Annotated in this window: 57 protein-coding genes (2 of these 57 cut by a window edge); 36 read left to right on the forward strand and 21 right to left on the reverse strand. The window is 70.6% G+C overall.

Annotated elements, in window-relative coordinates; translation table 11 throughout:
• From V6S02_RS16535 to V6S02_RS16545, 3 genes are all read right to left on the reverse strand, one after another.
• Positions 1–618 carry the 5' portion of a LysR family transcriptional regulator gene (locus V6S02_RS16535; protein WP_336401738.1) on the reverse strand. The gene continues 345 nt to the left of window position 1, outside the view, so the window shows 618 of its 963 coding nt (coding positions 1–618); it begins with the start codon at positions 616–618; its stop codon lies beyond the left edge, outside the window.
• A 171-nt stretch (positions 619–789) separates the two neighbouring features.
• Positions 790–2100: an ABC transporter substrate-binding protein gene (locus tag V6S02_RS16540; RefSeq protein ID WP_336401739.1), complete on the reverse strand. Its 1311-nt coding sequence runs from the start codon at positions 2098–2100 to the stop codon at positions 790–792.
• Between the two features lie 99 nt (positions 2101–2199).
• Positions 2200–5433, reverse strand: a complete 3234-nt coding sequence (locus tag V6S02_RS16545; protein WP_336401740.1) for a glycosyl hydrolase — start codon at positions 5431–5433, stop codon at positions 2200–2202.
• A gap of 169 nt (positions 5434–5602) precedes the next feature.
• Between V6S02_RS16545 and V6S02_RS16550 the strand changes: the two genes are divergently transcribed.
• From V6S02_RS16550 to V6S02_RS16625, 16 genes are all read left to right on the forward strand, one after another.
• Complete coding sequence (locus V6S02_RS16550) at positions 5603–6565, forward strand: carbohydrate ABC transporter permease (protein WP_336401741.1); 963 nt, start codon at positions 5603–5605, stop codon at positions 6563–6565.
• A 3-nt stretch (positions 6566–6568) separates the two neighbouring features.
• Positions 6569–7405: a carbohydrate ABC transporter permease gene (locus tag V6S02_RS16555; protein ID WP_336401742.1), complete on the forward strand. Its 837-nt coding sequence runs from the start codon at positions 6569–6571 to the stop codon at positions 7403–7405.
• Between the two features lie 63 nt (positions 7406–7468).
• A complete protein-coding gene (locus V6S02_RS16560; protein ID WP_141936576.1) occupies positions 7469–8263 on the forward strand; it encodes a TIM barrel protein in 795 nt (264 codons plus the stop codon).
• On the forward strand, positions 8260–9768 hold the full coding sequence (locus V6S02_RS16565) for a GMC oxidoreductase (RefSeq protein WP_336401743.1): 1509 nt from the start codon (positions 8260–8262) through the stop codon (positions 9766–9768). Before V6S02_RS16560 ends, V6S02_RS16565 begins: the two co-directional genes overlap by 4 nt.
• Before the next feature lie 77 nt (positions 9769–9845).
• On the forward strand, positions 9846–10250 hold the full coding sequence (locus V6S02_RS16570; protein WP_336401744.1) for a C-glycoside deglycosidase beta subunit domain-containing protein: 405 nt from the start codon (positions 9846–9848) through the stop codon (positions 10248–10250).
• Positions 10247–11353, forward strand: coding sequence for a sugar phosphate isomerase/epimerase family protein (locus tag V6S02_RS16575; protein ID WP_336401745.1), 1107 nt, complete (start codon positions 10247–10249; stop codon positions 11351–11353). Before V6S02_RS16570 ends, V6S02_RS16575 begins: the two co-directional genes overlap by 4 nt.
• Before the next feature lie 10 nt (positions 11354–11363).
• Positions 11364–12434, forward strand: coding sequence for a sugar phosphate isomerase/epimerase family protein (locus V6S02_RS16580; RefSeq protein WP_336401746.1), 1071 nt, complete (start codon positions 11364–11366; stop codon positions 12432–12434).
• A complete protein-coding gene (locus tag V6S02_RS16585; protein WP_141936583.1) occupies positions 12427–13206 on the forward strand; it encodes a nuclear transport factor 2 family protein in 780 nt (259 codons plus the stop codon). Before V6S02_RS16580 ends, V6S02_RS16585 begins: the two co-directional genes overlap by 8 nt.
• 9 nt (positions 13207–13215) lie before the next feature.
• A complete protein-coding gene (locus V6S02_RS16590; protein ID WP_336401747.1) occupies positions 13216–13632 on the forward strand; it encodes a C-glycoside deglycosidase beta subunit domain-containing protein in 417 nt (138 codons plus the stop codon).
• A complete protein-coding gene (locus V6S02_RS16595; RefSeq protein ID WP_336401748.1) occupies positions 13629–14822 on the forward strand; it encodes a Gfo/Idh/MocA family protein in 1194 nt (397 codons plus the stop codon). The genes V6S02_RS16590 and V6S02_RS16595 overlap by 4 nt, the downstream gene beginning before the upstream one ends.
• A gap of 23 nt (positions 14823–14845) precedes the next feature.
• Positions 14846–15853 carry a sugar phosphate isomerase/epimerase family protein gene (locus V6S02_RS16600; protein ID WP_336401749.1) on the forward strand — a complete coding sequence of 336 codons (1008 nt, stop codon included), beginning with the start codon at positions 14846–14848 and terminating at the stop codon, positions 15851–15853.
• Positions 15854–15856: 3 nt separating this feature from the next.
• On the forward strand, positions 15857–16729 hold the full coding sequence (locus V6S02_RS16605) for a ThuA domain-containing protein (protein ID WP_336401750.1): 873 nt from the start codon (positions 15857–15859) through the stop codon (positions 16727–16729).
• A 63-nt stretch (positions 16730–16792) separates the two neighbouring features.
• Positions 16793–17335 (forward strand): hypothetical protein, encoded by a 543-nt coding sequence (locus V6S02_RS16610; protein WP_336401751.1) that lies wholly within the window; start codon positions 16793–16795, stop codon positions 17333–17335.
• A gap of 23 nt (positions 17336–17358) precedes the next feature.
• Positions 17359–17976: a histidine phosphatase family protein gene (locus V6S02_RS16615; protein WP_336401752.1), complete on the forward strand. Its 618-nt coding sequence runs from the start codon at positions 17359–17361 to the stop codon at positions 17974–17976.
• 246 nt (positions 17977–18222) lie between these two features.
• Entirely contained in the window at positions 18223–19431 is a 1209-nt protein-coding gene (gene dinB / locus V6S02_RS16620) for a DNA polymerase IV (RefSeq protein ID WP_336401753.1), read from the forward strand.
• 86 nt (positions 19432–19517) lie between these two features.
• Positions 19518–19904, forward strand: coding sequence for a hypothetical protein (locus tag V6S02_RS16625; RefSeq protein WP_336401754.1), 387 nt, complete (start codon positions 19518–19520; stop codon positions 19902–19904).
• A gap of 15 nt (positions 19905–19919) precedes the next feature.
• Here the strand turns inward: V6S02_RS16625 and V6S02_RS16630 are convergent, their stop codons facing one another.
• Genes V6S02_RS16630 through V6S02_RS16640 form a run of 3 tightly spaced genes read right to left on the reverse strand, consistent with a single transcriptional unit; the run spans position 19920 to position 22625 of the window.
• Entirely contained in the window at positions 19920–20924 is a 1005-nt protein-coding gene (locus tag V6S02_RS16630; RefSeq protein WP_336401755.1) for a restriction endonuclease subunit R, read from the reverse strand.
• The gene (locus V6S02_RS16635; RefSeq protein ID WP_336401756.1) at positions 20914–21324 is read right to left on the reverse strand and encodes a hypothetical protein; all 411 of its coding nucleotides are present in this window, start codon (positions 21322–21324) and stop codon (positions 20914–20916) included. The genes V6S02_RS16630 and V6S02_RS16635 overlap by 11 nt, the downstream gene beginning before the upstream one ends.
• Positions 21325–21377: 53 nt before the next feature.
• Positions 21378–22625, reverse strand: a complete 1248-nt coding sequence (locus V6S02_RS16640) for an ROK family protein (RefSeq protein ID WP_141936599.1) — start codon at positions 22623–22625, stop codon at positions 21378–21380.
• 124 nt (positions 22626–22749) lie between these two features.
• Here V6S02_RS16640 and V6S02_RS16645 point away from each other — a divergent pair, with 124 nt between their 5' ends.
• The 14 genes from V6S02_RS16645 (at position 22750) to V6S02_RS16710 (ending at position 37133) form a co-directional block, all read left to right on the forward strand.
• Positions 22750–23781, forward strand: a complete 1032-nt coding sequence (locus V6S02_RS16645) for a Gfo/Idh/MocA family protein (protein ID WP_141936601.1) — start codon at positions 22750–22752, stop codon at positions 23779–23781.
• Entirely contained in the window at positions 23778–24608 is an 831-nt protein-coding gene (locus V6S02_RS16650; protein WP_336401757.1) for a hypothetical protein, read from the forward strand. The genes V6S02_RS16645 and V6S02_RS16650 overlap by 4 nt, the downstream gene beginning before the upstream one ends.
• 104 nt (positions 24609–24712) lie before the next feature.
• On the forward strand, positions 24713–25723 hold the full coding sequence (locus V6S02_RS16655; RefSeq protein ID WP_336401758.1) for a VOC family protein: 1011 nt from the start codon (positions 24713–24715) through the stop codon (positions 25721–25723).
• A 71-nt stretch (positions 25724–25794) separates the two neighbouring features.
• Entirely contained in the window at positions 25795–26763 is a 969-nt protein-coding gene (locus V6S02_RS16660; protein ID WP_336401759.1) for a fumarylacetoacetate hydrolase family protein, read from the forward strand.
• Positions 26760–27776 (forward strand): cyclase family protein, encoded by a 1017-nt coding sequence (locus tag V6S02_RS16665; RefSeq protein WP_336401760.1) that lies wholly within the window; start codon positions 26760–26762, stop codon positions 27774–27776. Before V6S02_RS16660 ends, V6S02_RS16665 begins: the two co-directional genes overlap by 4 nt.
• Positions 27777–27812: 36 nt before the next feature.
• Entirely contained in the window at positions 27813–28964 is a 1152-nt protein-coding gene (locus tag V6S02_RS16670; protein WP_336401761.1) for an FAD-dependent monooxygenase, read from the forward strand.
• Positions 28961–29980, forward strand: coding sequence for an amidohydrolase family protein (locus tag V6S02_RS16675; RefSeq protein WP_336401762.1), 1020 nt, complete (start codon positions 28961–28963; stop codon positions 29978–29980). The genes V6S02_RS16670 and V6S02_RS16675 overlap by 4 nt, the downstream gene beginning before the upstream one ends.
• Positions 29977–30960 (forward strand): fumarylacetoacetate hydrolase family protein, encoded by a 984-nt coding sequence (locus V6S02_RS16680; protein ID WP_336401763.1) that lies wholly within the window; start codon positions 29977–29979, stop codon positions 30958–30960. The genes V6S02_RS16675 and V6S02_RS16680 overlap by 4 nt, the downstream gene beginning before the upstream one ends.
• A 129-nt stretch (positions 30961–31089) precedes the next feature.
• Complete coding sequence (locus tag V6S02_RS16685) at positions 31090–32586, forward strand: MDR family MFS transporter (protein WP_336401764.1); 1497 nt, start codon at positions 31090–31092, stop codon at positions 32584–32586.
• Positions 32587–32613: 27 nt separating this feature from the next.
• Complete coding sequence (locus V6S02_RS16690) at positions 32614–34206, forward strand: GMC oxidoreductase (RefSeq protein WP_336401765.1); 1593 nt, start codon at positions 32614–32616, stop codon at positions 34204–34206.
• Positions 34207–34220: 14 nt separating this feature from the next.
• The gene (locus V6S02_RS16695) at positions 34221–35420 is read left to right on the forward strand and encodes a cysteine desulfurase-like protein (protein WP_336401766.1); all 1200 of its coding nucleotides are present in this window, start codon (positions 34221–34223) and stop codon (positions 35418–35420) included.
• Positions 35417–36124, forward strand: coding sequence for a hypothetical protein (locus V6S02_RS16700; protein WP_336401767.1), 708 nt, complete (start codon positions 35417–35419; stop codon positions 36122–36124). Before V6S02_RS16695 ends, V6S02_RS16700 begins: the two co-directional genes overlap by 4 nt.
• Positions 36125–36164: 40 nt before the next feature.
• Positions 36165–36692 carry a hypothetical protein gene (locus tag V6S02_RS16705; RefSeq protein ID WP_141936624.1) on the forward strand — a complete coding sequence of 176 codons (528 nt, stop codon included), beginning with the start codon at positions 36165–36167 and terminating at the stop codon, positions 36690–36692.
• A gap of 36 nt (positions 36693–36728) precedes the next feature.
• A complete protein-coding gene (locus tag V6S02_RS16710; protein WP_336401768.1) occupies positions 36729–37133 on the forward strand; it encodes a hypothetical protein in 405 nt (134 codons plus the stop codon).
• A gap of 16 nt (positions 37134–37149) precedes the next feature.
• On the opposite strand, the gene V6S02_RS16715 is transcribed toward V6S02_RS16710, so the two are convergent.
• The 4 genes from V6S02_RS16715 to V6S02_RS16730 all read right to left on the reverse strand — a co-directional run bounded on the left by V6S02_RS16715 (position 37150) and on the right by V6S02_RS16730 (position 42258).
• Complete coding sequence (locus tag V6S02_RS16715) at positions 37150–38280, reverse strand: AAA family ATPase (RefSeq protein WP_336401769.1); 1131 nt, start codon at positions 38278–38280, stop codon at positions 37150–37152.
• A gap of 12 nt (positions 38281–38292) precedes the next feature.
• A complete protein-coding gene (locus V6S02_RS16720) occupies positions 38293–39075 on the reverse strand; it encodes an SDR family NAD(P)-dependent oxidoreductase (RefSeq protein WP_336401770.1) in 783 nt (260 codons plus the stop codon).
• A 3-nt stretch (positions 39076–39078) separates the two neighbouring features.
• Positions 39079–40677, reverse strand: coding sequence for a peptide MFS transporter (locus V6S02_RS16725; RefSeq protein ID WP_336401771.1), 1599 nt, complete (start codon positions 40675–40677; stop codon positions 39079–39081).
• Between the two features lie 120 nt (positions 40678–40797).
• Positions 40798–42258, reverse strand: a complete 1461-nt coding sequence (locus V6S02_RS16730; RefSeq protein ID WP_276310440.1) for an MFS transporter — start codon at positions 42256–42258, stop codon at positions 40798–40800.
• Between the two features lie 106 nt (positions 42259–42364).
• Between V6S02_RS16730 and V6S02_RS16735 the strand changes: the two genes are divergently transcribed.
• From V6S02_RS16735 to V6S02_RS16755, 5 genes are all read left to right on the forward strand, one after another.
• On the forward strand, positions 42365–42838 hold the full coding sequence (locus tag V6S02_RS16735; RefSeq protein WP_336401772.1) for a DUF3237 domain-containing protein: 474 nt from the start codon (positions 42365–42367) through the stop codon (positions 42836–42838).
• Between the two features lie 9 nt (positions 42839–42847).
• On the forward strand, positions 42848–43567 hold the full coding sequence (locus V6S02_RS16740; RefSeq protein WP_336401773.1) for a GNAT family N-acetyltransferase: 720 nt from the start codon (positions 42848–42850) through the stop codon (positions 43565–43567).
• Between the two features lie 76 nt (positions 43568–43643).
• Positions 43644–43799: a hypothetical protein gene (locus V6S02_RS16745; RefSeq protein WP_336401774.1), complete on the forward strand. Its 156-nt coding sequence runs from the start codon at positions 43644–43646 to the stop codon at positions 43797–43799.
• 21 nt (positions 43800–43820) lie between these two features.
• Entirely contained in the window at positions 43821–44954 is a 1134-nt protein-coding gene (gene menC, locus V6S02_RS16750) for an o-succinylbenzoate synthase (protein WP_336401775.1), read from the forward strand.
• Between the two features lie 209 nt (positions 44955–45163).
• Entirely contained in the window at positions 45164–45925 is a 762-nt protein-coding gene (locus V6S02_RS16755) for a hypothetical protein (protein ID WP_336401776.1), read from the forward strand.
• Here the strand turns inward: V6S02_RS16755 and V6S02_RS16760 are convergent.
• From V6S02_RS16760 to V6S02_RS16795, 9 genes are all read right to left on the reverse strand, one after another.
• Positions 45922–46290: a hypothetical protein gene (locus V6S02_RS16760; RefSeq protein WP_336401777.1), complete on the reverse strand. Its 369-nt coding sequence runs from the start codon at positions 46288–46290 to the stop codon at positions 45922–45924. The genes V6S02_RS16755 and V6S02_RS16760 overlap by 4 nt on opposite strands.
• The gene (gene eccCa / locus V6S02_RS16765; protein ID WP_336401778.1) at positions 46280–50320 is read right to left on the reverse strand and encodes a type VII secretion protein EccCa; all 4041 of its coding nucleotides are present in this window, start codon (positions 50318–50320) and stop codon (positions 46280–46282) included. The genes V6S02_RS16760 and eccCa overlap by 11 nt, the downstream gene beginning before the upstream one ends.
• Positions 50317–51078 (reverse strand): hypothetical protein, encoded by a 762-nt coding sequence (locus tag V6S02_RS16770; RefSeq protein ID WP_336401779.1) that lies wholly within the window; start codon positions 51076–51078, stop codon positions 50317–50319. The genes eccCa and V6S02_RS16770 overlap by 4 nt, the downstream gene beginning before the upstream one ends.
• Complete coding sequence (locus V6S02_RS16775) at positions 51075–52394, reverse strand: EsaB/YukD family protein (protein WP_336401780.1); 1320 nt, start codon at positions 52392–52394, stop codon at positions 51075–51077. The genes V6S02_RS16770 and V6S02_RS16775 overlap by 4 nt, the downstream gene beginning before the upstream one ends.
• Positions 52391–52669, reverse strand: coding sequence for a hypothetical protein (locus tag V6S02_RS16780; RefSeq protein WP_248239718.1), 279 nt, complete (start codon positions 52667–52669; stop codon positions 52391–52393). Before V6S02_RS16780 ends, V6S02_RS16775 begins: the two co-directional genes overlap by 4 nt.
• Positions 52662–53747, reverse strand: coding sequence for a DUF6177 family protein (locus tag V6S02_RS16785; protein WP_336401781.1), 1086 nt, complete (start codon positions 53745–53747; stop codon positions 52662–52664). Before V6S02_RS16785 ends, V6S02_RS16780 begins: the two co-directional genes overlap by 8 nt.
• Positions 53744–54517 carry an FHA domain-containing protein gene (locus tag V6S02_RS16790; RefSeq protein ID WP_124291793.1) on the reverse strand — a complete coding sequence of 258 codons (774 nt, stop codon included), beginning with the start codon at positions 54515–54517 and terminating at the stop codon, positions 53744–53746. The genes V6S02_RS16785 and V6S02_RS16790 overlap by 4 nt, the downstream gene beginning before the upstream one ends.
• Before the next feature lie 92 nt (positions 54518–54609).
• Positions 54610–55023 (reverse strand): YrhB domain-containing protein, encoded by a 414-nt coding sequence (locus tag V6S02_RS16980; protein ID WP_442927945.1) that lies wholly within the window; start codon positions 55021–55023, stop codon positions 54610–54612.
• Entirely contained in the window at positions 54915–55544 is a 630-nt protein-coding gene (locus V6S02_RS16795; protein WP_336401782.1) for a TNT domain-containing protein, read from the reverse strand. The genes V6S02_RS16980 and V6S02_RS16795 overlap by 109 nt, the downstream gene beginning before the upstream one ends.
• Positions 55545–55624: 80 nt before the next feature.
• Here V6S02_RS16795 and V6S02_RS16800 point away from each other — a divergent pair, with 80 nt between their 5' ends.
• Entirely contained in the window at positions 55625–56056 is a 432-nt protein-coding gene (locus tag V6S02_RS16800) for a hypothetical protein (protein ID WP_336401783.1), read from the forward strand.
• Here the strand turns inward: V6S02_RS16800 and V6S02_RS16805 are convergent.
• The gene (locus tag V6S02_RS16805) at positions 56046–56357 is read right to left on the reverse strand and encodes a YrhB domain-containing protein (protein ID WP_336401784.1); all 312 of its coding nucleotides are present in this window, start codon (positions 56355–56357) and stop codon (positions 56046–56048) included. The two genes, V6S02_RS16800 and V6S02_RS16805, sit on opposite strands and share 11 nt — an antisense overlap.
• A protein-coding gene (locus V6S02_RS16810; RefSeq protein WP_336401785.1) for a hypothetical protein crosses the window boundary here: on the reverse strand, positions 56354–56475 show its 3' portion. It continues 97 nt past the right edge of the window; the window shows 122 of its 219 coding nt (coding positions 98–219); the start codon falls outside the window, past its right edge — the gene reads right to left on this strand; its stop codon occupies positions 56354–56356. The genes V6S02_RS16805 and V6S02_RS16810 overlap by 4 nt, the downstream gene beginning before the upstream one ends.

Genomic DNA, 56475 nt, shown 5'->3' on the forward strand with positions numbered 1-56475 from the left:
CGTCTGATAGGTCATGACCCACGGGAGCTCGGCGAGCTGGTCGCGGGTGAGGGCATCATCGACCTCGTCGTTATCGGTGCAGACGAGCGCCGTCCAATCGTCATGCCAGAGGTCGACGAACGGATGATCCGAGATCGGCCCGTGCGGGATGATCATGCCGTCCACCGACCGCAGCCGCGTGGCGGCGTCATCCACGATCGTGGGATTGTGCAGCATGAAGCGGAAGCGCACGCCCGGCGCCCGCTCCGCGGCCAAGCGCGACACCACGCTGCCGACCGTGACGAACCCGTAGTCGGAGCCGTAGATCGAGAATTCCCGGGTGGATTCCTCGGGTGACCAGGTGGCCTGGGACTCGAAGACCCGTCGCGCGGCCTCCAGCGCCGATGTCGTATGCTCGCTCAGCCGCACCGCGAACGGGGTCAGCTCGTAGGTGTTGCCGCGGCGGGCGAGGATCGGATCGCCGAAGTGGGTGCGCAGGCGCGCGAGGGAGGCGCTGAGGGCGGGCTGGCTGAGGTGCAGCCGCTCGGCGGCCCGGGTGACGCTCCGTTCGGTGAGGAGCGCGTCGAGCGAGACCAGCAGATTCAGGTCGAGGCGGGACAGCGGCATCTGATCGATCACGGCGGTGTGACCCTTCGGTCGGGGGCACGCCCACCGTATCAACCGTCTCTATGTTCCTGCTATCCCCTATCGGTGCGAACGATGCGCTCGGTCGCACCGGCCAGAACGTCGCCGCCCGGGAGAACCCGGGCGGCGACGGTTCGACGCGGAGGTGTCAGCGGAGGCGCGGGATCACTCGCCCCACGCGGCATCCATCTCGTCGAGCACCTGGTCGACGGTCTTCTGGCCGGTGAGCAGGCCCTGGACACCCACGCCGAGGGCGTTGTAGATGTCGGGGTTCGGCCACGTGGCGTTGGGAAGGCCGGCGTAGTCGCCGTTCTCGAGCAGGTCGCCGATCGGCGAGTAGATGGGCAGCAGGTTGTCAGCCGTGGCGCCGGTGATCGGCACGAAGCCCGACAGGTCGGCGAAGGCCTGCGACTCCTCGGGGGTCGCCAGCCAGTCGAGGAACTCCTGTGCGGAGGCCTTCACGGCGTCGTCGGCCGAGGCGTTCACGGCCCAGGCGTAGTTGGCCGAGGCCAGCGCGTAGGGCTCGCCGCCGTCTGCGGGCGGGAAGGCCTGCACCGTCAGGTCGAGGCCGGTGCCGGCGCTGATCGACGTGGCCGCCGACCCGGGGACGGCCGCGGTGAGCGAGGCCTGCGAGCCGATGCCCTGCGTGATCGAGTCGAACGTGCCGCCGGCGACGCCGTCCTGGAAGCAGCCGCCCTCGTTCATCTCCAGGATGTCCTCGAGCACGTCGCGCCAGCCGCTGTCGGCGAAGGTCACATCGCCTGCGGCGCGCTGCTCGTTCCAGTCGGGGGTCTCGGCGTAGACGCGGGTCGCCGAGATCAGCATCGAGAAGAGCCCGGTGTTGAAGGGCACGCTGCCGGCGAGCACGGTGAAGCTTTTGCCACCGTCGCGCGCGGTGGTGCACGCCTCGAGCAGGTCTTCGTAGGTCTCGGGGTAGCTGTCGATGCCGACCTCTTCGCCGCCGGCGCCGTTGTAGATGAAGCCGACCGGCACGAGCGCGGCGGGCTGGGCGTAGACGTCGCCGTCGAAGGAGTACTCGGCCTCGGTGCCGGCGGGGATCGTGCCGGCCGAGGTCTCGTTCAGCGGCTCGAGGAAGCCGGCCTCGGCGAGGTTGACCACCGAGATCGGCTGGCCGGTGCCGGGCGCCAGCACCATCATGTCGGCGGCGTTCCCGGCCTGGAGCTGCGTGGTGACCTGGGTGTTGTACGCGTCGGAGGGGTAGGGGATGACCTCGATCTCGACACCGGTCTGCTCGGTGTACTTCGCGGCGGTCTCGGCCCAGTAGTCGTCCTGGTCGTTGGCCTGAGCGACCATGAGGCTGAAGTTCGCGGAGGTCTCGTCGCCGGAGTCGCCTCCGCTGTCGGACCCGCCGGTGTCGGAACCGCCGCCCGAGCAGCCCGCGAGGACGAGGGCGCCGGCGGCGCCCACAGCCAGGAGGGACCAACGGAGGCGCCGGATGTCGGAATGCTGTGACATGTCGACCTTTCGTGACGTCGTTGTCGCCAGTGCAGGACTGGCACGGCTTCGGATCCGCCGCACTATCAGCCTGACACGATATGCCGCTTTTCGACATAACTACTGCTTATGTGTGGCCATAGTCCTGTTGATCCGCTGGTCAGACGTCAGAACGAGCGACACCTGCCCCGCCAGCCCTGCGTGTCGAGGGCTCGCATCCGCGGTGAAGACCGCCGTCATCGGTGCGTAGACCTCCCCGGTCGGCGCCTTCGCCTCGGCGATCAGTCGGTTGCGCCACCCCGTCGCCACGCGGACCGTCAGGACGTTCTCGCCCTCGTGCACCAGGTCTGTGAGGTCGAGCCGCCAGGGCGCCGTCCACACCACCCCGGCACTCGCCCCGCCGACCAGCACCTCGGCGATGTCATGGACGGTCTCGAAGTCGATGCTCACGCTCCCCTCCAGATCCGCGTCCGACAGGGTGAAGCGCGTCTCGTAGGTGCCGACCCCCGAGAACCCGACGCCGTCCGCGTCATCCGTCCACAGTTCGGGCCCGGCGGCGAACTCGCGCGGCGCGAATCCCGGCAGTGTCATCCGCCAGGGCCCGCCGAGAGGCACCGATCGCTCGCCGGCCTCGGGGACGGCGGGCGCGTCTGCTCCCGCCAGAAGGAATGCAGACCCGTAGGGCCCGAGCCCCAGCTCGAAGGTCGTCGGGTCGTCGTCGGGCGCGCTCCCGAGCGCCGTCGCCCTTGTGGTGACCGCGTCCCAGCGGGCGATCCGCTCCGCGTCCTCCATCGACACCGTGGTCGTGATCGGGGCGGGGCCGGGATTCGCCACGAACGTCACCAGCTGTCCGTCGATCCGCCGCGACAGGGTGCGGACGGAGGGATCGGCGACGGTGACCGCTGGCGCGATGCCGAGGAGGTGAAGCGCGTCGCGGAGATCGGATGTCGCCACGAGGCGCCCGCCGTGGTCCGACCCCCAGATCCGGTCGCGCACCCGGGTGAAGGTCTCGACGTCGTCCCCGAGCGACGGTGATGCCTCGGGCGGACGACCGACGACGGTCGCGCCGGCCGCGAGGAGGCGCTCGAGGTGAAAGAGGGCGGTGAGTGTCATCCGGTGGGAGGTGCCGCCGAGGAAGAGGACGGCGTAGGAGGCGCCGTGCGCCGTGACCCGCCCGTCCTGCACCCGGAGGACGTCGGCGAGGGCGTCGACGCCGACGTAGTCGAATCCGTACCCCGCGGGCACCGCGTCATCCAGCGCGTCGCCGAAGAGCCCTGTGACCGGTGCCTCCTCGCCCACGAACACCGCGACCTCGACGGCGGGCTCGCCCTCGGCGAGCAGGGCCGAGCAGCGGGTGAGGTAGTCGATCCAGGGCCGCGCCATCGATGCCCACGTCTCGTTGCGCGAGAAGGTCTGCCCGAGGAAAGGCGCGAGAGCCATGCCGGGCGGCGGGACCGTCGTGGGTTGGTGCGGCGACGAGTGGATGCAGAACCGCGTCACGCCGAGGGCGAGCTGCAGATCCGCGACGTGCTTCAGGCTCCCCGGTGTCGCCGTCCACGGATCTTCGAAGGCGGTGAACGCCTCCGATCCGACTCGAGCAGCGCCGTACACGTGCGCCACCGACGCGGCACCGCGGAGGTCGGCGACGTAGGTCGGGCGGGGCCCGTTCTCGGGTGCGAACGTCCACATCGCGCCCATCGGCACGTCAGCGGGCGCCCGCATCGCCAGGTCGTCGCCGAGCTGCGGACGGCGGTCCTCGAGCGCCTCGGCGGAGAGGGTCCACCCCCGCTCATGCGCCACCTCGGCGAGGGTGCCGTAGTACTGCTCGGCCAGCAGGTCGCTGAGAGTCCGGCGATAGTCGTAGAGGAAGCGGTCGGCGCTGGCCGCGTCGCCGACCACCCATCCGAGCAGACACGGCAGCCACGGTGTCGGGTCGTAGCCGCGCCGCTCGGCGAACTCCTCGGCGATCGCGTCGGTCCAGTTCTGCAGCCCCGCCTCGATGCTGTCGCTGAGAAGCGCCGAGACGGCTTCCTCGGCCGGTCCGGTGAACCGCGCCAGGTGGGTTTCGAGGTAGGTGCGCACCCGGCGGCCGTCGAGCTTGTCCACCTCGAGACCCGTCGCGTCGGGAAGCGCCGGGCCGTTGACCGCGCCCGTCGTGGAGGCGCCCAGTCGCAGGACGCGCCACGTTCCGGGTGGGGGAGTCCACTCCAGGATGCCGCGGTGCACGCGGTCGGTGAGGTCGACCACGCGTGCAGGGTCGATCACCCCGGCTGTGGCTTCGGGGGAATCGAGCGCGTAGTAGTCGGATGCGACGCCGAAGCCGGCCTTCGCTTCGCCCCCGTGGACGCGCGATGCGGTGAAGAGGGCGAACTCGCTGACCTCGAATGTGTGCGCCGGGCGGAGAACCGGGGGCGTAGCGAGGCCGGCGGCCATCGGCGGCAGCGCCGCCGCGGCCGGTTCGCCGTGGAGCCGGAGCCGGAACGCGCGGGAGGTGGCCGGTGCGAAGGACGCCGAGCGCACCGGCGCCCGGGTGTCGATGAGCTCGGCGATCGGGGCCCACACACCGTCTCGCCCCTCCGCCTCGAGCACGGCATGCGTCGGCGGCGCGGCACCGAAGCCCCGCGGGCCGGGAAGCCCCACGACCACCGAGCGCACCGTCACCGGCTCGGGGAACAGCTGGACGATCCAGGCCTCCGATGGCCGATCGGGGTCGCGGGCGAGTGACACGCCGGCGGCGAAAGAGCCGTCGATGAGCGTCTCGGTCGGTCCCGCGCCGCCCGGAGAAGTCTCGATCGTCTCCGGGCGGCGAGGAAGACGATCGAGGTCCTCGGGCACGGCGAGCACTCGCCACGGCGCCGTGAAACGACGGTCCGCGTCATCCGCTCCGTGATCCTGGTAGGAGCCCACCGCATCGGGCAGCGGGGGAAGGGCGAGGCGCACCGGAGCGGCCGGCGCGCCGCCCTCGACGGTCGCCTCCGACCACACGATCTTCTTCATCGCGTCGGCCGGTTCGACCCACGGTCCCCCCGACGCACTCCACCCCGATGAGGTGGCCACCGCCACCTCGAGTCCGAGCTCCCGCGCGCGGGTCGTCGCCGCGATCATCGCTTCGTCCCACGCGGGCGTGCCCGGTCGCACCGGCGCCGCCACCACGGCCGGGAGTCCCATGCCGCCGTCGAAGATCTGCACGCCGCCGACGCCGACCTCGTACATCCACTCGAGGTCGGCGAGAAGACCGGGGATGTCGATGTTGCCGTCCATCCAGTGCCACCACACGTGGGGTCGCGCGTCGGCGGGCGGGTGGAGGAACACCCGGCGGAGGCGGGCGACGGTATCGGGGGTGGGGTCGATCACGCGGCGATCCTGCCACCGCGCCGCATCGGGGCGGCACCCTCGGGCGCCTCGCGCCCACTTATATCCGATATCGCAAAAACTAATGTGCGGTTTCGACGCAAGCGTGTGATCCTGAATTCACGGCGCCCCGAACTGCTGTGGGCGCGCAGACGACGACGAGGTCAGGCGAATGACAGCGACGATGCAGGACGATCAGAGCACCCGGGCGGTGACCGTGCCGCCGAAGAACCGCCGCGCCAGCACCCGGATCAAGGGGCGCCGGCCGCTCATCAGCTACGGCCACTGGTGGTGGGCGCTGCCCGCCGTCGTCTTCGTCATCGGAGTGCACTACGTCGCGACCCTCACCGGCGGGTTCTTCGCCTTCACCAACTGGACGGGACTGGGCGACTGGGAGTTCATCGGCGTCGACAACTTCGTCCGCATCTTCAGCGACCCGCTCCTGCTCGGCTCGGTCTGGAACACCCTCTTCCTCGCGATCGGCTCGGTCGTGCTGACGAACGTCCTGGGCCTGCTGTACGCCCTCGCCATCAACCGGATGCTGAAGACCCGGTACATCCTGCGGACGCTCCTGTTCATGCCGGTGGTGCTCAGCCCCCTGGCGGTGTCGTACGTGTGGAAGTTCATCTTCCAGTTCGACGGGCCGCTCAACGACTTCCTCGGCCTCATCGGCCTGCAGTCGTGGCAGAAGGTGTGGCTGGCCGACCCGACCTACTCGATCTGGGCGATCCTCATCGTCATCGTCTGGCAGCAGACCGGTTTCACCATGGTCATCTACCTCGCAGGGCTCGCGTCGGTCCCGGTCGAAGTCGAGGAGGCCGCGGCACTGGACGGCGCGAACCTCTGGCAGCGCTTCTGGCATGTCGTGGCCCCCGCCATCCGCCCCTCGATCGCCATCGCGACGACCCTCGGCATCATCCAGGGACTGCGGGTGTTCGACCAGATCCTGGCCCTCACCGGGGGTGGGCCCGCCGGAGTCACCGAGACCCTGGCCACCCAGGTGTACAAGCAGGCGTTCTCGCTCGGTCAGTTCGGCTTCGGCTCGGCGCTCGCGCTCGTGCTGACGGTCATCATCCTCGTCTTCGCCATCTTCCAGCAGTGGCTCACCCGCGACCGCTCGGTCGGAAAGGCCTGAGACATGTTCCGCTACACCAAGCTCACCGCGGCGCGTGAGGTCTTCGTCTGGGTGGTGACCCTCCTCGGGCTCCTCCCCTTCTGGATCCTCATCATGACCTCGCTGAAGTCCGATCAGGAGGCCTTGACCTCGAGCGCCGTCGCCCCGCCGACGGCGCCGACCTTCAACGCCTTCGTCGAGGTGCTCACCACCACCGGGCGCAACAGCATCCCCCTCAGCATCCTCAACAGCGCCCTCATAACGGCGGGGTCGATCTTCCTGCTCGTGCTGCTCGGGTCGGTCTCGGCCTATGTCATCGCCCGCCGCACGCGCACCTGGACGACGCTGACCTACTACCTGGTGCTGATCGCGATCATCCTCCCTGCGCAGCTGGGCACCGTGCCCCTCTACATCGGTGCCCGCAGCGTCGGTCTCACGGGCTCCGTGCTCGGCATGGTGCTGCTGTGGGCGGGCATTCTGCTCCCCCTGTCGGTCTTCCTCTACGCGAGCTTCTTCCGGGGCCTGTCGACCGAGTACGAAGAGGCCGCCGTCATCGACGGCGCCTCGCCCACACAGGCGTTCTTCCGCGTCGTCCTGCCTCTCATGGCCCCCGCGACCGGAACGGTGGCGATCCTCACCGGTCTCATCATCTGGAACGACTTCTTCAACTCGTTGATCTTCCTCGGCGGCACCACGACCCAGACCCTCCCGGTGGCCATGTACACCTACGTGGGCGGTCTGGTGTCGGCGTGGAACAAGATCTTCGCCGTCGTGATCATCTCGATGATCCCGATCCTGGCGTTCTACATGTTCGCCCAGAAGCGCTTCATCCAGGGCTTCGCCGGCGGCCTCAAGGGCTGAGCCCCGCCCGCCGTCGACCCACCCTTATCCCGTCATCCCGTCATCCCGTCAGGAGACCCTCCCGTGTATCAGCTCGCCCCCAACATCGAACTCCTCTTCACCGAGGCCGGTGACTACCACGACCGCGTCCGCGCGGCCGCGGCCGCCGGGTTCACCGCCGTCGAGATGTGGGGACCCACCGGTGTCGACGCCCCGGCACAGCCGAAGGACCTCCCGGCGCTGAAGGCCGCGCTCGAAGAGACCGGAACGCAGCTGACCGCGCAGCTGTCGGAGCCGCGCACACAGTTCATGATCCCGCCGTGGGACCACAGCGAGTTCTTCCGCAAGCTCGACGAGGGCGTACAGATCGCCCAGGATCTGGGCTGCCCGCGCATCGTCGTGGGCAGCGGCACGGGATTCGGCGGGTGGAAGCGCCAGGTGCAGCTGGACAAGCTCGTCGAGATCTACCAGAAGGCCATCGCGCAGATCGACGGCTCCGGTATCGCGCTCGTGCTCGAGCCGGTGAACGTCCGGGTCGATCACCCGGGATCGCTCCTGGACCGCACCGCCGAGGCGGTGTACGTCGCCCGGGGCGTCGACTCGCCTTTCTTCGGGGTGCTTTACGACATCTATCACTCCGCCGTCGAGGGCGAGGACATGGCAGCAGAGCTGGCGAACGCCGGCGACCTGGTGCAGTACGTGCAGCTGGCGGATGCCCCGGGCCGGGGTGAGCCCGGATCCGGCGACCTCGACTGGGCCGAGCGCCTGGGCATCCTGCGCGCGTCGGGCTACGACGGACCCATCGGCCTGGAGTACTACCCGACCACCGAGTCCGCCGCCTCGGTGGCGCGGATCGTCGAGTGGGCAGCATCGGCATGACGCGGTACCCCGCTCAGGTCGATGTCGCCATCGTCGGCAGCGGTCCGACGGGCGCAGCGTATGCGCGCATCCTCAGCGAACAGGCGCCGGGCGCAACGGTCGCGATGTTCGAGGTGGGTCCCACCGTGTCCGATCCGCCCGGCGCCCATGTGAAGAACATCGCCGACCCTGCAGCCCGCGCCCGTGCGCAGGCTGCTTCCGAGGGCCCCGGGGAACGCGGCGAGAAGGTGGCGAACCCCGGACAGGCGAAGACCGGCATGAGGGCCGCACGCCCGGGCACCTTCCTCCTCGAGGACGGCTTCCGTTTCCCGGATGAGGATGGGATGCCGGTGGCGGCGATGTCCAGCAACGTCGGCGGCATGGCGGCGCACTGGACCGGTGCCTGCCCGCGCCCGGGCGGCAGCGAGCGGATCGACTTCCTCCCTGATCTCGACGACCTGCTGACCGAGGCGGAGCGCCTGCTCGGCGTCACCACCGACGCCTTCGACGCCGCGCCCTTCGGCAAGATCGTCAGGGATCGCCTCGCCGTCGCGGTCGACGACGGCCGGACGGCCGAGGCGAAGGTGCAGCGCATGCCGCTGGCCGCGCACCGCCGCGACGACGGCCGGCTGGTGTGGTCGGGATCGGATGTGGTGCTCGGCGATGTCACCCGCGACAACCCCGCCTTCCGACTGTTCGATGAGTCGCTCGTGACGCGTGTGCTCACAGAGGACGGTCGTGCGACGGGCGTCGAGGTTCGAGATCTCCGGTCGGGAGAGACGCATCGGGTCGCGGCCCGTTTCGTGGTGGTCGCCGCCGATGCGCTGCGCACCCCTCAGGTGCTCTGGGCCTCCGGCATCCGTCCCGCCGCCCTCGGACGCTATCTCAACGATCAGGCGCAGATCGTCTTCGCGTCGCGACTGCGGGGTGTGGAGACCCTTGGCGCCGATGCGCCGACCACGGGGCTGGCGGAGTACAGCGGCGTCAGCTGGGTGCCGTTCACCGACGAGATGCCCTTCCACGGGCAGATCATGCAGCTCGACGCCTCGCCGATCCCGCTCGCCGAAGACGACCCGGTCGTTCCGGGCTCGATCGTCGGACTCGGACTCTTCTGCGCGAAGGACCTGCAGGCCGATGACCGCGTCGAGTTCGACGATGAGGCCCGTGACGGCTACGGCATGCCGGCGCCGCGAATCCACTACCGGCTCACCCCCCGCGACCACGAAGTGATCGAACGGGCCCGTGCCGAGATCGTGCGCCTCGGGGAGGCGATCGGCGATCCGCTGGACAGCCGGCCGTTCACCCTGCCGCTCGGCTCGTCGCTGCACTATCAGGGCACGACGCGGATGGGGAAGACGGATGACGGCACGAGCGTCTGCGGGCCCGACAGTCAGGTCTGGGGCGTGGCCGGCCTGTACGTCGCCGGCAACGGTGTGATCCCCACGCCGACCGCGTGCAACCCGACCCTCACGTCGGTCGCCCTCGCGGTCGCCGGCGCCCGCTCCCTCGCGACCAGGCTTGCTTAGGTTTAAAACAGACATTAAAGTGTAGGAAACATGACAAAGAAGTCGTCGGCGCTCGCCGCCGTGACAAGGAGGTCGCTGTGATTCCCGACCGGATCATCGAACAGGGCACGCTCACCGCCGATGGTGGCCGCGCTGCCGTCGAGGTGCGGCTGCCCTGGTACCGCGCGCTGCCGGGATCGTGCATCGCCGGTGCGAAGCTGACCATCGACGGCGTCGAGGCTCCGGCGGAGTCGGTTCGCTGGCGCATGAACGGCACCGAGTTCACTTTCGACGAGCTGAGGACGAACACCGACGAGTGGTGGTTCCCGACCGACTCGGCCGTGCTCTCCGGCGATCTCGAGGTCGCCGGCAGCGGCGAGCACGAGGTCGGCGTCGAGCTCGTCCTCTACATCCCGTACATCGTCATCTCCGACGACGAGGTGCTCCACATCGAGGAGCGCGACACGAAGAAGATGACCGTCCGACAGGAGGTCTCGGCATGACCGCCTCGACAAAGGGCACGCCGATCCAAGGCGTCACGCTCTACAGCTTCACCCGCGCATTCCACGGCCGCGAGTACGACCTCGAGCAGCTGATCCGCAAGGTCGCCGCCGAGGGGTACGGCCCGGGGCTGGAGATCATCGGATTCTCAAGCTTCCGCGGATTCCCTGAGATCGACGACGCCTACGCGGCATCCTTCTCAGACCTGGTCGACGAGGTCGGCCTCGTCCGCACCTCGCTCGCGGTCAACGCCGACATCGGCATCCACCGCGACCGCCTTCTGAACCAGGACGAGCTGCTGGAGTACATGCGCCGCCAGATCCAGGCCGCTGCCAAGCTCGGCTTCCCCGTCGCCCGCGTGCAGATCTCGATCACGCCCGATTCCATGGAGGCGCTCGCACCGATCGCCGAGGAGTACGGGGTGACCCTCGCGCTCGAGGTGCACGCCGACCAGTACGCCTCACATCCCCGCATCCTCGCGCTCCGCGACCGCTACGAGAAGGTCGGCTCCCCGTTCCTCGGCTTCACGATGGACTGGGGCGCCACGGTCAGCGGGTTCGCGCCGTCGCTCATCGAGGCCTATCGCCGTCGCGGCGCATCGGAGGAACTGCTCGCCGCCGTCGTCCAGCTCTGGGACGACTTCTACGAGCAGGGCCCGCCGGCCGATCAGGCCGAGCACGGCCAGCGATTCGGCCGGTTCATCGGTCTCGCCCACCAGCACGGCCGCCCCGATCTCGGCATCGACTTCGGCATCAACGGCACGGGCCTCTTCGGTCCCGCACGGGTGGACGACTGGCTGGAGATCTTCCCGTGGATCCGCCACGTGCACGGCAAGTTCTTCGGGATCGACGAGAACCATCAGGAGCCGTCCGTGCCGGTCGCCGAGCTCACCACGCTGCTGGTCGAGAACGGCTACAGCGGTGCCATCTCGAGCGAGTACGAGGGCTGGCACTGGAACCACTGGCAGAGCCCGTTCGAGATCATCCGCGATGAGCAGGCCCTTCAGCGCGCGGCCGCCGAGGCAGCGGGCTCCCGAATGATCACGGATGCCGCGGAGGCCCGCCGCATCCTCGATTCCCACCTCGCGCACGCCGTGCGCTCCTGAGAGGACGACGATGACCCTTCGACAGGCTCAGAACAGCACCGACGGTATCGCCGGAACCGGCGTCAAGCTCGGCACCACCCTGTATTCGATGACGAGCGAGTTCGCCGCGGGCCTGTACACGCCCGAGACGCTCATCAAGGCCGTCCACGATGAGGGCATCGGCCCGGGTGTGGAGTTCAACATCGCGCAGCTGCTGCGCACGTACCCCGACGTCGATCAGGAGTTCGTGAAGCTCTGGTTCGATTCGCTGGAGAAGTACGGACTGGAGGCCAGTGCCGTCGGCACGAACCTCGACATGGGGCGCCGCAAGGACCGCGACATGACCCCCGACGAGGAGCACGACTTCCTCGCCCGGCAGCTCAAGACGGCGCACACGCTGGGCTTCAAGAGGGTGGTCATCCGCTCGCACGGCAAGGAGCTGCTGCGCGGTCTCCTGCCGCTCGCCGAGAAGTACGACCAGTACCTCGGCTACGAGATCCACGCGCCGTCGGGGCCGAACAACCCGCAGGTGCTGCAGATGCGCGAGATGTACGACGAGCTGCAGTCCGAGCGCCTCGGCTTCACCGCCGACTTCTCATCGACGATGCACTCGCTTTCGCCGACGCTGCTGACCACGCTCGCGCGCATGGGGATGGACGAGAAGCACTTCCCCGTCATGGACGAGATCTGGCACGAGCCCACCCCGATGCACGTGCGAAACCAGAAGTTCGAGGACTACCTGGTCGGCGAGGGCGTCGACCCGCTCACCTTCGGCCCGTTCACGAGGCTCGCCTTCAACATGCACGGTCTCGTGCCGCCGGAGGAGTGGCTGGACATCATGCCCCAGATGTTCCACGTGCACGCCAAGTTCTACGACATCGGCGCCGACGGTGAGGAGCCGGCGATGGACATCCCACGCATCGTGAAGCAGTTCGTCGTGGGGGGCTACCAGGGGTATCTCTCCAGCGAGTGGGAGGGACACGCCTTCCAGGACCTCGGCGAGGCCGACCCCATCGATCTCGTGAAGAAGCAGCATGCGCTCATGCGCAAAGCCATTGAAGACACCGTCGCCGAGCAGTCGAGGGAGACCGCGAATGTCTGACACCACCACTGTCTCGGTCGGCGAGCTCGCCGCCGAGCTCGCCGCTCTCCGCGAGGAGGTCGTCGCCGCCCGCGCTCTTGCGCAGCGCGCCGAGGATCGCGGACAGGTCGAGAACCTGTTCAACCGCTACATGTACCTCCACAACGCCTTCGAGGACGAGCAGATCATCCCGCTGTGGGTGAAGGAGGGCACCGAGGGCATCCGGGCCCGCTACACCAACGCCGGTCAGTACACCACGTGGCAGAGCGTCACCGACTACCACCGCGGTCGGCCCCACCCCGAGGGCAAGCTCATCCTGCACGCGACGACGACCCCCGTCATCGAAGTGGCCGCCGACGGCAAGACCGCCAAGGGCGTGTGGTTGATGGCCGGCACCGAGTCGGGTCTGACCGACCCGAAGGTCGCCGAGGCCTTCCCCGACATGTACTCCCCCGAAGAGGTGCTCGGCAAGAAGGTCTGGGCGCACTGGGTGTGGTGCAAGTACGCCATCGACTTCCTCAAGCAGGACGGCGAGTGGAAGTTCTGGAAGTTCCGCTGCTACGAGCTCGCCCGCGCGCCCTTCGAGGAGAACTGGGTGAGCTTCGGTCTGAAGAACCAGGGCGCGTTCGACCTCGACCTGATGTACTTCGGCGACGACGGCAAGCCCGTCTTCATGCCGCCCGCCGACGAGCCCGTGCCGTCGACCAACCACCCCTACAGCCCCGAGACGGTGCAGAAGCTCGAGCCGGCCCCGCCGGTTCCGCATGACACCTTCACCGACACCTACGCCTGAGGAACGACCATGGCAACGCACGACTCGCTCTTCCGCGACGACGACGTCCGTCGCACCGACGACGGCCTGGCCGTCTCGCTGCAGATCCCCTGGTACCGGAGCCTCTGGCTCTCCGCGGTCGACGACGTCGCCGCGACGGTCAACGGTGTGGAAATTCCCACAGAAGACCTGCGCTTCGTCCTCGAGGGACGCGAATACCGCATCGAGGAGCTCCCCGAGCAGTGGGACACCCTCTGGTTCGTCGCCGAGCGCCCCGACGTCCGCATCCGCCTCGACGACCCGCCGGTCGCCGGCGAGAAGATCACCGTCGGGGTGGTGCTCACCATGCGCCTGCTCTACATGCAGATCATGCCGGGCGTGGACGGCGGACCTGGCCGGTACGTGACCAACCGTGTGCCTGTGGAACGGGAGCTGGTGCTCGCATGACCAGGAGCGGCCCGCTCCGCGTCGCGATGATCGGCTACGGCTTCATGGGCGCGGCGCACTCGGTCGGCTGGCGCCAGGCGCCGCGCGTTTTCACCCTGCCCGAGGCCGTCGAGATGGCCGTCGTCGTCGGTCGCAACGCCGAGGCGGTGGCCGATGCCGCGGCCCAGTGGGGCTGGCAGGAATGGGCGACCAATTGGCGCGAGGTCATCGCGCGGGACGACATCGACATCGTCGACATCGTCACGCCCGGTGACTCGCACGCCGAGATCGCGATCGCCGCTTTGGAGGCCGGCAAGCACGTCCTCTGCGAGAAGCCGTTGGCCAATACGGTGGCCGAGGCCGAAGCGATGGCGGATGCCGCCGAGCGCGCGTCTGCGCGCGGAGTGCGCGCGATGGTGGGGTTCACCTATCGGCGCGTGCCCGCGGTCACCCTCATGCGCGACATGATCGTCGAGGGCGCGGTGGGCACCGTGCAGCAGGTGCGCGCGGCCTACCGGCAGGACTGGCTCGTCGACCCTGCGATGCCGCTGGCCTGGCGGCTGCAGAAGGAGCACGCGGGCTCGGGCGCGCTCGGTGACATCGGCGCGCACATCATCGACATGACCCAGTTCGTCACAGGACAGACGGTGGAGCGGGTGAGCGGCACCCTCGAGACGATCGTGAAGGAGCGACCGCTGCAGGCAGCTGGCTCGGGGCTCAGCGGCGAGGCCGGTGCCGGGACGGGCACGGTGACGGTCGACGACCTTGCGATCTTCACCGGCTGGCTCTCGGGCGGATCGCTGGCCTCGTTCGAGGCATCGCGTTTCGCGACGGGCCGGAAGAACGCCCTGACCGTGGAAGTCTCGGGCGATCGGGGAGCGCTCGCGTTCGACCTCGAAGACCTCAACAGCCTGCGGTTCTATGACCGCACCGCGCCGGAGGGGCGACAGGGCTTCACCCAGATCCTCGTCACCGAGTCCGTGCACCCGTATGTGGCCGCATGGTGGCCGGCAGGCCACATGCTCGGCTACGAGCACGGCTTCAGCCACCAGGTGGTCGACCTCGTCACCGCGATCGCCGAGGGCACCGACCCGCACCCGACCTTCGCTGAGGGACTCAGCGTGCAGCGCGTGCTCGACGCGGTCGAGCGGTCGAGCGCGAACGACGCCGCGTGGACACCGGTCGCCGCCGACGTGCCGGTGGTCGTCTGATCTCTCAATCGAAGGAGCCTGATATGGCACGACCGATCACGTTGTTCACGGGTCAGTGGGCGGATCTTCCGTTCGAGGAGGTGGCGCGCCTGGCGGGCGAGTGGGGCTATGACGGTCTCGAGATCGCGTGCTGGGGCGATCATCTGGATGTGTCGCGGTGGGATGACGCGGAGTACGTGCAGTCGCGGAAGGACATCCTCGAGCGCAACGGGCTGACGGTGTGGGCGATCTCGAATCACCTGACCGGTCAGGCGGTGTGCGATGACCCGATCGATCAGCGGCACCGCGACATCCTGTCCGACCGTGTCTGGGGCGACGGTGACCCGGAGGGCGTGCGGCAGCGGGCGGCGGAGGACCTCAAGGACACCGCGCGGATCGCGGCGAAGCTCGGCGTCACCCAGGTGAACGGGTTCACCGGGTCATCCATCTGGAAAGCGGTCGCGATGTTCCCGCCCGCCTCGGAGGAGTGGATCGACGCTGGCTACCGGGACTTCGCCGACCGCTGGAACCCGATCCTCGACGTCTTCGAGGAGGAGGGCGTGCGGTTCGGGCTCGAGGTGCACCCGTCCGAGATCGCCTACGACTACTGGACGGCCAAGCGGACACTCGAGGCGATCGGCCACCGCAAGAGCTTCGGGCTGAACTTCGACCCGTCGCACTTCATGTGGCAGCAGCTGGACCCGGTGGCGTTCGTCCTCGACTTCGCCGACCACATCTTCCACGTGCACGTGAAGGAGTCGGTCACCCACCTGGACGGGCGCAACGGCGTGCTCGGCTCGCACCTGGGGTGGGCGAACCCGCGCCGCGGCTGGACCTTCGTCTCGACCGGCCACGGCGCCGTGCCATGGGAGCCGCTGTTCCGCGCGCTCAACGCGATCGGCTACGACGGTCCGACCTCCGTCGAGTGGGAGGACGCCGGCATGGACCGCCTCATCGGCGCGCCCGAAGCCCTCGCCTTCGTCCGCACGCTCAATGCGATCGTCCCGCCCGCCGCGGCGTTCGACGCGGCCTTCTCCACCAAGGCCGACTGAGACGTGACCGACATCCTCGACGTCCTCATCCTCTCGGGTCACATGACCCGCGAGCACGACAACGAGCACCGCAGCTTCCGGCTGCACAACCAGTGGATCACGACACTGCTCGAAGACACCGGCCGCTTCAAGGTGCGCGTCGTCGAAGATCCCCGAGGGCTCGGCGCCGAGGTCATCGACAAGTACGACGTGCTGATCGTCGTCTTCGAGGGTCGCGACGGCTTCTTCGAGAAAGCCGTCGGGTTCGGCGCGGAGACGGACGCCGCGATCCTGAGGTTCGTCCACGATGCCGGGAAGGGCATCGTCTGGTTCCACGGGTCGGCCGCGCAGGAGGACCGCTGGGGCTATCCCGAGGAGTACAACGTCATGCGCGGGGCGAAGCTCAGCGCGTACGAAACGGGTCTTCGTCCCCGCCCGTGGGGCGAGGCGCAGCTCGATACGGTCGAGCCGCGGCATCCGATCACCGAGGGGATCAGCGCCCGCTGGACCGTGACCGGCGACGACATCCTCACCGGCGTCGACCTGTACGAGGGTGCCCAGGTGCTGTTGACGACCTTCGACGATCTCGAGGCGTACGAGAAGGCACCGATGTGGCCGATGTCGCACTACCCGGTCGAGATCCCCGAGGGGGGCATCGCCGCACTCAACGGCATGAACACCGACCAGCCGATCGCCTGGATCAACGAGTACGGTGCAGGCCGGTCGTTCACGATCACGATCGGACACGACATCGACACGTTCCGGCGCATCGAGTTCATCCGCATGTTCCCGCGCGGCGTCGAGTGGGCGGCCACGGGAGAGGTCACCCTCACGGGCCCCGACCGCCGTGGCGAGCGCCGCTTCCTCCCCTGGCCGTACTACAACCGCGAGGGCTGAGTCCAGCAGCCACGCGCCCACGCGTCTCGGCCCGGCGCACTCGCGCCGGGTTACGGTGGGCCCATGCGGTCTCGATCGATGGCGCTTCCCGGCGTCCTACTCTGTGGAGCGGTGCTGGCGGCCTGCACCGGTGGCCCGCCCGAACCGCCGGAGACTCCGCCCGCGGTGACCGGCGACCCCGCCGCCCGCGCACAGGCCGAGGCATGGCTGGATGCCGCCGCTCTCCCGCCCGGAGCCGTGCGGTCGGACGCGGGTGTGGCCGAGTTCCTCTCCTTCACGGGGTGGCCGTGCACCCCGGTCGAGGAGCTCGAGGGCTACTGGGCCGTTCCCGACGCGACGGTTGCGGAGACAGCGAACTGGCTGCTGGCCAATCCGACCGCCGATCTGGTCACGACCGGGATCGGTCCCTACCCCGACGACTCCGAGCTCGACAACGTGACCGTCGGCTACATCCCGGCTGAGGGTTCGCAGGAGGGCGTCGTCTACACGGTCGTGCAGACGGCCGACGGCGTCGCGGTGCGCGCCGAGGTCGCCGCCCTCACCGAATCGGCGGTGTGTCCGGAGCTGCCGGACGGCGGAACGCTCGGACCTCCCGGCCAGGGCTGAGGGCAGGGCAGGATAAAGGGGTGATGAGCACCGCGAGCACCGAACCCCGGGGAACGATGGTCCTCGTCCGACACGGCGAGACCGAGTGGAGCAAGACCGGGCGCCACACCGGGCTCACCGACATCCCGCTCACCGAGACCGGCGTCTACAAGTCCGAGCTCGCCGGCACGCTCCTCGCCACCCGTCGCTTCGACCTCGTGCTCACCAGCCCGCTCCGCCGAGCCGTCGACACCGCCCGATACGCGGGTTTCCCGGACGCCCAGCCCGATGAGCGCCTCCACGAGTGGGACTACGGTGCGTACGAAGGGCTCACCACCCCCGAGATCATCGCGCAGCTTGGCCACACCTGGTCGATCTGGGACGACGGTGCCCCCGCGGGCGAGACTCCCGGCGAGGGCATCGCTGCCGTCACCACCCGCGCACAGTCGCTGCTGGATGACATCCGTCCGCGCCTCGAGCGAGGAGAGCACGTGCTGATGTTCTCCCACGCCCACTTCATCCGCGCCCTGACCGGTACGTGGCTCGGGCTCACCGCCGCCGGCGGGCGCTACTTCTGGCTCGGCACGTCGGCGGTCAATGAACTCGGCTTCGAGCACGGGCGGCCGGTCGTGCTGCAGTGGAACCACGTGCGCGGGCGCTGAGCCTCGCGAGGCGATTTCACCCCGCCGACGCGAGTGATCGAGGTGGCGAATCTGGTCGCCGGCGAGCCTGAAATGCGACCATCTGTGTCTCCTTGATCGCACCATCGCCATCGAGGTGGCACAGATCGCCGCCCACGCCGACCAGAGGCGACCAATTCCGCCACCTCGGTCACGCAGCCTGCGAGTCCGCGCTGTACGCCGATGTCGCACCCCCGTGCGACGATGCGCGCGGGGAGGGAGGTGTCGATGCACGACACGGCGACGGTGCTGCACGCCGACCTCGACGCGTTCTACGCCTCGGTCGAGCAGCGCGACGCTCCCGCCCTGCGCGGGCGACCGGTGATCGTCGGGGGCGGAGTCGTGCTCGCCGCCAGCTACGAGGCGAAGGCACGCGGGGTGCGCACCGCGATGGGCGGACGCCAGGCGCGGGAGCTCTGCCCCGATGCCATCGTCGTGCCCCCGCGCATGGAGGCGTACTCGGCCGCGAGCAGAGCGGTGTTCGACATCTTCCGCGACACCACGCCGCTCGTCGAGGGGCTCTCGATCGACGAGGCCTTCCTCGAGGTCGGCGGGCTGAGACGCATCGCCGGTCCTCCCGCCGACATCGCCGCCCGCCTGCGCGAACGCGTTCGCGCCGAGGTTGGCCTCCCGATCTCGGTCGGCGTCGCCCGCACGAAGTTCCTCGCCAAGGTCGCCAGCGCCGTGAGCAAGCCCGACGGCCTCCTCGTCGTCGAACCGGGCGAGGAGGAGGCCTTCCTCCTACCGCTGCCGGTCGAGCGGCTGTGGGGCGTGGGCGCGAAGACCGCGGAGAAGCTGCACGGCCTCGGCATCCGCACCGTCGGTCAGCTCGCCGAGCTCGAGGCCGCGACGGCCGAGCGCCTCCTCGGGAGGGCAGCGGGCGCGCACCTGCACGCGCTCGCGCGCCTGCGCGACCCGCGACCGGTCGACACGACCCGCCGGCGCCGTTCGATCGGGTCGCAGCGGGCCCTCGGCACCCGCCCCCGCACCCCCGACGAGCTCGACACCATCCTCAGCCAGATCGTCGACCGGCTGGCTCGGCGGCTCCGCGACGGCGACCGGGTCTGCCGGAGCGTCGTCCTCCGCCTCCGCTTCGGCGACTACACAAAGGCGACGAGATCACGCACACTGCGGTTCCCCACCGATCGCACGTCGGTGCTCACCGACACGGCGCGGATGCTGCTGGCCGCCGCCCTTCCGACGATCACCGAGCGGGGCATCACCCTGATCGGCCTCTCGCTGTCGCATCTCGAGCACGCCGACAGCGTGCAACCCGAGCTCCCCCTCGACTTCACCGGCGGCGATCAGATCGACGGCGCTCTGGACGATGTGCTCGACCGCCTTCGCGATCGCTTCGGCTCCGCCGCGGTCGCCCGCGCCACGCAGCTCGGGCGTGATCCGGGGTGGTCGACGCCGATCCTGCCCGAGCACGAGTAGGTGGGAGCCATCGGCCCCCACGGGCCGACCGTCTGCACGTACCGTGCGGTCATGAAGACCCATCGCGCGTTCCGGGATGCCGGGCGATGATCGTCTTCGTGGTGCTGGGCGTCGCGCTGGGCGCCGCCGTCGGCATCCCGCTGGGTCGGCGCATCGACCCGACGCGACCGCCGCAGCGGGCGAGCGCTCTGGCGTGGACAGCCCTCGCTCTCGGCATTGTCGCGGTCGGAATGCTTGCCAGTGCCCTCTTCCTCCCGCTGGCGCTTCCGGGCCCGACCGGCTCAGCCGTCAATTCCACGCCGGTGTCCATCGTGCTGTCCATGGCCGGGGTGACCGCTGCGGCCTGGGCGATCGCCCGAGGCGACCGCCGCTGGGTCTCGTGGACCGCGGGTGGGATCGCCGCGGTCCCCACCGTCTTCTGGACCGTCTTCGCGCTGGGCGATCTCATCGACCCGAATCCGGCGTCCGGGTGATGGCACCACGGGCGTTCACGCCGCGCCGAGCGCCTCGCGCGCCCCGGCGATGTGGTCTCTCGTCATGCGGGCGGGGTCGGTGTCGAGCCACTCGTGCCCGCCCCATTCGCTGGTGAGGACCCCGTCGAACCCTGTCGTCGCGAGCACGGCTCCGAGGTCGCGCACCGGCTGCCACACCCGGCCGTCGGCATCCTCGAGATCCCAGAACTTCAGATGGAACCCACCCACCAGGGGCAGGACCGGACGGATGGCATCGACCGACGACCGCCCGAACCGCACGATCATGTCCATGTACAACGTGTGGACCGGCCCCGGAACGCCGCCCGAACGAAGGACGTCCACGATCGCGGGCAGCGTCGCCGGATCGCGCCAGTCGTCACGCACCCGCTCGATCAGCGAGCCCGGCACACCTCCGCGCTCGAGCTCGTCGAGGTAGCTCACCGGCACCGCGGGCATGAGCATGCTGATGTCGATGAGCAGCCGCACATGGGGATCGTCCAGCTCGGCGATCACCTCGTACGCGCCCGCCGACGAAGGAGAGTCCGGCGTCTGCGACCCCTGCGCCTCTTCGAACAGCACGAGGTCGAGCTCATGGAGGAGGGGCTGGAGCCGCCGGAGAAGGCCCGGTCCCGCCTGCCCGATCGGCAGGCGCAGACCGACGGCGCCGAGCGCATGTGCGGCATGCAGCTGCGGTGCGAGGAACTCCAGGCGCTCCTCCTCCGTGCGACGCCGCGTCGGCGACATCCACTCATCCAGGCTGGCGCCGACGATGCTGACCCGCCCCCCGGCCGCTGCGAGGCGGTCACGCAGGAGGGCGGCCTCATCGGTGAGGGTGACGGGGAACGACCGCCACAGCTGGCCGGGTTCGATCTCGATGACCGGGCTCACGCGGTCGGCGACGATGTCCACGGCGATGGAGGTCGCGGCGCGCTCGGCCCGGATGACCTCGGGGGTCCAGTTGAAGGCGCTCGCCCCGATCACACGACGCGGAAGGGCGGATGCTGCGGCGTCAGGCGACATCGCGTGACACCGTCCCCGTGGCAGGCGCATCCAGGAGAAGGGTGCGCGCGGAGGCGAACGGGAGGCTGAGTGGACCGTCGGCGCCCGCGTCGAGGTACGGCACGATCAGCCGGAATCCGAGCGTCACCGCATGAGCGCCGGGTGCCAGCATCCGTCGCCCTTCGAGTCGGAGCCGATCCTGCACGAACCACCAGCCGCGCTCGAAGGCGAGGGCGGAGGGGGCGACGCGGCGATCGCCGACCCCCACGGCCGACACCGCGACGGGATCGCCGTCCACGGACAGTTCCCACCCGCCCGCGCTCCACACCGGCAGCGACCTGATCCAGGGGAGCGAGACTCGGAGGCTGAAGCCGTCGTCGGTGGAGCGCAGGGCGTCGTCGCGCAGGATGGGCAGACTCATGAAGCACGTCCTCGTGGTGTCTTTGACCTCGAAGATACATGCTTACGTCTGAATCAGGTAAAAGTAATGCGAGCGCTCGTGGGTCGCCCGTCCGCGAACCACCGGGCGAAAGTGACCTCGAAGAGCTGCTCGCGCGCGAGCTCGGCCCCGCCGCGAAGCGGTGCGTTGGGGTCGTTGACTGACTGCACGATCTCGAGGTCGCGCGTGGCGAGCGGCAGGGAGAGCTCGTACACCCGCTGTCGCACCTCGGCTAGGTAGAGCTCGCCGGCCGAGGCGACCGCCCCGCCGATCACGATGATGCCCGGGTTGAAGACGTTGACCAGCGTAGCGATGGAGCCCCCCACCACCCGTGCCGAGGCCTGGAGGAGCGAGATGGCCAGCGCGTCCCCATCCTCGGCCGCCAGGGAGATCGTCTCGGCGCTGAGGTCCTCGGGCGACAGGCGGCTCGCCTCGCCCGCCTCGATGCGCGCCTGCGCCTCGCGCACGAGCGCCCAGCCGCCGGCGACGGCCTCGAGGCACCCGATCTTGCCGCACCGGCAGGGGGCGTCGGATTCCGGAACGCGCACGTGCCCGATGTCGCCGGCCGAGCCGTTCGCGCCGCGGTGGATCCTTCCGCGCGAGAGCAGGCCCGCCCCGATCCCCGTGCCGATCTTGATGTAGACGAGGTCGGCGTGGTGGCGGTGCCGTTCGGCGCGCTCGCCGAGGGCGAGGAGATTCACGTCGTTGTCGACCCAGATGGGCGCGTCGAAGCGCTGCTCGAAACGTCGCCGGATGTCGAACCCGTTCCACCCCGGCATGATCGGCGGGGCGACAGGGCGACCGGTCTCGAAATCGACCGGACCCGGCACACCGACGGCGACCGACCAGACCGGGGCGTCGCCGGTGCGTTCGAGAACCTCGTCGACCATGCTCATGACGACGTCGAGGGTGTCGGCGGGGCCACGGGAGATCTCCCACGACCGGTGCACCTCGGCGAGCACGTCGCCGTCGAGGGCGGCGACGCCCACGTGGATGTGCAGCGCGCCGAGTGCGCAGACGATGATGCGGCCCTGGTCGGCGCGGAAGTGCAGGGTGCGAGGGGCTCGGCCGCCCGACGACGGGCCGAAGTCGCCGTCGGCCAGGAAACCCATCTCGATCGCCTGATCGACACGCTGCGTGACGACGCCGCGTCCGAGTCCGGTGATGCGTCCGATCTCGGGGCGGGTGGTCGCTTCCCCGGTCCGGACGAGGTTCACGATGCGCAGCAGGCTGGTGACCTCGTCGGTCTGCGCCGCGAATCGTAGGGTGCTGTCTCTTGCCACGCTCGATTCTGACACAACCGATGCCCCTCATCGTCCATTTCGTTGACAACTAATGCCTTAAGTACCTTCACTTATGTAGTGTTCAGTCCTAAGAAGCACGAGCAGGAACGACGAGGGAGTCACCATGCGGGGAGTCGGCCTGATCGGTGCCGGGCCGGGCGGGTGGGCACTGCATGCGCCCACGCTTTCGCGCCTGGGCGGTGAGTTCCGCCTCGTCCACGTCTCCGACGGCGGCAGCGGGCGTGCCGCTGAGATCGCCGCCGCCCGGGGTGCGCGGAGCTCCACGGGCATCGACGACCTCCTCGCCGATCCCGCCGTCGAGGTCGTGGCGATCTGCTCCCCGCCCGAGGTGCACGCTGCCCAGGTTCTCGCCGCCGTCGAGGCCGGCATCCGGGTCATCCTCTGCGAAAAGCCCCTGGCCACCACCGTCGCCGACGCCGAGCGGGTGATCGAACGCTGTCGCGCGGCCCGCGTCGCGCTGGTCGTCGGCACGCACCACCTCTTCGATCCGGCGTGGGGCCGGGCGACGCACCACCTCACCGCCCTGTCCGGCGAGGTGCGGAGCGTGACGGTCACGCTCGCTCTTCCCCCCAACGACCGGTACCACCGGGCGGTGAGCGACGCCGCCCTTCCGCCTTCGACGCCGCGTCCGCGGCCCGATCTGTCCGACCCCGTGGTGGCAGGGCATGTCGCCCGAGCCCTCGTCTCCGGGCTCGTGATCCACGACCTTCCCCTCGTGCGGGATCTCGCGCGGGGCATCCCGCAGCTGGTCTACGCGACGCTCCTCCCGCCCATCGGCGTGGCGCTCGGGTGGACGGCCGGCGAGGTGGCGGTGCGTTCCTCCGCGGTCATGCTGCCCGAGGGCGCCGACGCGCTCTGGCGGCTGACGGTGCAGACCGACCGCGACCGCCTCGACATCGCGTTCCCGCCCGCCTTCGTGCACGCCGGAAGCGCGACGGTCACGGTGCGGAGCGCCGACGGCACCCGGACCGTCTACGCCGCCGACCCCGAGGACGGGTACGTCGCCCAGTGGGCGAACCTCGCCGCCCTCGCCCGCGGAGAACAAGCGATCGAGTACGACGAGATCCTCGCCGATGCCCGCTTCGCGATCGATCTGGCGGATGCCGCGGCCGCGGCGATCGGATCTGTCTCGTGATCGCGGTGTGGGCCTCCCCTGGCGTTGCCCGGCCGGTCGCCGTGGCGGTGGACTCCCTCGCGGCCCATGCCGTCGCGGCGGGGCCCGCCGCCGGCGCGCTCGCCGTCGTCGGGGGCGCCGGCTGGTGCGCAGCGGCCGGGGCGGCCCTGCACTCCGGAGCACGCGCGATCCTCGTGCTGCACCCCGCCGGTGGCTCCGCTGCCGAGCTCAACGAGCTTCATGCGGCCGCCGGCGGCGTCGCGTTCATGGTCGAGCGGCGCCGCCGCCCCTCGCAGCTCACCGAGCAGGTCCGGGACCTTCTCACCGCGCCGGGGACCGGCGATGCGCCCGCCTCGCTCATCGAGATCGATGTCTCGGCCCCCGAGGCGGAGCTGACCGACGCGCTGACCGATGCGCTGGCGTGGGCCGGCGTCATCGGCCGGACGTCACACCTCACCCTGGAGGGCCACGCGCCGACGCGGCACGGGGCGATCGCACGACTGACGGCGCGCACCGGGGTCGGCGGCGACACGCGGCCGACGAGTGTCGTCGTCACCGCGACCGCGATTCGAGCGGGGGCCGGAGCGCTTCGCGTGACCCTCCTCGCCTCCGTGCGCGTGGAAGTGGAGATCGACCTCGACGCCGGCACGCAGAGGGTGACCGTCACCGACCAGAGGGGTGCGACGACGCTCGCTCCCCCCTTCGAGGATCCCCTGCGTCACGGCCTCCGACAGGCGATCCGCCGCCTCGGCGGCGCCGAGCCCACGGATGATCTCGAGGCCCTGATCCGCGATCGCGCCTCCGCCGGTGGCATCCTCGACCCCCGTTCGCGGCATAAGTCAGTCTGATATCGGGCATCCGCATATTCGGATTCCCTTATGTCGCTAATCGACCGATAGTGGATCTGGGCGCCGAAGTCACACGCCCCCAGGGCTTTTCGAAAGGGTCGAAGATGATCAAGCTCCTCTCCCACCTCTCCTATGTCGCCATCACGACTCCCGACGTCGAGGCGTCGGTGAAGTTCTACGAGGAAGAGGTCGGTCTCACCGTCGTCGACCGGGTCGACGGCCGGGTCTACCTCCGCTGCTGGGGCGACTACTACGCCTACTCGGTCGTCGTCGTTCCCGGCGACGAGCCGTCGCTGGAGACCATGGCGTGGCGTACTTCGAGCGAAGAGGCGCTCGACGAGGCCGTCAAGCGCATCGAGGCCGCGGGTGTGCAGGGCGAGTGGTTCGAGGCGCACAAGATCGGTCGCGCCTACCGCTTCGTCGGACCGCAGGGTCACCCGATGACGCTGCACTGGAACGTCACGCGCCACCAGGCTCCGGGGCACACCGCGTCGATCTATCCCGACCGCCCCGAGAAGCGCAGCAAGATCGCCGGCGCCCCCCGCCAGCTCGACCACGTCACCATCGCCGCGCGCGACGTCGACGAGTTCGCGAAGTGGTACAACGAGGTGCTGGGCTTCCGCATCATGGCGCGCACCGTTCTCGACCAGGCTCCGATCTCGGTGTTCAGCGTGCTGACCACCAACGAGAAGTCGCACGACCTCGGCGTCGTCCTCGACGGTTCGACCCGTCCCGGACGCATCAACCACTACGCGTTCTGGGTCGACACGTACGAAGAGCTCCTCATCGCCGCCGACACGCTCATGGAGCGCGACATCCCGATCGAGTACGGCCCCTCTATCCACGGCATCGGCGAGCAGACGTTCCTCTACTATCGCGAGCCCTCGTCGATGCGCATCGAGCTGAACACGGGCGGCTACCGCAACTACGTGCCGGACTGGACGCCCAACACCTGGAAGCCGTCCCTCGGCTCGAGCAACATGTACCGCAACGGCGCCATGCCGATGTCGATGACCGAGTCGTTCCCGGCCGCCGACGGACCCAGCGCGACCGAGGAGGGCGTGCCCGACGAGATCCGCGACGCGCTCATCAACCCGTACACCACGACCGGCTGATCCGTGCTCGATCCCCGGGGCGGCCGACGACCGGCCGCCCCGGGCACCACGTCAGGATTCGAGGAGGACTCATGACGACCCCACCCCCCGCCCCGTTCGCCCTCGCCCGCTACCGCGTGGGCGATTCCGTGCGTCTGGGCCTCGTCGCCGCAGATCGCATCCGGTCGCTCGGCGAGAGCGAGCTCGGCGCGGCGAGCCTGAACGCCTTCCTCGCCGCCCCGGACTGGTCACGACTGCAGATGCTGGCGGAGCAGACGGATGCCGCGTGGCAGCCCCTCGCCGAAGTCACCCTGATCGCCCCGGTGGAGCCCCGGCAGGTGCTGCAGGCCGGCGCGAACTACCGGACCCACGTGGTGCAGCTGATCATGGCGGGGCTGACCAAGGGCGGCGAGTCGGAGCTGAGCCCCGAGGAGGTGCGCGCGAAGGCCGAGAAGATCATGGACGCCCGGGCCGCCAGCGGCCGGCCCTTCATCTTCCTGGGCCTTGCGCAGTGCGTCGTCGGTGACGACGTGCCGCTGGAGCTCCCCTCCTACAGCGACACCCACGACTGGGAGCTCGAGCTCGCCGTGGTGATCGGCCGCGAGGCATTCCGGGTGACCCCGGATGACGCCCTCGACCACGTCGCGGGGTACACGATCGTCAACGACATCACCACGCGTGACCGCGTGTTCCCGCCCGACGTGGGAGACATCGGCGCCGATTGGTACCGCTCGAAGAACGCGCCCGGATTCCTCCCGACCGGCCCGTACCTGGTGCCGGCCCCGTTCGTCGACCCGCGCGCCCTGTCCGTGCGCCTCGAGCTGAACGGCGAGGTCATGCAGGACGCGACGACGGCCGAGCTCGTCTTCGATGTGCCGACCCTCATCTCTGCGGCCTCGCAGACCCTTCCGCTCCTCCCGGGCGACCTCCTCCTGACCGGCAGTCCCGCCGGCAACGGGCAGCACTGGAAGCGATTCCTCCGGGATGGGGATGTCATGACCGGCACCATCGAGGGCCTGGGAACCCAGGTCGTCCGCTGCGTGGCGGAGGTCGGCGCGTGAGCGTGAACACCGACACGACACGTCCGTCCGAGAACCCGGCCGACCTCGATCGCACCGACCCCGAGGGCGAGATCGCGGCACGCGCCGCCGCGTACCGCAACTGGGGACGCTGGGGCGAGGATGACGTGCTCGGCACGCTGAACTTCATCGATGCCGACAAACGCGTCGCCGCGGCATCCCTCGTCCGCGAGGGGGTCGTGGTCTCCCTCGCGCAGGCCTTCGACACCGACGGGCCCCAGACCGGCTGGCGGCGCCGGACGAACCCGGTGCACACGATGACCGACACCGGCACCGACGCCGAGCGGGGCACCCAGGGCTTCCCGCACGGCATCGGCGGCGCAGACGACGTGATCGCGATGCCGCTGCAGTGCTCGACGCAGTGGGACGGCCTCGGCCACATCTTCGACCACGGCATGGCGTGGAACGGTCGCCGGGCGGGCGACGTCGTCACGAGCGACGGCGACCTCGTCACCGGTATCGAGCACACCCGCACCTCGTTCGTCACCCGCGGCGTCCTGCTCGACGTCGCCGCGCACCTCCGCCCCGACACGGGTGAGCTCGAGGACGGATACGCCATCTCGGCCGTCGACCTCGAAGCGACGATCGCCGCTCAGGGCGAGTCGAGCCGGGTCGGGCGCGGTGACATCGTCGTGGTCCGCACCGGACGCTACGCCCGCACGCGCCGCGAGGGGTGGAACGGCTACGCCGGCGGCTCGGCCGCGGGGCTCTCGCTCACCACCGCCGGGTGGCTCCACCGCACCGAGATCGCCGGCATCGCCACCGACACGTGGGGGTTCGAGGTGCGGCCGAACGAGTTCGACGTGCCCTCCTTCCAGCCACTCCACCAGGTCGTGATCCCCAACATGGGACTCTCGATCGGTGAGATGTGGAACCTTGAGGAGCTCGCCGAGACCTGCCACCGTCTCGGCCGGTTCGACTTCTTCCTCGCCGCGCCGACCCTGCCGATCACCGGCGCGGTCGGATCGCCCGTCAACCCCGTCGCCGTCCTGTAGGCGACACGCACACCCACAGAACAGGGAGGTTCTGAAATGACCCAGGAGCACAACACCTCCGTCGGCAAGGTCGCGATCGCCGGTGCCGGCGTCGCCGGGCTCGCCGCGGCGATCAGGCTCGCCGCCTCCGGCGTCGAGGTCGACCTGTACGAGTCCAAGCCCGAGCTCACGGCGCTGGGGTCGGGGATCTCGCTGCAGGGCAACGCGCTCCGGGTCTTCGACGCGCTCGGCGCGTGGGACGACATCCGCGCCGCCGGTTTCGCGTTCGAGGGTCTGACGCTGCGCGCCCCCGGACCCGACGCGCCCGTGGTGGCGAACCTCCCCGACGTCAAGACCGGTGGTCCCGACTATCCGGCGGCGATGGGGATGCCGCGGCCCGACCTCGCGCGGATCCTGCTCGAGCACGCCGAGAAGGCCGGTGCCCGCGTGCACTTCGGCCGCTCGATCACCGGGATCGACGCCCGTGCGAACGACGCGGTCGAAGTCTTCGTCGACGGCGAGTCCGCCGGCGAGTACGACCTGCTGATCGGCGCCGATGGGCTCAACTCCACCATCCGCGAGATGATCGGCATCACCGAGAAGCCCGAACCGACGGGAATGGGCATCTGGCGCACCTTCGTGTCGCGGCCGGCCGAGGTGGAGCGCAGCGAGCTCTACTATGGCGGGCCCGTCTACATCGCCGGCTACACCCCCACGGGCGAGGACTCGATGTACGCCTTCCTCGTCGAGAAGGCCCAGGATCGCCAGAACGTCTCCGACGAGGAGGCGACCCGCATCATGATCGAGGAGTCGCGCGCTTACGGCGGACCGTGGAACGCGATCCGCGCCGACCTGGAGAAGGGCGCGCACGCGAACTACACCTGGTTCACCCAGCACCTCGTCGAGGGGCCGTGGAACCGCGGCCGCGTCGTCATCATCGGCGATGCCGCGCACAGCTGCCCACCGACGATCGCGCAGGGCGCGGCCCAGGGGCTGGAGGACGCCCTCGTGCTGACCGAGCTCCTCACCACGCGGAACACCGTCGACCAGGATCTCTGGGACACCTTCCACGCGCGGCGTCTGCCGCGCGCGAAGGCGGTCGTCGAGGCATCAGTCCAGCTCGGTCAGTGGCAGATCGACGGCAACCGCGACGCCGATGCCGGCGGCCTCATCTTCGGCATCGCCCAGCAGATGGCCCAGCCCGCATGAGTGCCGAGCACCCGGTCACCGACGTGCACGCGCACGTTCTGCTACCGGCGCTGCACGCCGAGGTGGAGCGCCGCGCGCCCGACGAGGTGCGCGCCGCCGCCGAACTCGACCTGCGTCGCAACGGCGCGGAGAGCCAGGCGGTGTCGGGCCCGATGGTCGGCTCTCGCATTCCGAAGCTCACCGACGTCGCGGTCCGGCTGGCCGACATGGACGCGCAGGGCGTCGACCGGCAGTGGGTGAGCGCCTCGCCGAACCACTTCTACCCGTGGGCGAACGAGGGGCTGTCGGTGTGGATCGCGATGGAGGCGAACCGTCTCATCGCCGAGCACGTCGCACAGGCCCCCGATCGGCTGACCGGGCTGGGAGTCGTTCCGCTCCAGCATCCCGAGCGCATCCTCGAGTGCCTCGACGACGCCGTCCTCGGCCGGGGGCTCGCGGGTGTGGAGATCTCCTCGTTCGCCGGCGACGTCGAGCTCTCCGATGAGCGACTCGAGCCGTTCTGGGCACGCGCGGCCGAACTCGGCGTCGTGATCTTCCTCCACCCGTTCGGGTGCAGTCTCGACGAGCGTCTCGACCGGTTCTACCTCGCCAACACGGTGGGGCAGCCGGTGGAGAACGCGGTGGCGCTGTCGCACCTCATCTTCTCGGGCGTGCTCGACCGGCATCCCGATCTGAAGATCGTCGCCGCGCACGGCGGTGGGTACCTTCCCACCGTGATCGGGCGCTCCGACCATGCCTGGCGCGTGCGACCCGACGCGCGGCGCTGCGCGCACCTGCCCTCGACCTACCTGTCGAGGCTGTGGTTCGACACCGTGGTGCACGACGCGCGGACGCTCCGCGCCCTGGTCGACGTCGCGGGCGGCGCGAAGGTCGTCCTCGGCAGCGACTACCCGTTCGACATGGGACTGGAAGACCCGGTCTCCTTCGTGCGGGACGCCGACCTTCCCGAGGAGATCACCCGGGCGATCCTGTCGGGGAACGCCGCCGAGCTCCTGCGGACGCGGGTGAAGGTATGAAGATCGCACGCTGGACCGGTGGGGGCGAGGGCTTCATCATCGAAGATCGCGTCGTGCCGTTCCCCGACGGACTGACCGTCGGCCGAGTGCTGGCGGGCGGACTGCCGCTCGCGCAGGCGCTGTACCACCGGGTCGCCGACAGTCGCACGATCGCCGATCACGGGCGGCCGCTCGCAGATGTCACGCTGCTGGCGCCCCTGCAGCCGGCCTCGGTCCGAGACTTCGTGACCTTCGAAGAGCACGTCGAGGGCGTGAGTGCGGGCGTCGAGGGCAAGAGCAACGTCGCCGACGAGTGGTATCAGGCGCCGACGTTCTACTTCACCAATCCGCACACGATCCTCGGACCGGGCCAACCGGTCAGCCCGCCGGTCACCGAGCGGCTCGACTTCGAGCTCGAAGTCGCCGTCGTCATCGGCGAGGTCGCCGGATCGACCGGGTCGAACCTCGACGCCGAGCAGGCGGCGGCGCACATCTTCGGGTACACGATCATGAACGACTGGTCGGCCCGTGACCTTCAGGCGCGGGAGATGAAGGTGCGCCTCGGGCCGGCGAAGGGCAAGGACTTCGGCACGAGCCTCGGTCCGTGGATCGTCACCGCCGACGAGCTCGCGCCTCATCTCGACGACGACGGATTCCTGGCCATCCGCGCCGAGGTGCGGGTCAACGGCGTGCTCATCGGCGAAGACCTCGTGTCGAACATGGGGTGGCCCTTCCCCGAGCTCGTCGCCTATGCCTCGCGCAACTCCCGCGTCGCACCCGGGGACGTGCTCGGCTCGGGGACGGTCGGAAACGGCGGATGCCTCGGCGAGCTGTGGGGTCGGAACGGCGACCTGACACCCCCGCCGCTGGAGCCCGGCGACGTGGTGACGATGTCGGTCGAGGGCCTCGGTGAGCTGAGCGGCCAGGTCGGGGAGTACGTCCCGGCCCCCGACCTGCCCGCCGCACGCTCGCGTCCGCGGGTGCGGCATCGTGCACTTTAGTTGCTTTCAGACTGAAGCTCACATAAAATGGACCTGACGTCGGGGTCCTCCGGGCCCGTTCCCGCCGTGATGGATCGGACGGGGCACACCGAGTCGCGTCGACGGCCCGATCGATCGGGCACATCGAATATGCCGCTCTCCCGCGCCAGGCTCCGCCTGCTCGTCTTCTCCCTCCTGACCGCCGCCTTCCTCGGCGCCCTCGATCACACGGTCGTCGCGACCTCGCTCGCCACGGTCGCCGGCGACCTGGGTGCTCTGGAGCACATGAGCTGGGTGGTCGTCGGCTACACCCTCGCCGCGACCGTGCTCCTCCCCGTCCTCGGCAAGCTCGGCGACATCCTGGGGCCGCGGGCGGTCTTCCTGACGTCACTCGTCGTCTTCATCGTCGCGTCGCTCGCGTGCGGCTTCGCCCAGGACATGACCCAGCTCGTCATCGCGCGCGTACTGCAGGGCGCGAGCTCGGCCGGGCTGCAGCTGATGTCGCAGACGATCGTCGCCTACGTCACCACCCCCCGCGAGAGGCCTCGGTACCTCGCGATCATCGGCGCCGCGTTTCCGGTGGCCATCGTGCTCGGTCCCCTCTTCGGTGGTCTCATCACCGACTTCTGGGGATGGCCGTGGGTGTTCTGGGTCAATGTGCCCGTCGGCCTTCTCGCCCTGGCGCTGGCCCTCGTCGCGGTGCCGCACGTCGAACCGTCGGGGAGGCGCAGCTTCGACGTCCCGGGCGCAGTGCTCTTCACCGTGGCGATGGTCGCCCTGGTGCTCGCCGTGAGCTGGATCGGCGACCCCGCGGCATCCGTTCCGGTGCTCATCGCCTTCGCGATCGCCGGGGTGGGCTTCACCGCGTTCTTCGTCGTGGAGGCCCGGGTCGCCGAGCCGTTCGTACTACTGCGCGCGTTCCGCAACCGCACGGTCGCAGCGGGGATCGCCCTGTCGGGGATCATCGGGATCGGCCTGTTCTCGGTGACGGCCTACCTTCCGACGTACTTCCAGATGGCCTACGGCACCACCGCGACCGTGTCGGGGCTCGTTCCGATCGCCACGGTGTTCGGGATGCTGGTGGCCAACCTCGGCACCGGGTGGCTCGCCAGCCGCACGGGACGCTACCGGCCCTACCCGATCATCGGCACGACCCTGGGCGCCGTCGGACTGTTCATCATGTCGCTGCTGCCGGTCGGGCTCCCCCTCTGGGTGCCGATGGTGGTCATGGCGGTGGTCGGTCTCGGCACCGGCAGCTTCATGAGCCTCGTGATCGCCGTCGTGCAGTCGGCCACGCCGCGCAGCGAGACCGGCAGCATCACCGCGACGATCAACCTCGTCCGTCAAGTCGGCTCGACGGTGGCGACCGCCGTCATCGGCGGCGTGGTCGGTTTCGGCGTCGCCGCACGCCTGCCCGCCATGATCGATCCGAACGGGCTCACGCCGCAGGTCGTGCGCGAATCCTCCCTCGCCGTCCAGACCGAAGTCGCGGCGATCTACCGCGACGTGCTGGCCCCCGTCTTCCTCGCCCTCGCCGTCGTCTACGCCCTCGGCATCATCGCCGCGCTCCTCCTTCCCGGCGGCAGGCTCTCCGACGAGGCGCCTGCCGACATCACCGTCGACGCAGATCGCGTCGCCACACCCTGAACCCGCTCACTCGAACCAGGAGTCACCATGTCCGACACCCGCACCATCGCCATCGTGGGCAGCGGCCCGATCGGCAGCGCCTACGCGCGCACCATCCTCGAGGGCGCCCCTGACACGCGCGTCGTCATGTTCGAGGCAGGGCCCACCCTCACCGACCCTCCCGGCCAGAGCGTCCGCAACATCGCCGATCCCGATGCCAAGGCGCGGGCGCGGGAGATGTCGCAGGGTCCGCAGGCCGGTGACTTCCGCTCGCAGCTCGGGATCCCCGAGTCGGTGGTCGTCGAGGGCATGTTCACCGCCCGTCAGGGCACGCACCTGCTCGACTTCGGCGGTCCGGGCTCCGCACATGCGCCGACCTTCGGAGCCGTGGCCGCCTCGACGAACGTCGGCGGTCAGGGAGCGCACTGGACGTGTGCGACGCCGGCGCCGCAGTTCAGCGAGCGGGTCGGATTCATCGACGACGTCGAGTGGGAGGAGCTCATCACCGAGGCCGGCCGCCTGCTGCACGTGCAGAGCGCCGCATTCGCCGACTCGCGGGTGGGTGAGGCGATCCGCTCGCTCCTCGACGAGGAGTTCGGCGCCGAGCTGCCCGACGGGTTCGGTCCGAGCACCCTCCCGGTTGCGGGCGACCCGCAGCCCGACGGCACGATGCGGTGGGCGGGAGCCGACGTCGTCCTCGGCCCGCTCGTCGAACCGGGTCATCCGCTCGCCGACCGCTTCGAGCTGCGCGACCTCACCCTCGTCCGCCGGATCGAGCACGACGGCACGCGCGCCACCGGTGTGTCCATCGAGGATCTCCGCACCGGGGAGCGCTCCACGGTCGACGCCGACCTCGTCGTCGTCGCCGCCGACGCGTTCCGCTCGCCGCAGCTGCTGTGGGCGTCGGGCATCCGTCCGCAGGCGCTCGGGCGGTATCTCACCGAGCATCCCGTCGTGATCTCCACGGTCGCCCTCGATGCCGAGAAGATGCGGCGCTTCGCCGACGAGTCCGACCTCGCCGAAGAGAAGGCACGCCGCGCGGTCAACCCCGTCGACCCCGTTGCCGCGGTCAACCGCATCCCGTTCTCCGAGCCCGATCACCCCTTCTCGCTGCAGGTGATGTACTCCGAGACCACGCCCTTCCTCATGGAGCCGGGCACCCCCTACGCCGAGAACGAGTGGGGCTACGTGAACATGGGCTACGGACTGCGCAAGCGCCCGCGCGTCGACGACGGAGTGCGCTTCGTCGACGATGAGCTCGACTGGCGCGGGTTTCCGAACATGACCATCGAGTACGCCCTCACCGACGACGAGGAGCGCGAGATCGCCGCGGCGACCGAACGCCTTCGTCGCGCCGGGAACGCACTGGGACACTTCGTCGCCGAACCGCGGCTGCTTCCGGCCGGATCGAGCCTGCACTACATGGGGACGATGCGGATGGGCGAGTCCGATGACGGCACGTCGGTCGCCGATCCCTGGTCGCGTGTCTGGGGGTTCGACAACCTCGTGGTGGGTGGCAACGGGCTGATCCCGACGGCGAACACCGTCAACCCGACTTTGATGAGCACCGCGATCGCCGTGCGCGGCGCGCGCAAGGCGCTCGAGCAGCTGCGCGCCGCGGAGGTGACCTCGGCCCGCTGAGCCATAGTGGCTCCATGAGCTTCGACATCGAGGGGTTCCGTGCGCAGTTCCCCTCCCTCGCCTCCGGCATCGCGCACTTCGACGGCCCCGGCGGCACCCAGACGCCCCTCGCGGTCGCCGAGGCGATCGCGCGCACGCTGACCGCGCCCCTGTCCAATCGCGGCTCGTCGGTGCGCAGCGAACGGAATGCGGATGACGCGGTCGCCGCGTTCCGTCTGGCGGCGGCCGATCTGCTGGCCGCCGACCCGCGCGGTGTGGTCTACGGACGGAGCGCCACGCAGCTCACCTACGACCTCTCCCGGACCCTCGCCGCCTCGTGGGCGGAGGGTGACGAGATCGTCGTGTCCGAGCTCGACCACGACGCCAACGTCCGCCCCTGGGTGCAGGCGGCCGAGGCACGCGGCGTGAGCGTGCGGTGGCTGCCGCTGGATCCGGCGACGGCCGAGCTCGACCTCTCAGGTCTCGACGAGATCGTCAACGACCGCACCCGGCTGGTCGCGGTCACCGCGGCATCCAATCTCCTCGGCACCATCCCGCCCGTCGCTCGCATCGCGGCGCGCGCCCACGCCGTGGGGGCCCTCGTCCACGTGGACGGGGTTCACTACGCCGCTCACGCCTCGGTCGACGTCACCGCCCTCGGCGCGGATTTCTTCGTGTGCTCGCCGTACAAGTTCTTCGGTCCGCACTGTGCGGTGCTCGTCGCCGACCCGGCGCTGCTGGAGACCCTGCACCCCGACAAACTCGTCCCCTCGACCGATCAGGTGCCCGAGCGCTTCGAGCTGGGCACCCTGCCCTACGAGGCCCTTGCCGGCGTCACCGCCGCCGTCGACGTGATCGCCGGGATCGCGCCGCCCGCCCCGTCTCGTCGCGAGCGCCTCGTCGCGGCACACCAGCTGATCGAGCGGCACGAGAACGCGCTGCGCGAACGCATCGAGACCCGCGTCACCGAGCTCGGCCTCGAGGTGCACTCGCGCGCGCACCGACGCACGCCGACGCTCTACGTCACCCTGGGTGACCGAGTCGCTTCGGCGGCGTCGAGCTTTCTCGCCGAGCGCGACATCCTCGCCCCGTCGGGGAGCTTCTATGCCTGGGAGACCTTCCGGGCGCTCCGCCTCCCGGTCGAAGCCGGCATGCGCATCGGGGTCGCCGCGTACACGAGCGACGACGACGTCGATCGCCTCCTCGAAGGACTTTCGGAGTTTCTGACACGATGACCGCCCCTGCCCCTGCCCCTGCCCCCGCGTCCTCGGCCGCCGAGCCGCCGCGCCTGTCCGGCCTCTTCGGCGACATGGAGCTGCTCGTCGTCATCCTTCTCGGCATCGTCTCGGTGTCCACCGCCTACACCTCGTTCCAGTCGACGCTGTACGACGGTCTCACCGCGTCGTCGTACTCGCAGGCGCAGAACACACAGACCGAGGCCGAGTCGCTGTACCTCGAGGCGAACCAGACCTACGTGCAGGACGTCCAGACCTGGGGTCGGCTCACCGAACTGTCGGTCGACATGGACAACCCCGACCCCGTGATCGCCGACGCCGCGAGTGCGAAGTTCGACACCCTCCAGTTCGTGCTCGTCGATGAGATCTTCGATGCGGCCATCACCTGGTCCGACGAGGAGACCACCGCCACCGGCGATTACGTCGGGCCGTTCGAGTCGGAGGAGTACTTCGCCGCCCGCTTCGGTGCCTGGGCCGAAGAGGATGACCGCAGCACGGCGCTCTTCGAGAGTGCGGAGGAGTACAACACCCTCGGTGACCGGCTGCAGCTGAACACCGTGCTGATGGCGATCACCCTGTTCCTCCTCGGTGTCGCCGCGGTGGTCAAGCGCCGTCGCATCCAGTGGATCCTCATCGGATTCGGCATGTCGATCTTCACCGTCGCCGCCGTGCTGACAGCCCTGGTGCCGTTCGCCTGGTTCTGATCGGATGGGTTCTGACCCGCGTGATCTGAGGAGGCAATCGATGGCATCCATTCCCGAGGATCCCCGTCCGGAGCTCACTCCCCTCGCCGCCCTGACTTCGAGCTTCGTGACGGAGCAGTCGGTGTACGGCGTGATCCTCGTGTCGGGGATGATCGTGATGAGCGGCGCAGGGGATCCCACGAGTCTCAGCGTCTTCGTCGTCGTCGTGAGTACCGTCGTCGTCTTCTGGGGCGCTCACGTCTACGCCGGCACGGTCGCCGGGCACGGCTTCGGGCGCGATGCGCGCCCGCTGTCGGTCGCGTTCCGCCGCGCGGTGCGGCAGTCCAACGGGTTGCTCGTCTCCGCGCTGATCCCCTGCGCGATCCTCCTGCTCGGCACGGCGCGTCTGGTGGACGACCAACTCGCGATCTGGGCGGCTCTCCTCTCGGGCACCGTGCTGCTGGCCGCGCTCGGGTGGATCGCGTTCCGCCGACGCGGCGCCTCGGTGCCGCGCAGTCTCGCCGGATCAGCGATGACAGCCGCGTTCGGCGCCGTCATGGCGCTGCTGAAGGTCGTCGTCGTGCATTGACCGGGGTGAGCATGCGTGCCCCGCTAGCGTGAGGGCGTGCCCTTCGCCGTCGCTCTCACCGTCCTGCTCGTCCTGCTCGGCGCCTTCCAGCTGGCCCTCGCCGCCGGCGCCCCGCTCGGCCACTTCGCCTGGGGCGGGCAGCACCGCGTCCTGCCGACCCGGCTGCGTGTCGGGAGCGTGGTGTCGATCCTGATCTATGCGGTGATCGTCCTCATCGCCTGGAGCCCGGTCGGTGCGATCGGCCTCTTTCCGCGCGTCGTGTCGGAGGTGGGCATGTGGGTCGTCTTCGGCTACTTCGCGCTCGGCATCGTGATGAACGCGCTGTCGCGCTCGAGACCGGAGCGGTTCACGATGACGCCGGTCTGCGTCGTGCTGGCGGTGCTGTCGTTCTTCATCGCGATGGGCTTCGACGACATCGAGATGGAGACGCTCACCCTCTGACCGGCGGCAGCGGGCACTATCGCGAGCCCCAGTTCCAAGCCGGCCGGTCGAGCACTCCCTGCCCCGCGACCTGCGTGCCGCCGGTCCCGCTCTCCAGTCGATAGGTGAGCGCACCCGATCGCTCGAGCGCTCCGGCCAGACGTTCGGCGTGGGTGACGACGATCACCTGGGACTGAGCGGATGCCGCGGCGATGAGTTCGGCGAGGGGATCGAGCAGGTCGGGGTGCAGGCTCGCCTCCGGCTCGTTCAGCACGAGGAGGGGCGCCGGGCGGGCGGGGAGGAGTGCCGCGCACAGCAGCAGATATCGCAGCGTGCCGTCCGAGAGCTCGCCGGCCGCGAGGGCACGGAGGAGTCCCGGCTGCCGCATCGCCAGGGTGAATCGACCGTCCGCCGCGTCGATCTGCACCCGGGCGCCCGGGAAGGCGCGGGCGACGGCGCCATCGAGTTCCGCACCGAAGCCGGCATCGCGGATGGTCGCCCAGACCGCCGCGAGGTTCTCGCCGCCGTGCGCCAAGGTGTGCGAGCGCGTGCCGATCTGCGGCGCTCGGGCGGGGGCGTCGGCGTCGACGCGGAAGTGATCGTAGAACCGCCAGCCGGCGAGGGTGCGCCGGAGCGTCAGGAGCTCGGGCCCCGTGTCGCCGTCGGCGAGGTCGGTGACGATGCTCTCCCACGGTGCGAGCGGTTGAGCCAGGGTCGTCCAGGAATCCTCGCGCACGCGCGTCGCCGCACCCTTGCGGTCGATGAGCAGCGCGGCGGGCTTGGCGACCGGCCCTGCGAACACCTGCTCGCGCTTGATCTCGGGGTCGCGGCTGAAGAGGTTCTGCGGATCGGCCTGCGGAATGCCGAGGTCGACGAGGAAGCCGAGCTCATCCGAGGCGTACCCCAGCTTCACGGCGACCGGTTCGCGCCTCACGGTGCCCTGGGTTCCGCCGAACTCGGGGCCTGCCCACAGCAGAGAGGGAAGCCCCCCTTCCCGGGCGATCGCCGCGATGAGCGACCCCGTGGCGGACTGCGCGAGGAGGCGCATCCCCCGGTAGAGGTTGGACTTACCCGACCCGTTCGGGCCGGTGATCACCGTCAGCGCGTCGAGCGGCAGCACCAGGTCGCGCAGCGACCGGTACCCGGCGACGGCGAGGGTGGTGAGCACCCCGCCATCCTGTCAGGAGTGCCCGACACCGCCCCTCAGCCGGTCGGAGAGCACCTTTGCCCCCGCGGATGACGCGAACCCGCCGTCGACCGGGATCTCCGCGCCTGTGACGTAGGCCGCGGCATCCGACAGCAGGAACGCCACCATCTCGGCGACCTCCTCGGCCTCACCGGTGCGTTCGAGCGGCGTGAGAGCGAGCTGCGCCTCGCGCATCGCGGCGGGCGCGCTCGCCGTCATCGGCGTCTCGATGAACCCCGGATGCACGGCGTTGACGCGGATCCCACGCGGCCCGAGCTCGGTCGCCGCGGCATGCGTGAGGCCGCGAAGGGCCCACTTCGACGTCGTGTAGGCGACGGGGTAGTGCCCACTCACGGCCGCGATCGAGCCGACGTTCACGATCGACGATCCGCGCACCATGAGAGGCGCGAGCGCCTGGATGCCGAGCATCGCCCCGGTCACGTTCACCGCGAGCACGCGGTCCCAGTCGGCGCGGGCCACCTCGCCGAGACGCGCGCGATGGGTGATGCCGGCGTTGTTGACGAGGCCCCGCACGGGTGGGCCGTCGGCGAGCTCGGCCGCGAGCGCACCCCAGGCGCTCTCGTCGGCGACGTCGAGCGTCCGGTAGGTCGCCCCCGATCCGTCGAGTGCCGGAGCGGTGTCGGCGACATCCGTCGCGATCACCCGCGCTCCCGCGCTCGCGAGAAGCAGCGCCTCAGCTGCGCCCTGCCCGCCCGCGGCGCCGGTCACGACCACCACCTGGCCGGCGAGGTCCGGATGACGCCCGCTCGGCGTCATCCGCTACTTCACGCCCTTCATCAGCGCCAGCACGGGCTTGACCGACACCAGCAGCCCGACGCCCACGATGATCGCCAGCCCGCCGAGGATGGCGAAGTACGGACCTTCGTTGTCCACGTCGAAGAACTGGGCGAGCCAGCCCGAGATGGAGGTGCCGAGCGCGACCGAGAGGAAGAACAGCGCCACCATCTGGGTGTGGAACATCTCGGGGGCGAGCTTGGTGGTCACCGACAGGCCGACGGGGGAGACCAGCAGCTCGGCGACGGTGAAGACGAACAGGATGCCCACGAGCGCGAGGAGCGGAGTGGAGTTCGGCCCGCCGCCGGCGAACGGCAGGAAGAGCAGGAAGGCGACCCCCATGATCATCGTGCCGATCGCGAACTTCACCGGTGTCGACGGCTGGCGGGTGCCGAGCTTGAGCCACAGGGTCGCGAAGACGCCCGAGAGGATGATGATGAAGATCGGGTTGATCGACTGCACCCATGACACCGGCATCGTCCAGCCGAAGATGTCGCGGTTCAGCTTCTGGTCGGAGTAGATCGTCACCACGGTGAACTGCTGCTGGTAGAGCGACCAGAACGCGACGCTGGTGATGAACAGCGGCAGGAATCCCCAGACGCGTGAGCGCTCGGTCGAGGTGATGCGGCGGCTGGAGAGGATGACGAAGAAGTAGGCGATCGTCGCGGCGAGGGTCACCACGATGACGACCAGCGAGAGGTTGTCGACAGTGATGACGCCGAGGAGGACCATCGCGACGATCAGGCCGAGCCCGGCGGCGCCGATGCCGAGGAAGAGGCCGTACCGGTGGCGCGGGAGCGGGTTCGGCACGATGCTCGCCTCGGGTGGGAGCTGCTTGCGGCCGAAGGAGTATTGGATGAGCCCCAGCGCCATGCCGACCGCGGCCAGGCCGAAGCCCCAGTGGAACCCCATCGTGGTCTGGAGCAGACCGGTGAGGAGCGGACCGAAGAAGGCGCCGAGATTGATGCCGAGGTAGAACAGCGAGAACCCGGCGTCGCGGCGCGGGTCATCGGCGGTGTACAGGGTGCCCACCACCGAGGTGGCGTTCGCTTTCAGCCCGCCCGAGCCGAGCGCGACGAGGATGAGGCCGACGGTGACTCCGAGGAACCCCGGGAGAAGGGCCAGGGCGATGTGGCCCGCCATGATGACGATGGCGCTGTAGAACAGCACCCGCTCCGAGCCGAGGATGCGGTCGGCGATCCAGGCGCCGAGGATCGTGGAGAGGTAGACCGATCCGCCGTAGGCGCCGACGATGCCCGCCGCGACGGTCTCGGGCAGGCCGAGGCCGCCCTGCGTCGTGGAGTAGTACAGGTAGATGAGCAGGATGCCCTGCATGCCGTAGAAGCTGAACCGCTCCCACATCTCCACGCCGAACACGTGGGCGAGCGCCCACGGCTGGCCGAAGAACCGGGTGTCGTGGTCACCCTCGCCCCGCCCGAAGGTGGCTGCGGCGTCGGTGCCGCTGTCTTCGGTGGCGCGCTGACCCGCCCGGGTGCGGGCGTCGGGGTCGGCGGCCGCTGTGGCGCCCGTCGGAGGTCCGACCGGCACCTGCTCCGGTGCCCGGTCGCGGTCGTCGCTGTCCATGCGATGACGATACGCCCGCGGGGCGCGGCCGCGCAGGCCATTTCGCCGGCGCGAGGAAACCCGGCCGAGCCGCGTACATCCGAGGGTGAAACGTCCGCGCCCCGGCGGATCGTACTCGCCTCAGCGGGTGACGCGCTCGTGTTCGGGGAGCGCCGGGTGGCGTTCGCGGGCGTCGTGGCGACGGGGGATGAAGAGGGCGACGACGAGCGCGATGATCGCGGCGGCGCCGCCGAGGATGAACGAGACCTGGAAGGCGGTGCCCGTCGGCACGTCGACGCCCTGGAAGGGCGTGACGTAGGTGGCGAGCACGACGCCGATGACGGCGGCGGCGGTGCTCGTGCCGAGCGAGCGGAAGAGGGCGTTGAGGCCGTTCGAGGCGCCCGTCTCGGACTGCGGCACCGAGCGCATGATGAGCATCGGCATCGCGGCGTACCCGAAGCCGATCCCGACCCCGATGAGGATGTTCGCGACGAGGATCTCCCACACCTCGCGGGAGAACAGCAGCGTGTAGCCGTAGGCGACGATGAGGGCGAACGCGCCGAGGATGAGCAGCAGGCGCGGGCCGAAGATGCGGGCCAAGCGGCCTGAGAACGGGGAGAGGAGCATCATCATCAAGCCCGCCGGCATGACCACGAGGCTCGCGGCGATGAGCGACAGGCCGAAGCCGCCGGTGGCGACGGGAAGCTCGAGCATCTGCGGGTAGACCACGTTCGAGGCGAACAGCGAGAAGCCCATCGCGATCGAGGCGATGTTGGTCAGCAGCACCGGGCGGCGCGCGGCGACCCGGAGGTCCAGGAGCGGTTCGCTGATCCGCAGCTCGTACCAGCCCCACGCCACCAGGATGGCGAGCCCTCCGAGCCCGAGCGCGAGAACGGCGGGGGAACCCCAGCCCCACTCGTTGCCGCGGGAGATCGCCAGCAGCACGCCCAGGAGTCCGATCGACATGCCCGCCGCGCCGACGTAGTCGAAGCGACCGGCGGTGCGCAGCGTGCTCACCGGCACGATCCACAGCACGAGGATGAACACGATGACGCCGAGACCGGCCGACATCCAGAACAGCACATGCCAGTCGCTGCGCTCGGTGATGAGGGCGCTGATCGGGAGGCCGAGCGCGCCGCCGACGCCGAGGGTGGCGCTGATGAGCGCGATGGCGGTGTCGACGCGGTTCTCGTGGAGCACGTCGCGGAGGATCGAGATCCCGAGCGGGACGACGCCGGTCACCGCCCCCTGCAGGGCGCGCCCGACGATCACCCCGACGATCCCGGGAGAGAGCGCGGCGATGACCGAACCGATGACGAGCAGGGTGAGGAGCACCAGCACGATGCGGCGCTTGCCGTACATGTCCCCCAGGCGCCCCGCCACGGGGGTGCTGATCGCGGCGGCGAGGAGGGTCGCGGTCACCACCCAGGCGGTGTCTTCGCGGCTGGCGTCCAAGAGCTCGGGGAGCTTCGATTGGATGGGCACCACGAGGGTGAACATGAAGGATGACGCCAGCCCAGCGACCGCGAGCACGGCGACGATCGCACCCTGTCGAGGCTTTCGGCTGAGGCTCTTCCGGGTGTCCTCAGCTCGATCGCGCACCGAGCCAGCCTACTCCCGCTCGACATCACCGGCGCTCGCTTTGTGAACAGTCGTGCGCTGAACGAACATTCCAGACGAAGGATTGGCGTGCGCCGGGCGAGGTGCCATGCTCGATTCGATGAACCCGCCCCTCGAGCTGCGCCTCCTCGCCCGGCTGCGCGTGCCGATCGAGGCCTCCATCGTCGCCGGTGCTGTGGTGGGCGGCGAGCGGCGCATCATCCCCATCGGCGCCGGCACCGTGTCGGGCCCCGTCCTCTTCGGCGAGGTGCTGCCGCTCGGCGCGGATTGGAACCTTCGCCGCCCCGACGGCACCGAGACGGTCTCGGCGCGTTACCTGCTGCGCCTCACCGACGGCACGGTGCTGTCGGTGCGGAACGAGGGTGTGCTCACCCCGGGTCCAGGCGGACCCGAGGGCATCACGGCGCTGCAGATCGAGGCGCCGGTCGGCTCGCCGTGGGCGTGGCTGAACGACGCCGTCCTCGTCGGCAGCCTCGCGGTCATCTTCGACGGCGAGGCCGTCGCCGGGGTGTCGCTGGAGTACTGGATCACCCATCGACGGGGAGAAGAACCGCGCGAGTAGGGTGAGGCCATGGCCGAGGCATCCGTTCCCACTCCGCCCGGAATCGCCCTTCGCCCGCTCGACACGGTGGAGGCCGTCCACACCGCCTCGGCGGTGCTCTCCGACGTGTGGGGCGGTGACCGGTCGGGCATGCCGCCGAACCTCCTGCGCGCGCTCGCCCACACCGGCAACTACGCCATGGGCCTCTACGCCGACGAGCACATGGTCGGCGCGTCCGTCGCCTTCTTCGCTGCGCCCGCCGCCCGCTCGATGCACTCGCACATCACCGGCGTCCTGCCCGGCCATCAGAGTCAGGGCCTCGGGCGGATCCTGAAGCAGCATCAGCGCGAGTGGGCGCTCGCACGCGACGTCGGGCACATCACCTGGACCTTCGACCCCCTCGTCGCGCGCAACGCCCACTTCAACCTTCAGGTGCTCGGAACGCGGGTGACGGAATACCTGGTGAACCATTACGGCGCGATGGACGACGGAGTCAACCGGGGCGATGAGACCGACCGGATCCTGGTGTCGTGGGCGCTCGCAGCGCCGCCCGTGCCGACGCCTGCCGACGACCGGGTGGTCGCCGAGGTCCCGGTGCCCCCCGACATCGCCGCGATCCGGCGCGACACCCCGGCCGAGGCGGCCGCCTGGCGGCGGCACGTGCGCGCGGCGCTTCTCACGCACCTCGCGGACGGCCTCGTGATCGGCGGATTCGACGCTCCACGCGGTTACCTGCTGGTCAAGCCCTGATGTTCGCGTATCAGCAGGCCGCGTGGTGACTCTCTTCTGGTGACGCTGGGGGCGTCACCAGACAGGGGAGTCCGACATGAATCTGCGCACCGCACTGTTTCCGACCACCGCACCGTTCCCGCCCACCGCAGACGGCGCGGGTCGCCGCCTCACCGCCCGCATGGCGCGGCGCCTTCGCCCGCGTCGTGCGCGTTCGACCTTCCGTCCGCTCATCGCCCCGCGCGCCGCCTGAGACCGGGCGTACGCTGAGCGCATGCCCATCGCTCAGCCCGCGGCATCCGTCTCCCTCGAGGGGTTCGAGCTGCGCGTGGTGCACCTGCCGCTGGTGGCCCCTTTCACGACCTCGTTCGGCACCGAGACGGTGCGCGAGGTGATCATCGTGCGTGCCCTCACCGCGGACGGCGACGGGTGGGGCGAGATCGTCACGGGGGCGGCGCCGCTGTATTCCAGCGAGTACACCCAGGGCGCGTGGGACGTCGCGACGCGCTTCCTCGTGCCGGCCCTCCTCGAGCGAGGGCGGGTCGCCCCGCACGAGGTTCCGGGCCTCCTCGCGCCCATCGTCGGACACCGCATGGCCAAAGCCGGTCTCGAACTCGCCGTCCTCGACGCGGCCCTCCGGGCCGAGACGCGCTCGCTGGGCGCGTTCCTGGGAGCCGCGGTCGACCGGGTGCCCTCCGGCGTCTCGGTGGGGCTGCAGCGCGACCCCGCGGCGCTCGTCGACGCGGTCGGCGCCTACCTCGCCGAGGGGTACGTGCGGATCAAGATCAAGATCAAGCCGGGTCGGGATGTCGCTGACACCGCCGCCGTGCGCGACGCGTTCGGCGAGGTGCCGCTGCAGGTCGACGCGAACTCCGCGTACACGCTCGCCGACATCGACACCGTGGCCGCCCTCGACGCCTTCGACCTGCTGCTGATCGAGCAGCCGCTGCAGGAGGACGACCTCGTCGACCACGCCGTGCTGGCCGAGCACGTGCGCACGCCGATCTGTCTGGACGAGTCGATCGTCTCGGCCAAGGCAGCCGGCGACGCGCTCGCGCTGGCGGCGGCGGCGGTGATCAACATCAAGGCGGGCCGGGTCGGCGGGTACCTTGAGGCGGTGCGCATCCACGACCTGTGCGTGGCCGCCGGGGTGCCCGTCTGGTGCGGCGGCATGCTCGAGACCGGCATCGGCCGGGCCGCCAACGCGGCGCTCGCCGCTCTGCCCGGATTCACCCTGCCCGGGGACGTGTCGGCGGCGAGCCGGTTCTACGACCGTGACATCGTGACTGAGCCCGCGGTCCTCGACGACGGGCATGTGCGGGTGCCGACCGGACCGGGGCTCGGGGTCGAGATCGACCGCGCTTTCCTCGACGAGGTCACCGCGGAGCGGGTGGAGATTCGGCGGTAGTGCTGATGCGGCGTCCCCAACTCCTGCAGATCAGCGGTCTACCGCATCGACACGCCGAGCGGAGGGGGCGCGCTCGCCGATTCTGCAGGAGTTCGGTCGCCCTCGCCGTCGCGCTCCTCCTGACCGGCTGCGGGGGCGGGAGCGGGAGCGGCGGCGAAGCGCGTGAGCCTGCGTCCGACAGCGCGACCGCCCTGCCCACGGGCGTCAGCGTGGAGATCGTCCAGCTTCGCGCCGACGTCGCCGTGCGTCAGGCGCAGGTGCACGTCGTCAACGGCAGCGACGTCGACCTCGAGATCGGCGATGTCGCTGTCGACGATCCCCGGTTCGCCACCCCGGCCACCCGCGTGCTGCCCGGGCGCACGAGCCGCGTTCCCGCCGGCGGCGAGGTCGACATCCGTGTGCAGCTCCCCGAGGTCGCGGGCGCACGCGACGACGCCGGGCCCCTCGAACCGACTGTCGCGCTCGGATTCAGTGTCGAGGGCGCGGCGGGAACCGCGCGGGTGATCGCCGCCGACCCCCTGGGCTTCCTCGCGCCGCTGCACGAGCGCGAGTGCCGCGCGGCCGCGCTCGCCGAGGCGGCGACGCTGGCGTTCACCGGCTTCACCCCCGCTCCGGCTGGGGAGCCCGCGAGCCTCGAGCTGACGGTGACCCCGGCCGGCGGCGACGCGACGCTCGTCGCGGTTCAGGCGACGAACCTGCTCGACTTCGGCCCCGAGACGGTGGACGGCGTGTTCCCGCTCGATGTGACGGTGGCGGCCGACGATATCGCTCCGATCGTCGTCGACATCCCGATCGTCCCCTCGCGCTGCGATCCCCACGCGGTGCAGGAGGACAAGCGCGGCACGATCTTCGACGTCCGGCTCACCCTCGCGGGCGACCCCGGTGAGATCGAGCTCTTCGTCGGTGACGCGCTGCGTGGCGACATCCTCACCTGGGTGTCGAGCTGGTGCGGATTCGCCGGCTCTCCCTAGTCCTCGCGCCCCACCCCGCCGTGGATGGCGACCCCGTCCAGGGCGTCGAGGATCGCCACGCCCAGCGCGCCCCCGGCATGCCAGGGGGTGTACGCCTCGGTCCACCAGCGCGTGGTCTCGGGCGCCGTCACGCCCGGCAGCACGCGCTCGCGCTCGCGGCTCTCGGGTACGAGGCGCGGTCTGAGCACCGACAGCACCACGACGCCGTCGACGACGACCTGCAGGACGGCGCCGTCATCGAGGGGGCGCAGTTCGAAAGGGGCGCCGTCGACGCCGGCCACCCGGTCGTGGACGGATGCCGCGGCCCGGCCGATCGCGGCCGCATCCACCGGCTCGGGGGTGAGCACCACGCTGCTACGAGGCATCGGACATCCTCCGTCGGCGTCGCGGACCCGGCTCGCCGGGATCGTTCTCCGCCGGCGCGGAGGACCCCGCCGGAACCGGTGTCTCGGTCGGAGCCGGCTGCGCCTGCGTGGCCGCACCGGCATCGAATCGGGCCACCTGCACCAGTGTCGGCCGCTCGCCCCGGCGGGCGAGGCGTCCCCGCCCGGCGATCATCGGCTCGGCGTAGAGCTTGGGGAGCAACTGCCCCTCCGCCCGATCGCCCGACATGATCAGGGCCGTTCCGCCCGTGTCGCGGATGCCCTGCAGCGCCAGGTCGAACATCGCGCGCGAGGCTCCGGCGACCGGCCGGCTGACCACGACGTTCAGGCGCAGGTCACGCGCCGACGCGAGGTAGGGCAGAAGCGGGCGGAGAGGTTCGGTGCCGCCGGCGGCGAGGATGTCGAAGTCGTCCGCGACGACCAGGATGCGCGGGCCCGGTGCCGACCGGTCGATCGCGCGCTTCTCGAGCTCGGTCGCGATCGACTCCGCCAGCTGGCGTCCCTGACGGCCGGAGGTGGCGTGCCCGCCGAGGTAGGCGTCGGGTACGTCCGCGGCGAGCTCACCGCGCGCGTCGAGCAGACCGACGACGAGCTCCTCGGGCGAGTACCGGTCGATCGCGCCCTGGACGATGCCCCGGAGGGTCGTGGTCTTGCCGCAGCGGCTGTCGCCGAAGACGAGAAGGTGCGGGTCGCCGGTGGCGAGGTCGAGGGCGACCGGCTGCATGGTGTCCTGGCGGATGCCGAACGGGATCGCATCGGGCTCGTCGAAGGCGTCGGGAAGCTCGGCGGGCTCGAGCACCTCGGGAAGCAGCCGGATCGGCGCGGCCTCGGGGCCCTCCCAGCGCGCGGCGCTCTCGCGGGCGATGCGTTCGAGGGCGGCGCCGATGTCGTCGCCTTCGGCCTCCTCGAGAAGCGGCAGCGCGATCTGGGCGAAGAGCTTCTCGTCGGTGAGCACCCGGCCCGGCTCGTCGGCCCGGAGGGTGGTGGAGAGCTTGCGTGCGATCTGCGAGTCGGCCGGGTCGTTGAGCTTCAGCTCCAGTCGGGTGCCGACGAGGTTCTGCAGGTTCATCCGCAGTTCGTTCCAGCGGGACAGGGTCACCACGACGTGGATCCCGAAACTGCCCCCTCTCTCGAGAAGCTGCGCGATGGGTGCCTCGAGGTCTTCGAACTCGGTGCGGACGGCTCCGAGGCCATCGACGAGCAGAACCACGTCGGCACTCGGCAGCTCGGGCAGCCGCCCCGCGGCGTGCTGGCGGCGCATGTCGGCGAGGGAGTCGAGGTTCTGCTCGCGGAACACCCGTTCCCGGACGGCGAGCATGTCGGTGAGCTCTTCGAGCAGCCGCCCGAGGCGCTCCCGGTGTCCCCGGGTCGCGACGCCGCCGACGTGGGGGAAGGGCTCGATCCGCGCGAGCCCGCCGCCGGTGAGGTCCATGCCGTAGACGCTCACCTCGCGCGGGGAATGGGTGAAGGCGAGCGCGGTCGCGAGGGTTCGCAGGAACGTCGAGCGCCCCGACTGCGGGGCGCCCATGATCGAGACGTGACCGCCCGAGCGAGTGAGATCCAGCAGCCACGGCTCCTGCCGCTGCCGGCTCGGGTCATCGAGCAGACCGATGGGTGCCCTCAGGGTGCCGGCGACGGCTTCGCCTTCGCTGCTGGGAAGCACGCCGCCGAGGGTGAGCACCGGCGGGAGCGGGGGAAGCCACACCGGGCGGGTGCGGGCGACCCCGCGGGCGACGCGTTCGGTCGCGGCCTGCACGAGGGTGCGCCCGGTGACCGGAACCTCGGGTTGCGAGCTGTCGAGCCCGGCGGTGTCGCCGGGGTCGGGGTCCAGGGCGCGGAGGTCGTAGGGCGGGAGGGGCAGCACCGGCGGCGCGACCTCACGCTCGGGGCCGCGTTCGATCCGCTCCGGCACCGGACCCGAGACGTAGCCCGCGCGGAATCGCGTGTACACCGAGGTGTCGACCTTCAGATAGCCGAACCCGGGGATGGCGGGCAGGTGGAACGCGTCGGGGCTGTCGAGCACGACGGCCGATTCGGCCTCGCTGAAGGTGCGCAGGCCGATGCGGTACGACAGATAGGTGTCCAGGCCCCGCAGGCGCCCCGCCTCGATGCGCTGGCTCGAGAGCAGCAGGTGCACGCCGATCGATCGACCGATGCGCCCAATCGTGAGGAGCAGCTCGACGAAGTCGGGCTCGGCGGTGAGGAGCTCGCCGAACTCGTCGATGACGAGGAAGAGATGCGGCAGCGGCGGCAGATCGTCGCGTTCCCGGCGCAGCTGGCGGTAGTGGCCGATGGATGCCGCGTTGCCGGCCTCTTTCAGCAGGCGCTGGCGGCGCACCACCTCACCCTGGATGCTCGCCCGGGCGCGCTCGGTCAGCTGCGGATCGTCGGCGAGGTTGTCGATGATGCCGGCGACGTGGGGAAGCGGGGCGAACGGCGCGAACGCCGCGCCGCCCTTGTAGTCCACGAGGATCATCGACAGATCGTCGGGCGCGTGGGTCAGGGCGAGCCCGAGGATGAGCGTGCGCAGCAGCTCGCTCTTTCCCGACCCTGTCGCGCCGATGCAGATGCCGTGGGGGCCCATGCCGAGCTGCGCCGATTCCTTCAGATCGAGCAGGACCGGGGCGCCGCGGTCGTCGATGCCGATCGGCACGCGCAGGAAGTCTCCGGCGCTCCGGGGGCGCCAGGCCGAGGCGACGTCGATCGTGTCGACGTCGGCGACCCCGAGCAGCTCGGTGACATCGGGGGCGAGGACGGTGCCGCTGTCGGTGGAGCTCGTGCGGGTGAGGCGGAGGCCCGCGAGCGGGCGCCCGATCACCTCGAGCAGAGCGATGTCGACGGGGTCGGGCTGGATATCGGTGACGGCGGGGTCGCCGCTTCCCGGCGTCTCCACCGTGGCGGTCCCTCCTGCGAGGGTGATGCGCGTGGAGACCGTCGACGGCTCCTTCAGCCGGTCGTCGACGATGTGGACGACGGTCACACCGAGGTCGGCCAGGTCGAACGCGGCGTCGATGCGGGGGAGCGCGGTCGCGGAGCCTCCGTCCTCGTCGATGAAGATGACGAGACGACCCGGCTTGGTGCGTCGCCCGGCGCGGCGGGCCGCGGCGGTGGCGGCGGCGCGGTCGCGAAGCTCGTCACGGAGGAGGGTGAGGAGCTCCGGCAGCGACGGTGCGATGCGCCGTGCGGCGAGGGCGCCGGCGGGGATGTCGCTCGCGGCGACGTGTGGCAGCAGGTCGAATCCACGCCACTCGTCGCGCACGCGCGCGGGGAGGACGGCGGCGAGGTGAACGTCGTCGGGCGAGTGGAGCGCGGCGATCTGCGCGGCGATCCCGCGGCAGACCTGGAGGGCCGTCTCGCGGTCTCCGACGATCGAGACCTGGCCGCCCCGCTCGAGGTCGACCTCTGCCGGCATCCCCTGCGACAGACCGGCGAGGCGCACCATCCGCTCGGCCGATTCGCGCATCACCGGGTCGAACGGCTGCACCGGATTCTGCTCCGGCGGCAGCGAGACATCGACGGCGCGCAGGTCGGCGGTGCCGATCCTCACGCGGAGGAAGTCGGCGTCGCCCGGCCGGCGCTCCCAGCGTCGCGCGGGATTGAGCGCGACTTCGACCAGGGTCGAGGGGGCCGGGTGGAGGGCGAGGGAGGCCTCGCGGTGGACGTCGGCGAGCTCGCGCACCTCGCCGCGGGTGCGTTCGAGGTAGTCGAGATAGCGCTCGCGCTGGAGTCGGCGCTGGCGCGCGGCGTTGCCGCGCGAGCTGAAGGCCATGCCGACGCCGCCGACGAGGGCCACGACGAGGATGACCGCGCCGACGACGACCATGATCGGGTTGTTGCGCAGCAGCACGATCATCGTGATCGACGACAGGCTGCCCACGACCGGCAGGAGCGACTGGATGGGAAAGCCCGAAGCCCCTTCGCCGAGGGGCGGTGGCGGGGCGAGCATGATCTCGGCCGGCGGCTCGACCGGGGTGGTGAGGCGCGCGGGGCGGTGGATGACGCGGAGGGTCATGCCGTGACCTCCCGTCCGCCGGCGACAAGGGCTGCGGCGAGGCTCAGGACGGCGCGCCGTGCGGCCCGCGGAGCGCGCGGGATGAAGACGACCGGATGCGACGAGGTCGCCGCGATCGCACGCGCCACCGCCGAGGAGTCGGGGTCGGTTTCGGTGAGGGCCAGAACCACGGCGGGTCGTTCGGGCAGCGCCTGGATCGCGGGAACGACCGCACGCGCGTTCTCGGCGGCGGCGCGGGACGCGTCGGCGACGAGGCACACGACATCGCTGAGCGCGGCGCAGGAACCGAGGTCGGCAAGGGGGTGGTGGGCGCCGAAATCGGTGACGGCGACATCGAAGAACCGGGTGATCGGTGCCGCTTCAGCCAGCCACGCACCCACCGGGTCGCCGGTGGCGGGCGGGCGGAGGCCCACGATGCCGCGGCGATCCTCGAGCCCGGTCAGTGCCTCGGCGGTCGTCCGCGCCCCCGCGCGCGTCTCGTTCGGTGCCGTCTCGGCGACTTCGAGCGCCCGGGCCAGGTCACCGTCGGGGGTGACGTCGACGGTCAGCACCGACTCGGGGCGACGCGCGGTGATCGCGCGGGTGACCTGCAGGGCGAGGGGGGTGACGGACGCGTGCGGCGCGAGCGAGAGGATCCCGATGCGACGTGTCGTGGACAACGGCGCGCGGATCGCGGCATCCTGGGTCGCCAGCACGGTCTGCGCGGCGGTGGCGCTGCCGAAGACGATGCGGGGAATCGAGGCGAGACCCTGACTCATGAGCCGCCGCCGAACATGCCGAGGAGTTCGTCGTAGATGCCAAGGGCGCCCAGGAGCAGGGGCAGGAGTGAGACGACGGCGAGGGTCTCGAGGATGTTGCCGAGCCCGCGCAGGCGCGCGCGAGCGGCGGGCTTGGGCGAGACGATGCTCGCGGTGGCGATGACGGCGGCGACGGCGACACCGGCGGCGGGGGCGATCCAGCCGAGGGGTGCGAGCTGCGTGAGGAACGCGGTGAGCCCGATCGCGCCGACAGCCGCCCAGAGCGCCCAGCCCTGCGCGCGGAGCGGGAAGGCGCGGAAGCGAAGCGCGGCGACGGCCGCGATGGCGAGGGCGACCAGCCCCGGCCAGAGCGCATCGGCGAGGACGAGTGCCACCCCGGTGATGGCGAGGGCGGCTGCGACCGCGAGCACGCTCCAGGTGAGGGCGGCGTAGGCGTCGTCGATGGCCGAGAACGCCCGGTCGCGGCCGATGCGGTCGCCGGCGGCGGCCTGGGTGTCGAGGGTGGTGAGCCCAGCGGCCGACAGGGCGATCCAGGGCAGGGGCCCCGTGACGAAGGCGGCCACCACCGCGGTGATCGCGGCGGCGGCGGGGTCGGTGACGCCCGCGACGAGAAGGACGAGCAGGAGCGTGCCGAGCACCGCGCCGAGTGCGCCGCCGGCGAGGGCTCCGGGCGACCGGCGGGCGACGCCGATCGCGACGAGGACGGTGGTGGACGCGGTGGCGAGTCCGACCGCGGCACCCAGGAGCAGATCGGAGGTGAGGGTGGCGGCGGCGATGGCCAGCACGGCCGCGATTCCTGCCGCCGCTGCCCCGACGGCGGCCGACACCCGACGGATCCCGCCGAGCCCGAGCCCGGCCGAGGCGGCGAGGAGGACGGCGAACGCGGCGATCTGGGTCACCACAGCTGCCTCTCCGGGGAGGGGGAGCAGCAGCGCGCCGCCGCCGACGGCCGAGGCGATGCCGATGCCGGCCGCGAGGGCGCGGGCCCGCGCGTCCCAGCGGTCGGGTCGGTCGTCGTGGGCGTCGGCCGCGGCGTCGGTGACGTCGATCACGACCGGTGAGGGCGGGGCGGCTTCGAGCCGCTCCAGGCGCAGCAGGGTGCCGTCGAGCAGGTCGAGCTGCGTCGGGGTGCGGGCGATGTCGAGCTGCTCGCCGTCGGGGGTGACGAGGGTGAGCGGCCGCGCGACGGTGCCCTCGGTCTCGCCGAGGAGGTCGAGCAGACGCGGAAGGGCCGAGCCGAGAGACTCGTCGCTCGGGACGACGACCTCGGCGCGGGCGTGGGCGCCGGCGACGGTGACGCGGGTGTAGATGCTCACGAGGCCTCCGGTGCGTAGGGCAGGACGATTCCGGCCGGGGTCGCATTCGCCTGCTCCCGCGCGGCGGCCTGATCGGCCAGGAGCTGGCTGACGAACGAGATTCCCGCGCACACGGCGCAGGCGATCGCCGCGACGATGATCGAGCCGATCAGTCGTTTCATGTGGTCGTTGACGGTGCGGCGTTCGTCGATGTGTCCGTAGAGGAGGGCCGAGCCCAGTCGCATCCGCTGGATCTTCGCCTGCTCGATGAGCACGGCGTCCTTCTGATCAGGCATCGGGGGTACCTCCGCGTTCGAAGAACAGGCGGGCGACGGCCGGTGAGAGTCCCAGGAGGCGCCACAGGCGTTCGCGGTCGAGCGGGGCGACGACCTCGTCCAGGCGCTGCCATCCGCCGCCGTCGATCGAGCCGAGGGGGATCAGGGCGCCGGGGAGGCGCGGGCTGCCGACCGTGGTGCCGCCGACCTCGGCGGTCCATCCGGCGGCGTCGACGCCGAGGGCGCGGACCCCCGGAGGGCCGACGAGCAGCGCCAGGGGTTCGGGTGCGGGCGAGGCGGTGGCGCGGCGGGCCAGGTCGGGCGAGCCGATCGAGCCGAGCACCACGCCGATGAGCGGCATGCCGACCGTCGCCGCGGCCGCGAGCGACCGGCGGGCGAGCCCGGCGAGATCGGCCGATGCCGCGTCATCCGCTCCGGCGACGTCTGCGACGACCCGCGTCGTCTCCTCCAGACCCTGACCGGTGCGGCTGATGTGCAGCGTGCCGACGAGGGGTCGGGAAGAAGCGGAGACGGCGATCCAGCGGCTGTCGTTCGGCATGCGCCGACGGGTGCGCTCGGTGAGATCGTCGCGGTCCCACGCTGCGAGCAGGGGTTCGAGGGCGCCCCAGTGCGTGGGCGGCGCCTGGGTGACGACCTCCGACACGGCGTCGAGGACGCCGCCGAGGCGTACGGGCCTGCTCACCCGGTGGCGCGTGGACACCGAGACGACGAGCTGCAGGCGGCTTCGGATCGTGGCGCGGAGGAAGGCCGGGTGCACGCGGGCAGGGTCGAGGGGGCCGCCCAGGGAGAGGGCGGCGTCGGGGCTGTCGAGGCGGGCGCCGGAGCGGGCGTCGTAGAAGCCGTCGGTGCGGGTGCGGATGATCCAGTGCCCCTGCGTCGACGACAGTGCTTCGGCCAGGGGCTCGGTCATCCGGGTGTGCTCGCCCGAGACCAGGAGCGGCCTGCGGCCTTCGGTGGCGGTGCGTCCGAGGAGGTCGCTGAGCCCCTGCGAGAGGCTCAGCACCTCGCTGTGGATCTCGGTGAGCACCCAGCCCTCGCCGGTCGCGTCGGCGAGGGGATGGTCGATCGTCAGCGTCATCGCGCCTCCGTCACCGAGAGGCTCCGGTCGCCGAGGTCGATCTCGGCGGGGAGCGGGAGCGGGGTGCGCTGGTGGGCGATCAGCGGATGCCGGTTGCCGGCCGTGCGGATGAAGGTGCCGTTGGTGGAACCGAGGTCGGTGACCCACAGGCGTGCGCCGTCCCACTCCAGGCGGGCGTGCGACTTCGACAGCGAGCGCGAGAGGTCGGGCCATTGGAACGCTTCGGCGGGCGCATCGGCGGGAGCGGTGGGTGTGCGTCCGAGGATGAGCGCTGATTCGAGCGACAGTCGCTCGCCGGAGTCGAGGCGCACGAGCGGCACACCCCCGCGCGCGGCGGATCGGGGCCGGGGCGTCGGTGCCGGCGCCTGGGGGAAGGTGACGGGAGCCAGAGCGGGCGCGAAGGGGTCGCGGCCGCGACGGAGGTCGAAGGTCTCGAGCTGTCCGCGCAGCAGCGCCGGCAGGAACGAGCGGCCTGCGGCCGCGCCCGTGGGTGCTTTGACGGTGCGCAGCCCGACGGCCAGGCCGCCGAGGGCGCGGCCGCTGCGAGCGAACTGCCAGGCGGTGACGGCGACGAGGATCGCGCTGATGACGAGAAGCGCGGTGCCGAGGGCAGGGGCCCCCGTGACGAGGGCGAGGATGCCGCCGATCGCGGCCACCAGGGGAGCGGCGAGGTCGATGAAGATCGCCCCGGCGAGCTGGCCGGCGCGAGCGCGGGCGGTGAGCACGAGGGGGTCGACGTCGGCCAAGCGCAGCGAATCCTGTGTGGTCATCCTGTTCTTGCGTTCTTCCCGTTCCGGCGAACCCTCCGATCCTAGTCGGGGCTTGCCTGGCGCTCCCTGTCCGGCCGCCGCTGCGGCCGCCGTCAGGATGACTCCCGCTCCCTCAGCCTCGCGAGCTGAACGTCGGCTGGTTCCGCGGTGCCCAATCGGAAGGGTGCTGAGCCGTCCTTGGGTATCGCGAAGGGGCCGTTGCCGGCGAGCGCCTGCGTGACGTCCCCGTCCTCCATGAAGGCCCGGCTCTGATACCCCTGCACCCACCAGCGTCCCTGGTCCTCGGGTTGTCCGACGAGGACGCACGGAGTTCCGCCGCGTTGCTCCGCGTCGCTCAGCATTCGAAGAGCGATGCGGCGTGCGTCGGCTGCGTCGACGACATCCCCCGCGGGCGTGTTCACGGGGTCGTGATCCGCCTCAGCTGTCCTTCTCGCACGAGGTCGCGGATGCCCATCGAGGGATCCTGGACCGCGAATCGGATGCCGCCCCCTTCTCGTCCGAACCACGGCGGCGTGACGGTGGCGGCGACCCGGATGGGAGCCGTCGTGAGGAACGACTGGAGGGGCTGATCCAGGGCGGTGACCGGAAGCGAACGCGCCTCGAACGACGTGCCGGTCGGGTAGAGGAGGAATCCGTCGAGGGCGCCGATCCGATCGACCAGCAGACCGGCGGGCAGGTCGATCACGGTGTCCTTCACGCCGCGAGCGGCGAGATCCATCACGTGCGGGGCGGCCCACGTGAGAAGCCGTTCCCGCTCGCTGTCGGGCAGTTCCTCCGGCTCGGGAAGCGGCGACAGGGCGTACGCGAACAGCGCGGTGACGATCTCCGCCGCCGATGGGCGCCGCAGCAGGACGCGCGACGTTCCGTAGTCGACGGTGGCGAGGGTCCACCGGTCGCCCGCGTCGGCGACGACCAGTGCCCCTTCCCATGGCACCCCCTCATCCCCGGGGAGGAGGACAGCACGGTCGGGGACACCGTTCTCGCGCAGGGTGGTTCGAACGTTCGCCCAGGAGGTCTCGGGCGTCATCGGTCTCCTCTTTCGTCGCACGACATCGCCGACAAGCCTATGCACACGGCCGGAATGCCGTTCGCCGTCAGAATAGGAGTGTGGATGACGCTGGAATTCTCGCGCTGTGGGCCGACCGCCTGTCCTTCCTCCCCCTGACGGACGACGGGACGTTCCTGGTCGGGTGGGGCGACCTCGAGACGGCATTTGCCCTCCGGCAGGACCCAGCGGGGTTCACCGTCGACAAGCAGAGTCGGGGTCAGTGGGCAACGCTCGGGCGCTTCTCGGCACGAACAGAAGCGGAGCCGTTCCTCGCGGTCTGCCTGGCATCCATCTGGCGCGCGGACCGCGGGCTCGGAGATGTCTTCCCCGCCGAACCCGCACCGGACACCAGCATCACCCGGACCGATGAGGGCTACGACGTCGAGGCCGGGGGACACCACGCATCCTTCCGTCAGCGCAGCGACGCCAAGCGCTACACCTACGTCGCCGGCCGCGGACTCCAAAAGGTGAACGACTTCCTCATGCAGTAGCTGGGCCGGTCGGAGAATCCTCCGGGGCCAGCGCTCGAATCTGTGCGTCCACGTTGCGAACCGAAGGAAGCGCGAACGACGCCCCACCGTCTTTCGGCACGACGATCGGCGTGTTTCCGACCAGCAGCGCATCAAGATCGCCGCGCTCGACGTACTCTCGCCCCTGGTAGAAGAACACCCAGTACCGACCCGACTCGACCGGGTCACCGAGGACGACCCGCTCGATCCCGTCCTCGGCCGTCGACTCCTCGAGAAGGGCCTCGATAAGTCGGCGCGCTTCCTCCACCGTCCGCGTATTCACAGTGTGGCGTCCTTGGTCCGTGTTGGACGGTCGAGCGCGCAGTTCAGGACCTTGCCCTCGGCGACCGCGAGGCCCCACGCCGTCTCGGTCCGCGATGGTGTCGATACCTCCCCTGCGT

Origin of the sequence: Microbacterium sp. CCNWLW134 (assembly GCF_037083565.1) — a bacterium.
GTDB lineage: Bacteria > Actinomycetota > Actinomycetes > Actinomycetales > Microbacteriaceae > Microbacterium.

Coding starts and splice junctions, on each gene's coding strand:
- V6S02_RS16540 (WP_336401739.1), bottom strand. CDS start 2,100: ATGTCACAGCATTCCGACATCCGGCGCCTCCGTTGGTCCCTCCTGGCT.
- V6S02_RS16550 (WP_336401741.1), top strand. CDS start 5,603: ATGACAGCGACGATGCAGGACGATCAGAGCACCCGGGCGGTGACCGTG.
- V6S02_RS16555 (WP_336401742.1), top strand. CDS start 6,569: ATGTTCCGCTACACCAAGCTCACCGCGGCGCGTGAGGTCTTCGTCTGG.
- V6S02_RS16565 (WP_336401743.1), top strand. CDS start 8,260: ATGACGCGGTACCCCGCTCAGGTCGATGTCGCCATCGTCGGCAGCGGT.
- V6S02_RS16575 (WP_336401745.1), top strand. CDS start 10,247: ATGACCGCCTCGACAAAGGGCACGCCGATCCAAGGCGTCACGCTCTAC.
- V6S02_RS16580 (WP_336401746.1), top strand. CDS start 11,364: ATGACCCTTCGACAGGCTCAGAACAGCACCGACGGTATCGCCGGAACC.
- V6S02_RS16585 (WP_141936583.1), top strand. CDS start 12,427: ATGTCTGACACCACCACTGTCTCGGTCGGCGAGCTCGCCGCCGAGCTC.
- V6S02_RS16590 (WP_336401747.1), top strand. CDS start 13,216: ATGGCAACGCACGACTCGCTCTTCCGCGACGACGACGTCCGTCGCACC.
- V6S02_RS16595 (WP_336401748.1), top strand. CDS start 13,629: ATGACCAGGAGCGGCCCGCTCCGCGTCGCGATGATCGGCTACGGCTTC.
- V6S02_RS16600 (WP_336401749.1), top strand. CDS start 14,846: ATGGCACGACCGATCACGTTGTTCACGGGTCAGTGGGCGGATCTTCCG.
- V6S02_RS16610 (WP_336401751.1), top strand. CDS start 16,793: ATGCGGTCTCGATCGATGGCGCTTCCCGGCGTCCTACTCTGTGGAGCG.
- V6S02_RS16615 (WP_336401752.1), top strand. CDS start 17,359: ATGAGCACCGCGAGCACCGAACCCCGGGGAACGATGGTCCTCGTCCGA.
- dinB (WP_336401753.1), top strand. CDS start 18,223: ATGCACGACACGGCGACGGTGCTGCACGCCGACCTCGACGCGTTCTAC.
- V6S02_RS16625 (WP_336401754.1), top strand. CDS start 19,518: ATGATCGTCTTCGTGGTGCTGGGCGTCGCGCTGGGCGCCGCCGTCGGC.
- V6S02_RS16630 (WP_336401755.1), bottom strand. CDS start 20,924: ATGTCGCCTGACGCCGCAGCATCCGCCCTTCCGCGTCGTGTGATCGGG.
- V6S02_RS16635 (WP_336401756.1), bottom strand. CDS start 21,324: ATGAGTCTGCCCATCCTGCGCGACGACGCCCTGCGCTCCACCGACGAC.
- V6S02_RS16645 (WP_141936601.1), top strand. CDS start 22,750: ATGCGGGGAGTCGGCCTGATCGGTGCCGGGCCGGGCGGGTGGGCACTG.
- V6S02_RS16655 (WP_336401758.1), top strand. CDS start 24,713: ATGATCAAGCTCCTCTCCCACCTCTCCTATGTCGCCATCACGACTCCC.
- V6S02_RS16660 (WP_336401759.1), top strand. CDS start 25,795: ATGACGACCCCACCCCCCGCCCCGTTCGCCCTCGCCCGCTACCGCGTG.
- V6S02_RS16670 (WP_336401761.1), top strand. CDS start 27,813: ATGACCCAGGAGCACAACACCTCCGTCGGCAAGGTCGCGATCGCCGGT.
- V6S02_RS16675 (WP_336401762.1), top strand. CDS start 28,961: ATGAGTGCCGAGCACCCGGTCACCGACGTGCACGCGCACGTTCTGCTA.
- V6S02_RS16680 (WP_336401763.1), top strand. CDS start 29,977: ATGAAGATCGCACGCTGGACCGGTGGGGGCGAGGGCTTCATCATCGAA.
- V6S02_RS16685 (WP_336401764.1), top strand. CDS start 31,090: ATGCCGCTCTCCCGCGCCAGGCTCCGCCTGCTCGTCTTCTCCCTCCTG.
- V6S02_RS16690 (WP_336401765.1), top strand. CDS start 32,614: ATGTCCGACACCCGCACCATCGCCATCGTGGGCAGCGGCCCGATCGGC.
- V6S02_RS16695 (WP_336401766.1), top strand. CDS start 34,221: ATGAGCTTCGACATCGAGGGGTTCCGTGCGCAGTTCCCCTCCCTCGCC.
- V6S02_RS16700 (WP_336401767.1), top strand. CDS start 35,417: ATGACCGCCCCTGCCCCTGCCCCTGCCCCCGCGTCCTCGGCCGCCGAG.
- V6S02_RS16705 (WP_141936624.1), top strand. CDS start 36,165: ATGGCATCCATTCCCGAGGATCCCCGTCCGGAGCTCACTCCCCTCGCC.
- V6S02_RS16720 (WP_336401770.1), bottom strand. CDS start 39,075: ATGACGCCGAGCGGGCGTCATCCGGACCTCGCCGGCCAGGTGGTGGTC.
- V6S02_RS16725 (WP_336401771.1), bottom strand. CDS start 40,677: ATGGACAGCGACGACCGCGACCGGGCACCGGAGCAGGTGCCGGTCGGA.
- V6S02_RS16735 (WP_336401772.1), top strand. CDS start 42,365: ATGCTCGATTCGATGAACCCGCCCCTCGAGCTGCGCCTCCTCGCCCGG.
- V6S02_RS16740 (WP_336401773.1), top strand. CDS start 42,848: ATGGCCGAGGCATCCGTTCCCACTCCGCCCGGAATCGCCCTTCGCCCG.
- V6S02_RS16745 (WP_336401774.1), top strand. CDS start 43,644: ATGAATCTGCGCACCGCACTGTTTCCGACCACCGCACCGTTCCCGCCC.
- menC (WP_336401775.1), top strand. CDS start 43,821: ATGCCCATCGCTCAGCCCGCGGCATCCGTCTCCCTCGAGGGGTTCGAG.
- V6S02_RS16760 (WP_336401777.1), bottom strand. CDS start 46,290: ATGCCTCGTAGCAGCGTGGTGCTCACCCCCGAGCCGGTGGATGCGGCC.
- eccCa (WP_336401778.1), bottom strand. CDS start 50,320: ATGACCCTCCGCGTCATCCACCGCCCCGCGCGCCTCACCACCCCGGTC.
- V6S02_RS16770 (WP_336401779.1), bottom strand. CDS start 51,078: ATGAGTCAGGGTCTCGCCTCGATTCCCCGCATCGTCTTCGGCAGCGCC.
- V6S02_RS16780 (WP_248239718.1), bottom strand. CDS start 52,669: ATGCCTGATCAGAAGGACGCCGTGCTCATCGAGCAGGCGAAGATCCAG.
- V6S02_RS16785 (WP_336401781.1), bottom strand. CDS start 53,747: ATGACGCTGACGATCGACCATCCCCTCGCCGACGCGACCGGCGAGGGC.
- V6S02_RS16790 (WP_124291793.1), bottom strand. CDS start 54,517: ATGACCACACAGGATTCGCTGCGCTTGGCCGACGTCGACCCCCTCGTG.
- V6S02_RS16795 (WP_336401782.1), bottom strand. CDS start 55,544: ATGACGCCCGAGACCTCCTGGGCGAACGTTCGAACCACCCTGCGCGAG.